Below are 56317 nucleotides of genomic sequence, written 5' to 3' on the forward strand. Positions count from 1 at the left end.
AGGGGTCCCACCCGTTCCCATCCCGAACACGGAAGTTAAGCCCTCCAGAGCCGATGGTACTTCGCGGGAAACCGCGCGGGAGAGTAGGTCGCTGCCGGATTCTTTTTGAGAAACCCCCGGTGTCCCTCGTGGACACCGGGGGTTTTCTGTTTTGGGGCGTATTGGGTTTCCGCGCGTCACCGCGGGCGCTGGGCCTGGCGCCGCGTGCGCAGCCGGCGCACGGCCCCCACTGCCAGCAGGGCCGCCGTCGTGGCCAGCGCCAGCAGGTGCTCGGCTCGCGCCGCCCCTTTCGCCACCGCGTCCACGCTGTGCGAGAAGGCGTACCAGGACGATGGCGCCACGCCCCCCGGTGGTCCTCGTGGGACTTGCCAGCGGGGAGCGCTTTGCCCTCACCGGGGGAGGGATGGGGTGTGGAGTCATGGACCAATGCCCGCTCCCCAACAAGGGTGGCCGTCCGGAGATCCTCACCCTCGGCCGCAGCGGACTCACTGTAACCGTCCGGTGGGCGTCGTTCCGGGAGGTTTGATTGCGGACGAGGACTGTGTTCGGCGAGCGCCACGAAGAGCGAGCTGTTCAGGGACTGGGCTGGAGGACTGAGTCAGGCGGCTCGGCGACGCGTCGACATTTCCACTCGTGGGGTAGCAGCTCGCCGATGCGGGAGTTGGGATGCGTCTGCGCGCGCAGCAGGACGTCGGTTAGGTACGTCTCGGGGTTGACGCCGTTGGCCGCGCAGGTGGCAACCAGGGCGTAGAGGCCCTCGAGGTTTTCCCCGGCGGCCTCGTGGCCGACGAAGAGAAAGTTCTTACGGCTCAGAGCCGCCTTCCGCAGCGCCGCTTCCGCGCGGTTGTTGTCGAGAGGAAGGCGCTCATTCTCGATGAAGCGCGTGAGGGCCTCCCACTGCTTCAGCGCGTAGGAAATGGCTTGGCCCAGCGGACTCTTGGGCAGGTGGCGCGGCGCCTGCGTTTCGAGCCAGACGTGCAGTTGCGTGAGGACGGGGGCGCTGTGCAGTTGACGCAGCTCGCGGTGAGCGGCGGTGCGCACCAGCGACATGAGGCCGTCGATGGACTTGCGCATGTCCACAGGCCCTGTGGCCAGCACCACCCGCACCGAAGCTGGGAGGGCAAACACCGCCTTACCGCCCCAGCTCCGCGACGAGCCGGGCCACGTACTCGACGTCGGTGCCCACGGAGAATCTCACGCGAGCTCCGCTCGCCGTTACCACCTCGAGCAGCACCGTGCTCGGCCGCGACATGCCAGCCACCTCCACCGGTAGCAGGCGCACCGGTGCTGCCTGGCTGCCACGCTGGCGTCGCGCCGGTACACCCACGACTGCAATGTGCTCAGCCGCACGCCTCGCTGAGCGGAGAACTCCTTCTGCGTCTGCCCACTGGCCTCGAACGCTTCCGCGACGCGGACCCACTCCTGCTTCTCCACCTGCTTCGACATGCCCGAAAGCGTCCGCCGCTACCGCCACCCCGGCAAACCCTCACGGCACGTCGTTGGCCGGACGGTTACGCATCCCGGGTCACCGGGCTGGAGGATATTCGAGCGAGGTGAGCGGCTCTTGGCTGATACGGCTCCGTGCCGCTTTAATCGCGTGAGCCGGTGAACTCCGGCAGCAGGAACTCGTCCGCGGCGGGCGCCTTCTCGATGAGGTCCAGCTCCACGAGCTGCTGGGCCAATTGCTCCCACCGCTGGCGGTTCATCGTGCCCAGTCCTCGGGCTCGCGTCTCCTCCGTCTCGATGAGCGGCTTCTGTGTCTCGGCCCCCTCCGCGAACGTCTCCGCGTCCATCGTCGTATTCAGCTTTCCCATCACCGCGTTGGTGGGCCCCGGGTTGTCCAGGTAGGTCCGCCACCCCTCGCGCACCGCCGCCACGAAGGACTTCACCCGCTCGGGCTGTTCCTTCCAGTACTGGCGCCGCGTGATGACCACGGCGAGGTACGGGTTGAAGCCCTCCTCGGCCACCAGGAACACCGTTGGCGTGGCGCCCTGCCGCTTCGCGGCGATGGGCTCGGCGGTGACGAAGCACTGCTGGGCGAAGTCCTTGTCCGCCAGGAAGCGCGCGACGCCCCCGTCGTAGGGCACCACCTTCACCTTGTCGAAGCTGTACTTCTTCTTGAGGAAGGCCACGTAGGAGAGGCCCGGCTCCAGCGCCACTGTGCCCGAGGACAGCACGTCCGCGATGTTCTTCGCCCCCCGAGATGCGTGGGCCATGATGGCGTGCGGAGACGTCTGATACACCGCGAACAGCGGAATCACGTCCAGGCCTCGGGCCCGCGCGACGAGGAGCTCGTCGGCGCCGCTGATGCCGAACTCCACCTTGCCGGTGGCCACCATCTGCGGCACGGGGGCGCCGGCTCCGCCGCCGAGGATCTCCGCCTCGAGCCCATGGCGGGAGAAGGCCCCCGACTCCCGCGCCGCATAGAAGCCGCCGAATTCGGGCTCCGGCACCCAGTTGAGCGCGAGCCGCACCTTGGCCGGGGCGTCCGCCTTCGGCGGGGCGGTGCTGGCCCCCGTTGCGGCCTGGGAGCCCTGCTTGGGCTCCTCCTTCTGGCGCGAGCAGGCACCCGCGGCCACGAGAAGCACCGCGCAGCCCAACAGTTTCAAGAGGCGTCCGCTCACGTCCAGCTCCTTTCCAGGCGATTCATGTTCCCTGCGCCGACGGGTGCCAGCGCCGCAGCAGCCGGGCGCCGGTGAGGCTCACGACACCGAACAACACCAAGCCCAGCCCCGAGGCCGCCAGCACCGCGGCGAACAGTAGATCCGTGCGCAGTTGACGGTACGCGGCCAGGACGAGGATTCCCAGCCCCGCGGTGCCCTCGGAGAAGCCGGCGACGAACTCGCCGACGATGGCGCCGATGACGGCCAGGCCCGAGGCGATGCGCAGCCCCGTGAACAGGTGTGGCATCGCCGCGGGCAGCTCCAGCTTCCACAGCGTGGCGAGCCGCCGCGCGCCATAGAGGCGGAACATGTCCCGGAGCGAGGGCTCCACCGAGCGCAGCCCGGTGAGCGTGTTGGCGATGACCGGGAAGAGCGAGACGATGAAGGACGACACCGCGACGGCGCGAGGGCCCGGGCCGAACCACAGCACCAGCAGCGGGGCGATGGCCACGATGGGCACTGTCTGCAGGAAGAGCGTGTAGGGGTAGAGGGCGCGCTCCACCATCCGCGAGGAGGCCAGGAGGACGGCCACGAGCACCCCCAGGACCGCGCTCAACCCGAAGCCGACCAGGGCGGAGCGGCCCGTGGTGACCGCCGCGCCGAGGAGCGAGGAGGCCTCCTGGGCTCCCGCGGCACCAATGGCCGAGGGCGGAGGCACCAGCCAGCGCGGAACCTCCAGCAGGCGCACCGTGCCTTCCCATAGGGTCAGCAGGACGACGAGCGCCACCAGCGGAGGGACCGCAGCGCGAAGGGCTGAGCGGTTCACCAGCGCTCTCCTTGTTCCAGGGCCTCGTTGAGCAGGCGGGCCTCGCGGGCGAAGGACGCCTCTGTGCGCAGGGACGCGCTGCGCTCACCTGGCAGCTCCAGCGTCCGATCCAGCACCACGCGCGCGGGACGTCGCGACAGGACCACGGCTCGCTCGGCCAGGTAGGCGGCTTCGGAAATGGAGTGGGTGACGAAGAGCACGGTCATCCCCAGCTTGCGCCACAGCGCGCGGAGTTGATCATCCAGCCGGCCGCGCGTCAGCTCGTCCAGGGCGGCGAAGGGCTCGTCCAGCAGCAGCAGCCGGGGGTGGGTGACGAGCGCGCGTGCCAGGGACACGCGCATGCGCATGCCGCCAGACAGCTCCGCCGGAAAGCGGTCGGTGGCATCACCGAGCCCCACCTGCTCGAGCACGGCGCGCGCGGCGGCCTGCCGCTCCGGTTTCGACACACCGGTCAGCTCCAGCGGAAGCGCCGCGTTGTCCAGCACCGAGCGCCAGGGCAGCAGGTGCGCGTCCTGGAAGACGTAGGCGATGGGGGCGCGCTCGCCCTGGGTTCGCTCCAGCGTCGGGGTGAAGGAGATGTGCCCGGCCTCGGCGCGGTCCAGTCCGGCCACCAGTCGCAGCAGCGTGGACTTGCCGCACCCGGAGGGACCGAGCAGCGCCACGAACGAACCGGGCGCCACGTCCAGGTCCAGCCCCGACAGCACGGCGATGTTGCCTGGGAAGGTGCGGCTCAGGCCCTCGACCTTCACGCGAACGCCCCCACTTCCGGAAATGGGGGGCAGGGGAGAGAGGGGATGGAGGCCAGGAGGCGCCATGGAAGGAGTGTTTCTAACCGTCCAGCCCTCGGGAGGCGAGCGCGGAGTCAGGAGCAATCCTCAACGGTCAGTCCCTCGCATGCGCGTACTCGGCCTCTGGAAGCTCGCCGCCCGTCCGACGCAGGTGCACCCGGTCGAGCGTGACGCCCTCGGGCAGGCCCGACTCCACCTGCTTGAAGACGTACTCGGTGACGCGCTCGGCCGTGCAGTTCACCGTCTTGAAGTAGGGGTGCTCGTTGATGTTCGTGTCATGCAGCTCCCGGCACACCCGAACGATGATGTCCTGGAGATCCTTGAAGTCGATGATGACGTCCCAATGATTCAGCGCTCGCGCCTTCACCCAGACGCGGACCCACCAGTCGTGCGTGTGCAGGGGCTCGCGCTGGCCGTCCGGGAAGGTGACTGCGTGGGATGCTTTGAATTCAGCCGTGAGGCTCAAGTAGTGCATCGCGGTCCACTTCGAAGTCGTGGTGGTAAGATCCTGGTGAGCGGCCCTCAGCGAGCACACGCCATGATACCGCCTCCGGAGCCGGCTTCGACGGCCCGCTGAGTAAGGGAGCAGGCAGCTCGAATCGAGGCTGTCGCCACGGAGTTCTTCCGAGCAGGGCCCCGCCAGAGGGCTCCAGGTGCCGACACGACGGCGCCTCGCCTGGCCCGTGCGCTTGCGTTGGGCGCCGGCCTTGACGAATATATGCATGGATGTGTATATGCATGTTCATGCAACTTGACGTCTTCCAGGTGCTCGCCGACCCGACGCGCCGCCGCATCGTCGAGACCCTTCGGTACGGTGAGCAGCAGGTCAGTGACGTCGTCGAGAAGGCCGGAATCCATCAGTCAGGTGTCTCGCGGCATCTGCGCATCCTGTCGGAGTCGGGCTTCGTCTCGATGCGGCCGGATGGGCAGCGTCGCCTCTACGCCTTGAAGCCGGAGCCGTTTCAGGAACTCGATGGGTGGCTCACCGGGTACCGGCAGCTATGGGAGGCGCGCCTCGATCGCTTCGGAGCCGCACTGGAGAAGAAGCAGCAACAACAACAGACTCGCCGAGTCGAAGAGAAGGGGCAGCGGAAATGAGCAACGAGAAGGCGAAGGTCGTCATCGAGCGCACCTACCGGGCAGGAATCGAGGACATCTGGGCGCTCTGGACCACGAAAGAGGGCTTCGAGTCGTGGTGGGGACCACAGGGCTTCCGTGCCGCGGTGCACGAACTCGATGCACGCGTAGGCGGCGCCCTTCGGTACGACATGATTGCCGACTCACCGGAGATGATCGCCGCGATGAAGCAGATGGGCCAGCCGACCTCTCACGCGACCCGTTCCCGCTTCACCGAGGTGGCGCCACATTCGCGACTCGTCCTCACGAACGTCATCGACTTCCTCCCCGGTGTCGCTCCCTACGAGAGCAAGATCGCCGTGGACTTCCTCCCTAGCGGCGACGGCGTTCGGATGGTGGTGATGCTGGACGCGATGCACAGCGAGGAGTTCACGAAGATGCAGCAGGAAGGCTTCACGAGCCAGCTCACGAAGCTGGACTCGCGCTTCGCCTGATTGGACGGTGAGAAGTCCCGAATCGAATCCATCACGGAGCGCAGTTCCACTCGCTTGAGGGGTTCGGTGGGAGTCCTCAGTTTGCTTCAAGCCTGCTGCGCCCCGGACGGGCCGTTCAGCCCCGTCCGGAGCGCCGGTGAATCACTCCGCCCAGTAGCTGTCCGTGTACACGCTGAATCCGGACTCGGTGTCGACGAAGAACGTCGCGCCGTGGCCGCTCCAGGGGTCACGGGCGTAGCCGTAGGAGCAGCCGAAGAACGAGCGGCCCTCAATCAGGGTGTTCAGGTTGGCCAGACCGGCGGCCTTCACTTCCGGGTCCAACGTTCCGAATCTCGCGGCAGCGTTGACGAACGCCTCGACATGGGCGCGAACCTCGGCGGCGTCAGCATTCGTCCCGCGGTGGTTATGCGGTTCGGACACCCGCTCCGTCCTTTCGCCGAAGCACTCAGTGATCTGGAAGTTGTAGAACCGGCCGTTCATGTTCTCCCACCAGTCGAAGTGGCGTGCCATGAACACACCACCGTGCGGCCGCGGCACGTTGTTCACCGCGTTGATGAGCGCCTCGAACGGACGGCTCAGCGTGGCCGCGTTGCGGAGGTTGCGGAAGCTCACGTCGGCGATGCCCGTCGTGTTCGCGATGGCGTCCGCGTTCGTGAACGGGCGCTGGTTGCGCAGGTTCAGCGCGCCGTTCCAGGCGTAGGGGAGGATGTCGTGCAGTTCGGTGGAGCTGATGCTGTTGACCAGCGACACGATGGCGACCGCGTCATCCTGCGACAGGGCCAGCCCATCCGCGATGCCGTAGCAGTCCGCGTCGATGTAGTCCTGGCTCCGGGCGCCCTGCTCGATCTGCTGCAGACGCGCCGGACCGACCAGCGCCACGGAGGAGATGTCCGCCAGGGAGACGAACTGCGAAACCGCGCGCCGGTTGACCAGGTTGTGGACGACGTTGCTGGGCAGATAGGCGTCCAGCGTGTTGAACGTCGCTTCATTGACGAACTGGAGAATGCCCTGGCACTCGGTGGCAACGTCCACGTCAGCCTCCGTCAGCAGCCCCTGCTGCTGCTCCTGGGGCTGCTGCGTGGACGTTTCGGTTTCGCTCGGACCACAGCCAACGAGCAGACCGGCGGCGAGGAAGGCAGATCCAACATAACGACGCATCGGGGGAACTCCTGCTAGGGGGGACAATGAAGTGAGACGCCTTTAATACATCAAACTTGAATGTTCCTGGCAATCCGGATTCATGTTTGTGCCGTGTCACAAATTTGTTCCCAGGACTGTGCACTCCAAGTGTGGAAAGGGCCCTCTTCCCGTCGCGATAGGGTGCATGTCTCCCTCTGAAACGACCCTGGGCGTCCCTTGCCCGATGCCGTGGTTTTTCGGCCTCCCAAGGCGTGGATGGCTGATGAGGGATTGGACGTGTTTGGCGTCTGTTTTCAACGTGACACGTCGCTTTGGGCTACAGCGGATGAGTCATTGCGTGTGCTGCCGAGGGGCGAAGGAATGGGATGGGTGCGAGGCATGTTTTTCGTGAATAGCCCGTGATATGCTCTCCGGCATGGGGAACACCAGTCCGATTCGTCCTGGAGTCGCGCCTCGCCCCGCCGTGGCGCCATCCGCGTCTCGCGTTCGGGATTCGGTGGCCACGCCGCCATCGGCGCCTGAGAGTGCTGCTCGGCAGCCGCCGCCATCCAGGGACCGCTTCGAGCCACCGCGTTCAGCCCCTCTGGTGAATCTCTCCGGTCAAGGTGCCGCTCCATCCGGCGGACAGCGCCAGCGGGCCCTGGAGGTCACGCGGCAGAGTCCCCCGGGTTCAGTCGGGGCGGCCATCCGGCCCTTGCTGTCGGGGGCTGTGGGGATGCTGGGCACGGCCGGGCATGCCGTGGGGGCCTTGCCGGGCGCCGTGGTTCACGCCGTGCCCTTCGTGGGCCCCGCGCTTCAAGCCTCTGGCGTGACGAGGCCGCTGACGCGACTGGGGCCCGCCGCGGAGGCCTACGCTCGCGAGTTCGGCACAGGCCAGGTGGGGGACTTCTACGCGCAGCAGCGAGAGTTGCTCAGCCAGCCCGCGACCGAGGCCAACATCGCGGAGTTCGCTCGGCGCGAGACGGAGTTCTTCCAGCGCGATCCTTCCGCCGAGGCTCGGGCCTTTGGGGCCATGTTCAGCGCGCAGGACCGTGCGGCCCTCATCGGGCTCAGTGCGCGTGTGCAACGTCAGTTCCCTTGAGGAGGGGCTGGCTCAACGCTCAGCGCGTGTTCCCCTCGGGCGTGACGTCCGGGGGGCGCGGCGGCGCCCAGTCCCAGGCGACCACGGCCCATTCGTCCGTCGCGTCCCGGTAGGTGTGGATCGTCTCGAAGCCGACCCGCTCGTGCGCGCGCAGGGAGCGGAGGTTCCGCACGGAAATCTCGGTGACGATGAGGTCGAACTGATCTCGGAAGTGGTCCCGGTGCTGGTGGTAGAGCCGGTCGAACAAGCCCTGTCCCCGGTGCGCCTTGTCGATGCAGATCTGCCCCATCACGTAGAAGCGGTAGTCGCGCAGCGACTTGCTTCGGAACTCAAGCGAATCGAGGAGCGCGAACATGGGCTCCAGGACGGGGGCCAGCGCGCGGGCCTCGCGCGGCATCGTCAGGGCGTAGGCCACCAGCACTCCATCGTGGCGGGCGACGATGCTGGGCGCCATGGCGTGCATCTGCTCCAGTGCCGGCAGGTCGTGCTGAACCGTGACGAAGCCCTGTGAGCGCATCTCGTCCGCGGACAGCGCCTGCTTCAGGTTCTTCTGTTGCAGCGCCAGGATGTGCTCCAACTCGTCCTGGTTCCGCACGGCGGCGACTGTGTAGGTGGGCTTCATCGACAGCAGGATATGCCGCAGCGGTGCGCCTTGCCGAAGCGACGCGGGGTGCGGGCAGGCGGGCGACAGGAGCTGCGCTTCAGTGACGCGTAGGACAGTGGGCGGGGCTCGACGTGGCGGGCCGCGTAGGGGGAAAGGCGGGGCCATAGCAGGCGCCCTTGTGGACATACCCATCCTCGTCACAGTCCTTCAGGTTATCGACGGCCAGCTTCACCCAGCAGCCACCGTTGATGGGGACTTGGAGCTTGCGTGGGCACCGTCCTGATGCGTCTGGCCGGGTCTGCCCCGGAAAGGGGCGGGGTGGCATCTCCAGGGCGATGGTCGACCATGCAACGGGGGCCTGGATGGGAGATGCCGGAGCCGCGAACACACTGTCTCCCACCGCCACCGTGCCGCCGTCAGTTGCCTCCACGGACATCGCAGTCGGCATGGGAGCGACTTCGACTGCGGCTCCCGCGCGAGGCCGCCAGCCGAGACTCAGTACCAGGGGGCCTCCAAGTCCGATGATGGCCACCCATGGCCACCGGGGTCGTTGGGCCCGATGGCGGACGGAACGTTCCTTCCACTGCGCCGATGCTCGGGAGTGAAGGGCACCTCCCACCATGAGTGGCACATTCGACTCCGAGCCCGCCCGTGCCACCGCGGAATCCAGAGCCTCCGCCAGCTCGCGTGCGCTGCCTCGCGCATGGAGGCTTGGGGCGAGCATCTGCGACACCAACGCGCTCAACTCCGGGCAGCAGTGCCCATTCGTGTCTCGCGGGGATGGGGCCTGGGCTCGCTCGGTGTGCCAGAACCTGGACTCCGCCACGTCAGGATGCGTCGACGGTGGATACCGCCCCGTGATCATCCGGAACGCGGTGACGCCCAGGGCGAAGACGTCATCCGCCTGTCCCGGCGCATACGGAGGCGCGGAGTTACCCGCCGCGAAGCGCCATGCTTCAGGGGAACGATAGGCCGGCGTCCCTGGTGGAAACGGCGAGCTCGTCTGCGTCGCGGCACCCACGTAGTGACTGGAACCGAAGTCCATGAGGAACGCCTGCCCGTCGGCCTCGCGTACCAATACGTTGTGTCCTTTGACGTCCCGGTGCAGCCCCCCGGCCGCGTGGGTGGCTTCGAGCGCCCGCGCCAGCCTCGCGAGCAGGGCCATCACCTGCCGCGACGTGGGACGGTGCTCGCTGGCCCAATCGTAGAGTGGTGTGCCCTCCACCCAGTCCATCGCGAGGTAGGGGTGGGGCGGTCCCTTGGCGGGTTGCCAACGCCCGCTCGCTCGCAACCGGGGAACGGCGGGGTGGTGGATGCGGGACAGCAGCTCGGCCTCGCGCGCGAAGCGTTCGTCCCGGGCATGCAGGGCCAGCTTGAGGGCCACGGTGTGCGTGCCCGTGATGTGCCGGGCCCGGTAGACGGCGCCGTAGGTACCTCGGCCTCGCAGGTCCATGAGGCGCCACGGGCCCACCCGGGTTCCGGGTGGAAGTCGGGCCGGATTCAGGAAAGGGAGCCCCATGCATGCAGAGGCTACTTCCTGAGTAGTCAGTTTGCACCGGAATCTGTCAGGTCAATGTGGCTCGCTGGGAAGAAATCTGGAAGGCGCAGCGCGCGAAAAGCGACGCAACCCGTGGCCGCGGGGCGGCGGTTGCCGCGCGCCTCACTTGCCATCACCTTGACGCAATGTGCCGATGCCGGGTGGAGTGTCGGCCTGGTCTCCTTCCGGGGGAGGGCGTGTTCATGGCGAGTGTGGTGCCTGCTTACGCGGAGTGGTCCAATCTGGAGCGCCGAATCCGGGCGCTCGTTCCCGAGGCGTTCGACCCGACGGGCCGAGTGCTCAACCTCATCGCGGGTGAATGGGGGCATCCCGGAAAGGGGAAGCCCTACCTGTCCCCGGTTGACGGCACCGTCCTGGGCCGCCTGCCCATGATTGATGCGAACACCGCGCGCGTCGCCGCGAGCGCCGCCGCCGCGGAGGCACGGACCTGGGCCCACCAGGACCTCGATGCGCGCAAGGAGCGCGTCACCCAGTGCCTGTCCCTGCTGCGTGAGCAGCGCGAGCTGTTGGCTCTCATCCTGGCCTGGGAGATTGGCAAGCCGGTGCCACAGGCTCGCGTCAGCGTGGACCGCTGTATCTCTGGCGTGGAGTGGTACGTCTCCCAAATCGAGCCCATGGTGGAGGGCCGCCGTCCGCTGGGGCTCATCTCCAACATCGCTTCATGGAACTACCCACTGTCGGTGCTGGTCCACGCGGTGCTGGTCCAGGTGCTCGCGGGCAACAGCGCCATCGCCAAGACGCCCACGGATGGTGGTCTCTACTCGCTGACGCTCTGCATGGGGCTCGCGCGCCGCTGCGGGCTGCCTGTGTCGCTCATCAGTGGCTCGGGCGGACAGCTCAGCGACGCGCTGGTGCGCAATCCGGAGATCGCCTGCCTGTCCTTCGTGGGCGGCAAGGCGAACGGGCGGGACATCGCCGCCAGCCTCTATGACCGCAACAAGCGCTACATGCTGGAGATGGAAGGGGTGAATGCCTACGGCATCTGGCACTTCAGCGACTGGGACGGGCTGGCGAAGCAGCTCAAGAAGGGCTTCGAGTACGGCAAGCAGCGCTGCACCGCGTACCCGCGCTTCGTCGTGGAGCGGAGCCTGATGCCGCGCTTCCTGGAGACGTACCTGCCCGTCGTCTCCGCCCTGAAGGTGGGGCACCCGCTGCTGGCGGAGTCACCGGATGGCGAGCCTCCCGCGCTCGACTTCGGCCCGCTCATCAACAGCCAGAAGGTCGAGGAGCTTCACGGCCATATGAGTGAGGCAGAGGGCCGCGGCGCCGTGCCCCTCTTCGCCGGGCGGCTGGACGCGGAGCGCTTCCTGCCGGACCAGGACGTCTCCGCGTACCTGGCCCCGCACGCGCTGCTGCACGTGCCGCGCAACTGCAAGCTCTACCACGGCGAGCCCTTCGGCCCCGTGGACACGCTGGTCGTCGTGGACAGCGAGGAGGAGCTCATCGCGGAGATGAACGTGTCCAACGGCTCGCTGGTCGCCTCCATCGCCTGCGACGAGCCCGACACGTGCAAGCGCGTCTCCACCGAGCTGCGGGCCTTCAAGGTCGGCCACAACGGGCCGCGCTCGCGCGGAGACCGGGACGAGGTCTTCGGCGGCATCGGTGGTTCGTGGAAGGGGTGCTTCGTGGGCGGCAAGTACCTGGTCCAGGCCGTCACCGAGGGCGAACCCGGCGAGCGGCTGCACGGCAACTTCCACGACTACACGCAGCTCCCCGACACGCGCTGAAGCGGGCTCATCGTCTGCTCGGGCGTCTGGCGCCGCGCACCTCGGCCGCGAACAGTTCCGCGGCGGGCGTGCGCGGCGCGCCTTTTCGCCACAGGAGCGCCGCAAGTTCGGCCCGGGGCGCAGGGGAGAGCCGCTTCACCGCCAGCCCCGCGGCGTCCGCGAGTTGAGGCTCCGGGAGCACCGTCACCGCGAGCCCCGCGCGAACGGTGGCCAGCACCGTGGCCACGGCGTTCGACTCCAACGCGACATGCGGCGCAATCCGGATGGCGGCGAACCAGGCATCCACGCGGGCTCGCACGCGCAACCCTCGGGAGAGCAGCGCGAAGGGCTCCTGGGCCAGGGGCTTCGCGCCCACGGTCTCCAGCTTCGCCAGGGGATGTCCCTTGGCGACCACCAGCGCCAGCTTGCTGTCGAAGACGGGCTCCGCCTCCAGGTCCGGTGAGCGCGCGGGGGCGTAGCCCAACCCCACGTCCAGACGGCCATCCGCCAGCCGCCGCTCCACCCGCCGCACCACGGCTTCCTCCGCGCTCAGCACCAAGCCCGAGTGCCTTCGCAGCACGGCGGCGAGCGCGGGCAGCACGACGCCTCGCATGCTGGGCGGGTAGCCCACGCGCAGGGCGCCGGTGGTGAGGCCTCGCAGCGCGCCCACGGCGACCCTGCCCGCGTCCACGTCCTCCAGCGCTCGTGATGCGTAGGTGCGGAACAGCTCGCCCGCCTGCGTCAGGCGCACGCCGCTCCGGGCGCGCTCGAAGAGGGGCGCGCCGAGCTCCTCCTCGAGCTGGCGAATCTGCTGCGACAGCGTGGGCTGTGAGACGTGGACGCGCCTGGCGGCCCGCCCGAAGTGCAGGGTGTCCGCGACGGCGGAGAAGTAGCGGAGGTGGCGCAGTTCCATGGCGTCATCATAGGCATTGCCTATCGAAGCCATGGGAACAAACGAATGTACCAATCATGGCCCGCGCGTAAGTGTTCTCCCATCGCGAGGTCGTGAAGGAGGCACCCGATGAAGGCGGCAGACCTGTTCGTCAAAGCGTTGGAAGCGGAGGGCGTGCGCAGCGTCTTCGGGCTTCCGGGAGAGGAGAACCTGGACGTCATCGAGGCCATGCGGGCCGCGGGCATGCGGCTGGTGCTCACCCGTCATGAGCAGGCCGCGGGCTTCATGGCGGCCACGTATGGGCGGCTCACCGGCCGCGCGGGCGTCGTTCTGTCGACGCTGGGGCCCGGGGCGACCAACCTCGTCACGGCCGCCGCCTACGCACAGCTTGGCGCCATGCCCATGGTGATGGTCACCGGGCAGAAGCCCATCCGGGCCGGCAAGCAGGGCCACTTCCAGATTGTCGACGTGGTGGGGATGATGCGCCCCCTGACGAAGCTGACGCGCACGCTCGTGTCGGCGGAGCATGTCCCTTCGGCCGTGCGTGAGGCGTTCCGCCGCGCCGAGGAGGAGCGCCCCGGCGCGACGCACCTGGAGCTCCCGGAGGACGTGGCCCGGGAGTCGACCGACGCCGTGCTGCTGGCGCCCAGCGCCCATCGCCGGCCCGTGGCGGATGAGGCGTCCATCGCGCTGGCCGTGGAGGCGATTGCTTCCGCTCGCCGGCCCTTGCTCATGATTGGCGCGGGCGCCAACCGCAAGCTCACGTCGGAGATGCTGCGCGTCTTCGTGGACAAGACGGGCATTCCCTTCTTCAGCACGCAGATGGGCAAGGGCGTCGTGGACGAGTCGCATCCCCTGTGGCTGGGCACGGCGGCGCTGTCGGAAGGGGACTTCGTCCACCGCGCCATCGAGGCCTCGGACTGCATCATCAACGTGGGCCACGACGTCATCGAGAAGCCGCCGTTCTTCATGCGCGACAGCCGCCGCACGGTGGTGCATCTCAACTTCTCTTCGGCGGCGGTGGACCCCGTGTACTTCCCGCAACTGGAGGTGACGGGCGACATCGCGAACGCGGTGTGGCGCATCGGTGAAGGGCTGGGGCCTCGCGCGCACTGGGACTTCGTGCCCTTCGAGAAGTTCCGCGCAGGACTCGAGGCGCAGCTCGCGCACGGAGGGGATGACGACCGCTTCCCCATCTACCCCGCGCGGCTCGTCGCCGAGCTACGGCGCGCGCTGCCGGACGACGGCATCGTGTGCCTGGACAACGGCATGTACAAGCTGTGGTTCGCTCGCTACTACCGCACGCGCCGGCCCAACACGCTGCTGCTCGACAACGCGCTGGCGACGATGGGGGCAGGGCTGCCTTCGGCCATCGCGGCGAAGCTGGTGCATCCCCGCCGGAAGGTGGTGGCGGTCTGCGGAGACGGCGGGTTCATGATGAACTCGCAGGAGCTGGAGACGGCCGTTCGGCTGGGCCTGGACCTGACGGTGGTCGTCGTGCGCGACGACGGCTACGGGATGATTCGCTGGAAGCAGGGGGAGATGGGCCTGCCGGACTTCGGCATGGCGCTGGGGAACCCGGACTTCGTTCGCTACGCGGAGGCATATGGGGCCCATGGCCACCGGCCGACCAGCGCGACGGAGTTCGGCGCGACGCTGGCTCGCTGCCTGGCGTCGAGCGGCGTCCATGTCATCGACGTGCCCATCGACTACTCGGACAACGCACGGGCGCTCGGCGCGGGCGCGGAGGAACTCGCCGCGCTCTGAGGGGGAACGGCGGTTCATGAACACTGGAGGAACACCATGCTGGCTGAACGTTATCCGTACTACCTGGCCAACCGGCCCCGGCAGCCCAACGCGGAGCTGGCCGTCACCCACAAGTACTCGGGCGAGGTCGTGACGCACGTCGCGGTCGCGGACGCCGCGGCTGTCGAGGAAGCCATCGCCGCCGCCGTGCGCGCCGCCGAGCCCATGCGGAAGCTGGCGCCGTACGCGCGGCAGGCGGTGCTCGAACACTGCGTGCGCCGCTTCCGCGAACGCGCGGAGGAGCTGGCCCTGGCGCTCTGCATCGAAGCAGGCAAGCCGCTGCGCGACGCGCGAGGAGAGGTGGACCGGCTCATCGACACCTTCAAGGCCGCCGCCGAGGAGGCCGTGCGCGGCGGGGGCGAGGTGCTGAACCTGGAGGTGTCGAAGCGCGCCGCGGGCTACCGGGGTTTCACCCAGCGCGTGCCGGTGGGGCCGTGCTCGTTCATCACCCCGTTCAACTTCCCGCTCAACCTGGTGGCGCACAAGGTGGCGCCGGCCATCGCCGCGGGCTGCCCGTTCATCCTCAAGCCTTCGGACCGCACGCCGGTGAGCGCGCTCATCATGGCGGAGATCCTGGCGGAGACGGAGCTGCCCGAGGGGGCATTCTCCGTGCTGCCCGTGCGGCTGGAGGACATCGGGCCGCTCATCGAGGACGACCGGCTGAAGCTGCTCTCGTTCACGGGCTCGGAGAAGGTGGGCTGGGAGCTGAAGGCGCGGGCGGGCCGGAAGAAGGTGGTGCTGGAGCTGGGCGGCAACGCGGCGTGCGTGGTGGACGAGGCGCCGGGCGCGCCGCTGGACTTCATCGCGGACCGGGTGGCGCAGGGGGCCTTCTTCCAGGCAGGGCAGAGCTGCATCTCGGTGCAGCGCGTGCTGGTCCATGCGTCGCTGTACGACGCGCTCCGGGAGAAGCTCGTCGAACGGGCGAAGGCTTTGCGGCCGGGTCATCCGTCGGACGAGGCCACGACGCTGGGGCCCATGATTGACGAGCCCGCGGCGCGGCGCCTGGAGGGCTGGATTCAGCAAGCCGTACAGCGTGGAGCGCGGGTCCTCGCGGGTGGCGGACGGCGGGGCTCGGTGCTCGATGCCACGGTGTTGGAGGGGGTTCCAGAGGATGCATCGCTGAGCAGCGAGGAGGCCTTCGGTCCGGTCGTCCTGCTCCAGCCCTTTGACAGCTTCGACGAGGCTCTGGCCCAGGTGAACAGCGGGCGCTTCGGACTCCAGGCGGGCCTCTTCACGCAGGACCTGTCGCGGGCGATGAAGGCGTGGGACGAACTGGAGGTGGGCGGAGTCGTCGTGGGCGATGTGCCGAGCTTCCGCGTCGACACCATGCCCTACGGGGGCGTGAAGGGCTCAGGCATCGGCCGCGAGGGCGTGAAGTACGCCATCGAGGACATGACGGAGCTTCGGCTGCTGGTGCTGCGTCAGGCGTGAGCGCTCGGAGACGCTCCCTTCAAAAGGGGACGAAGCAGTCGCGTGCGAAGGGGCATGCACCCACTTCAGTGAGATGAGTCGACGGGCCAAGGACCCCGCGGAGACCGCGGGGCCACGGGCGCCACGTCGAGTTTCAGACTCGGTGACGACCTTACGTGCAGCCTTCTTCGGAGCGCTGCTTCGTGAAGTAGAAACCACCCACGGGGGGAACGTCTTCCCCGCGCGCGCTCAGCTTCGAGGCGTGAGCAGCACCGAGCCCGAAGCAGGCATTGCCACCTCGAGCCGCGTCCCCTCGGAGCGGATGGGGATATCTCGTTCGCCCAGCAGGTCCTTCAGGGACGTATGCTTGGCCAAGCTTGCGTAGGCCTGGGGAGGGACAGGCGCAGCGTCCTGGCGGGCCCGAAGTTCAGCACGACGAGCGCGGGCTCGCTCGCTCCGTCCTGATGGCGCAACGCGGCGCCGCCTCCGGATTCTTCCTTCGCGTTGACCTGTGGCGGCGGGACGGCTGCTGGCGATATGAGACACTGCGTCAGTTACCGCACCCATGGACGAGAAGCGCTACCCCATCCCGGCCGGGCTCCACCGGGTGGAGCAGGACATCCAGAAGAGCCGCTTCATCACCACGGCCGCCCATGCGCCCACCGTGGAAGAGGCGAAGGCCTTCATCGCCCGCGTCCGCGAGGAGTTCGCCGACGCCACCCACAACTGCTGGGCCTTCGTCGTCGGGCCTCCGGGCTCCACCGCCCAGGTGGGCATGAGCGACGACGGCGAACCCCATGGAACGGCCGGCCGGCCCATGCTCACCGCCCTGCTCCACGGGGGCGTGGGCGACGTGGCCATGGTCGTCACCCGGTATTTCGGCGGGACGCTGCTCGGGAAGGGCGGGCTGGTGCGCGCCTATACCGCTGGCGTCCAGCAGGCGCTCGAAAGCCTCCCCACCACGGAGCGTGTGCGCAAGACGCGACTGGCCGTCGAGGTGGAGTACACCCACGTCGATGGGTTGCGCCGCCTGCTGCCGTCCTACGAGGTGCAGGTCCTGGCGGAGGAGTATTCGGCCACCGTGGGATACCGGCTGGAGCTGCCCGTCACCCAAGTGGAGGCCCTGCGGACCGCGTTGAACGACCTGACCTTGGGACAGGTGCTCGTCGAGCCGCTCGATTCGGACGATTGACCCTGGGCCACGGAGGGGAGAGCCTGCGGCCCGATGAGCGCTGGACCCGACCTCTTCTCCGCCTCTGTCGACGTGAATCGCTTCGCGCCCCTGGCGGAGCGGATGCGGCCTCGCACGCCTGACGAGTTCATCGGCCAGTCCCACCTGCTGGGCCCGGGCCGTCCGCTGCGCCAGCTCATCGAGCGCAAGGCCATCGTGTCCTCCCTCTTCTGGGGGCCCCCGGGCGTGGGCAAGACGACGCTCGCGCGGATGATGGCCACCGGTGTGGACGCGGAGTTCGTCATCCTCTCCGCCGTGTCGGACGGCATCCCCCGCATCCGCGAGGTGGTGGCCGAGGCCGAGCGCCTGCGCAACCAGTACAGCCGCCGCACCGTCCTCTTCGTCGACGAAATCCACCGCTGGGCGAAGAACGTGCAGGAGCAGGCGCTGCCCCACGTGGAGAGCGGCCTCTTCGTCCTCCTGGGCGCCACCACGGAGAACGTCAGCTTCGAGGTTCGCCCCGCGCTCGTCAGCCGGTGCCGCGTGTTCCAGCTCAAGGAACTCACCGTCGCGGACATCCAGTCGGCGCTGACGCGGGCGCTCGGTGATTCGAAGCGGGGCTTGGGCGCGCGCAACCTATCGGTGGGGGAGGGGGCGCTGACGCTGCTGGCGAAGGGCGGCGTGGGCGACGTGCGCAAGGCGCTGGGCGCGCTGGAGCTGGCGGCCAGCCTCACCGCGGACGGCGCGGAGATTACGCCCGAGACGGCGCGCGAGGCAGTGGGCACCAGTCTGTCCCGTCACGACAAGGACGGCGACCAGCACTACGACTTGCTGAGCGCGCTGCAGAAGTCGTGCAGGGGCTCCAACGTCCAGGGCGCCGTCTTCTGGGCGGCGAAGCTGCTCCAGACGGGCGACGTGGCGTCACTGTGGCGACGGCTCAAGGTGATTGCCGTGGAGGACGTGGGAATGGCGATGCCGGAGGCCATCAGCGTCGTGCGTGACTGCGAGGAGGCTTTCCACGCCATGGGCATGCCGGAGGGGCGCATCTGCGTGGCGCACGCCGTCGTCCTGCTGGCCACGGCGAAGAAGAGCAACCGTGCCTATGCGGCGCTGGACGCGGCGCTGGCGGCGCTCCAGGAGCATCCCAACGCGGAGCCTCCGCTTCACATCCGCAACGCGCCCACCGAGCTGATGAAGGAGCTGGGACACGGCAAGGGCTACCAGACGCCCTGGAACTTCAAGGACCACTACGTGCCCGGGCAGACGTACCTGCCCGCCCCGCTGGAGCGTTCCGTCTTCTATCGCCCGAGCAAGGAAGGCTACGAGGCGGAGATTCACGAGCGCATGAGCCACTGGTGGCGCGAGGACAAGGCGTCCCGAGGCGAGTAGGGCAGGCAGCCCCCGCGGGCTGGATTCTGCCGTCCGGTGCGCAATGCTCCTGGGCAGTAGTGCCGGTTGTTCATCCAGAGACGCCCTCCCAACTTGTTGCTCAATGAGCACACGGCGGTTCGCCGTCTCAGAGGGGGAATCATGATGAACACTCGCAGGTCCACGTTGGTGCATGGTGTGTTGTCCGCGGCGGTCGCGGTCCTCGCTGTTCCGGTCGCCAGGGCGGCAACGCCGCCCGCGCCTCCGGCTGACTGCTCAGTGGCGGGCGGCTACACACAACGCAACCTCGTGGCCAACAGTCCGGCGCTTGGCGCCGAGCATGTCGATCCGCACCTCGTCAACGCCTGGGGGCTGGCCTTCAACCCGATGGGCATCGCGTGGGTGGCGAACGAGGGCACGGGCACCTCAACGCTGTATGACGGCAACGGGGTTCAGCAGTCCCTCGTCGTGGGCATCCCCGCGCCGCCAGGAGTGACTGAGTCGGGAGAGCCCACCGGCGTGGTGTTCAATGGCTCGGAAGCATTCGTCGTGACAGGGACAGGTGTCTCGGGGCCCGCTCGCTTCATCTTCGCCACAGAGGAGGGCGTCCTGGCCGCCTGGGCACCTGCGGTGGACGAGGCCTCGGCCAAGATCGTGGCGGACAACTCCGCGATGGGCTCTGTGTACAAGGGGCTGGCGATGGCCGGCACCGGAGCGGACGCGAAGCTGTACGCGGCGGACTTCCGGAACGGTCGAATCGACGTCTTCAACTCCAGCTTCACGCCCATGCCGATGCCGGGCGCCTTCGCGGACCCGTCTCTGCCCGCCGGGTACGCGCCCTTCAACATCCAGGACATCGAGGGCACCCTCTATGTCTCGTATGCGCAGCAGGACAAGGAGCGTACGGATGATGTCCCCGGCGCGGGCGCGGGCTACATCAACGCCTTCGACATGAATGGGCAGTTGCTGCGGCGGTTCGCTTCTCAGGGCGCGCTCGATGCGCCGTGGGGAATGGCCCTGGCGCCGGCGGGCTTTGGGCAGTTCAGCAACCACCTGTTGGTGGGCAACTTCGGGGATGGCGCCATCAACGCGTATGACCCTGCCTCCGGCGCCTGGGCAGGCGCGCTCACTCGGCCGGACGGACACCCTGTCAAGGTCGACGGACTCTGGTCCTTGCACTTCGGCACTGGTGTGCAGGGCCTACCCGCCGAGACGCTCTTCTTCACGGCGGGGCCCGCGGACGAGGAGCAGGGACTCTATGGCCGGCTCGACATGACGCCCGTGTGTCCGCAGGGCGGCCTGCCCCCGTGGAAGGCGCCTCACGAGCCTGAGGCGCAGTGAGCGGGATGCGGGCATGGCGGCGCGGGCCGGAGCACGGTGCTCCGGCCCGCGCTGTCACGTGAGGCGCTACGAGGTGAAGGCGCGTCTCAGGGCTGCTGCGAGCCGCTGCCTCCGTAGCCCTGGTCCTGCAACTGTTGCCAGCGCGCCTTGGCCTGATGTTCGCGCTGGAGGTTGGCGTCCACCTGGCGCTGCTGATCCGCCGCCTTTCGCCGGGCGTCGGCGACGGCGCTGGAGAAGTCCCCTGGGGACAACTCTTTCGCCCGGACGTCCGCGTTGGCGTTGACGGCTTCGTACTTCGCCTGTTCGAGCTGGGCGTCGGCCACGTCCAGCTCCCGCTGGCGCATGACCTCCAGCGACTTCAACGTCGTCACCGCGTCGTCGCGCCAAGCCGTCTCCGCCTCGGCCAGGGTGAGGGCGTGCTGGGTCGTGCAGGCGGCATTCTGGGCCCGCTCGATGGCCGCGACGTCACCCGTTGCCTGCGCGGCCTCGAGCGCTGCCTCAGCTGCTTCGTGGCGGGACTTCGTGGCGTCCTCGTTGCGTTGGGCGACTTCTCGCTCCGCCTCGGCGTCCTGTCTGGCCACCTGGGTGCGGGGGATCTGCTCCCGGGCATGGTCCTCCGTGAGCTGCGCCTCGCGCACGTTTCCCAGCTCGCCGGGTGGGACGCGCGCCACCCATTGCTTGTCCACCTTCGCGCTGGAGCGATGGGAGGCACAGCCTCCCAACAGCATCACGGCCGTGCCGGCCATCCCCAGGTACATGCGACGCCTGCCTGGCTGCGCCATGCCTTCCTCCCGGTCATAGGGTCCTGTCCGAAACTGTGCGCATCCGGGGGAGGGTGAAAGCAGCGGCGCACCGCTCGGCGCGCCACACGCCCCCGCTCAAAGGGCAGGGGCTGCGCGCGCACGCTGGACGCCGCGCTAGCGGGGGGCGAACAGGGCCTCGAAGAGCGTGCGCGGGTCCAGCCCGGGTGGCAGTCCGGAGACGCCGCCGTCGTTCACCTCGACCACCGCCCAGCCTCCGTCCTGGAGCATGGCCACGTCCAGGGTGATGAAGGGCGAGTCGATGCGCCGGGCCAGGGGCTCGAAGCCGGTGAAGTCCGGCACGTCGACGTCGAACTCGTGGTACGGCTCGGCGGCGAGGAGCCGGCCGCCTCCGAAGAAGAGCCGGAACTCGAGGTGGGCCGGGCCCGCGGGTGTCCGGCCGTACGTCTTGAAGGGGAGGAACTTCCGGACGACGAGGCCCCGCTCGAAGCGGTCTCCGCGCTCGTCGACCAGGTTGGCGCAAATCTGTTCGAAGCGCGCCTGCGTCGTGCCCTCGGGGATGAAGCAGGCTTCATCCCAACGCTCCTTGGCAGACTTCACGTGGTCCTTCACCAGCCAGGGCTGCGGGCCGAGCGCCTGGGCCGCGTGCCAGGCTTCCGCCGCGTCCATGCCCTCCGTCCAGACGCTGCGGGCGGTGTAGCGGGAGAGCCGGGGGTACCAGTTGGGCAGGTAGAGCGCCGCCGCGTATTGCTCGGGCGTGGTCGTCAGCCGGTGCCCCAGGGCGGACACGGCTTCGTCCAGCCCCGTGTACTCCTCCTCCGTCAACATCCAGCCGCGGTAGAGGAGCCGGAGCCTGCCGCGCTCCGGAAGGGTGGAGAGCGCCTGTTCGGCATTGCCGGAGAGCAGGGCGCCCAGGTCTGCCTGGTAGGTGTCGACCCCGAGCGCTTCGGCCGCGTCGGCCTCCACGTCGAAGGGGTCGTCCTGGGTGGGATTCCGGCCGAAGAGGATGGCGTGCGCGTGAGACGGACGTCGGGAGCCTGGCATCCAGAAGCCTCGCATCAAGGGTGGCGGTGTGTGGGGGGCACCTCCGACGCGTGCGCGCGCCAACCCTGACACGGCCCCGCGCGGATTTCGCGGGGGCCGGAAGCGGGGCGCTCAGTCGCCCAGCGCGTCGTACCGGACCAGCCGGAAGCGGGCGCCCTGCGCGTCCCGGATGCGGGCCGCCAGCTTCTCGTGCAGCTCCGGCGTCCAGGCGCTCCACCGCTGGAAGAAGGCCGCGGTGGCGGCCTTGTCGCCGCCGTGCTGGAGCGCGAGCACCTTCTCCAGCAGCGAGGTCACGACCGCCGGGTACTTGTCGTACTGAATGCTCAGGCGCGCCGTCTGCGGGTCCGCCTGGAGCAGGCCGTGCTCCAGGAACCAGTTGAACTGCACCAACTGCATGCGCTGGTAGGGCTGGTCCTCGCGCGGACGCACGTTCTGGAGCGTGCGGCGGATGCCGGAGGCCTGCACCGCGCGCAGCCCGGCGGCGTCGAGCGCGCCCTTCTTGTGGAAGTCATGCAGCGAGAAGAGGCTCACCAGGTCCGCCTTCATCTCCTCCACGGCGCCCGCGTAGTCCTCCAGCGCGTCGTCCAGCGTGCGCCCCTTCTGGTCTCGGTCCGGCCCCAGGTAGTGGCCCACCTCGTGCCAGAGGGTGCGCTGGAAGTTGCCTTCGGAGACCAGCTCCCGGGCGTGGGCGTCCACCACCGCGGCGCGCCAGATGCGCTCGTCGGACGCGAAGAGGTCAGGGTTTCGCATGATGTTCTCCCGCAGGAGGATGGTGCGGCCATAGCGGCGCGCCGCGAGCGCGTCGTTGGGGAGGATGCTCGCGGTGTTGGTGCCGCGCGACTGGCCGAAGTCGGCGATGACGTCGTAGACGCCCACGGGGATGTCCTCGCGCACGCGCTTCTTCGCGGCGTAGGGCAGCGCGTCCTCCACCGCCTGGAGCCCGCCCAGGCGCTTGCGCAGTTCCTGCGTGGCCGCCTCGTTGCTCAGCAGCACCGACAGGCTGTGGAACGCCTTCACGCCGAAGAGCGCGTCGTCATACGTCTCATACGCGCCCAACTGCACGTTGAGCTTCTGGAAGCGGCCCGTCACCCAGGCCGCGTCGCCGCTCTCGTAGTCGTTGGTGAGCAGGTCGCGCGCGCGGTAGCGCAGGTAGCGCGCCAGCTCCACGTCGCTGGCCTCCAGCCGCTGCGCCGCGCGCATCACCAGCCCGTAGGCCTTCACCAGCTCCGGCCCATAGGCCACGGCATAGGGCACCGCGTAGAGCGCCTTGGCGTCGGGCCGCTTCGCCTTCGCTTGCAGGGCCTGGCGCAGGCCCGGATGCAGCGTGTCCAGCACCGGGTGCGTCTGGAGGACCTTCACGTCCTGGCGCAGGTTGGCGGCCGTGGCGCGGCGAACCACCGTCTTCTCGCTCAGCAGGGACTGGCGCTCGCCGGGGTTCGCGGCCAGGAAGGCGTCCACCTCCGCCCGCGTGACGTCCACCGGGTACACGTTGCGCGCGGACACCTGCGCGTCCACCGGGAGGAACGCCTCCCGCGCGTTGCTCAGGGTGCTGGCGATGGGGCCCTGGTACAGGCGGTACAGCGTGAGCAGGTCCTGCGTGCGCTTGGGGCTGCCCAGCTTCTTGTCCAGCGCCTCCAGCTTCGCGTGAGCCGGGAGCGCCTGGTGGTGGCGTGAGGACTCGTAGAGCCCCTGGAAGATGGCGCCCACCTCCAGCAGGTCCTTCACCGCCGCCTGCTCGTCGAGCGTGAGGCGGGAGAGGTCCGGCGACAGGCGGACCTCCTGCGTCTTGGCGAGGACTTCGGCCACCTTCTCCTCTGGCCAGTAGCCCGAAGGCAGGGTGGGGGAAGGACGGCCGGGGGCGGCAGCTTGTGCCGACAGCGCCAGGAGAGCGGCGGCGCCCAGAGACAGCGCGTGGGGGATTCGCATGGCGCGCAAGACTGCCACGGAGGTGGGCGTATTCCCCACGGCTTCGGTTGGATTGCGTCACGCATGGGTGACGTCCTGTGCGCCGGGCAAGTCTTGCGCTACATGGTGCGCATGAAACTCAAACTTCCCTTGTTTCTTTCGCTATCCACGGTTCTCCCGGCATTGATCAGCTGTGGAGCCCCGACGTCCACGGACACCGCGCACGAGGCCGTCGTGCTCGGAACGCAGGCCCAGGCGCTGGCCACCGGTACGCCCGCCGCGGAGGGTGTGCTGTCCTTCCTCAACGACTACTCCATCTCCTACACCGTGCTGGACCTGGAGGTGCCGCTGGACTCCCAGGCGGCGCAGGCGCTGATTGACTTCCGCGAGGGGCCGGATGGCGTGCTTCACACGGGGGATGACCGCCGCTTCGTGAGCATCGAGCAGGTGGACGCGGTGCCGTACGTGGGCCCCGCTGCGCTCGCGGCGCTGGAGGCGTACGCCAAGGGCACGGGCCGCGTGGAGCTGCCGGTCGACGGACACGTGGGGACCTTCCACGGCGTGGCCTTCAACGTGGCGGAGGCCCGCCGCGCCATCCTCGCCGCGAACACGGAGAGCGCGTCGAACCTGGAGACTGTCTTCGGCATCCCCGCGGCGGCGGTGCAGAGCCTGGTCGCGGCGCGTCCCATCCTCCACATGGTGCAGTTGTCGCGGCTGGCGAACGTGGACGCCGTCACGATGGGACAGCTCAAGGTCCACACGCAGCTCGCGGCGGAAGGTGACCCGTGCACGGGTCCGACCCTGTGTCAGCCCGGGCTCGTCTGTGAGGGCCGCCCGGGTGACGGCTCCAGCCCTTATGGCCGCTGCGTCGACGCCTCGTACTTCCCCGGCTACGGCGAGGTGTGCTCCCGCTTCGTCGCGTGCCAGACCCCGAAGTCGGTCTGCATCGGTCTGGCGTCGGGCTCGGTGGAGGGCTACTGCGCCCCGGCGTGGATGGGCAGCTCCTTCACCGAGTACTCGGACCTGCGGCTCCAGTCGACGAACCCGCTGGTGACGGCGCCGCTCGTCGCGGTGGGGTTGGCCACGGTGCCCATGGACATCAACGTGGAGCTGGACATCGTCCACACCGCGCCGCACCGGCTGGTGCTGACGCTGGAGGACCCGGGTGGTGAGACGGCCCTGCTGTGGGACGGTCCGAACGAGGGCACGCCGCCCTCGCGCATCGTCGTGACGCGGGGCATCCCGCGCGACGGCGCCGTCAATGGTCGCTGGAAGCTGCACATCGCCAACCCGTCCGGGGTGGGCAGCGGCACGCTGCGCTCGTGGACGCTGAAGCTCACCAGCCGCTACGACTGACCTGGCGGGTTCGCGGTGGGCCTCCGCGTTTCTTCAGGGGCCCACCGCGCGCCTCACGGCGACTCCGCGGGCCGGGTGACGTGCACCGGTGGCGTCCGCTGGGCCCAGGGCCGCGCCTGCTCGAGCTGGCCCGCCAGTTGGAACAGCGTGGCCTCGGCGGCATACCGGCCGGCGAACTGGACGCCGATGGGCAGCCCCTCCGCGCTCCAGTGCAGCGGCACGGACATGGCGGGCTGCCCGGTGACGTTGAAGAGCGCGGTAAAGGGGCAGTGGCCGAACGCGTGGTCGTACCACTCGCGGGCCGTCCGGGGTGCGTTGGCGTCCAGCAGGCCCAGCGGGAAGGGCGGCGCCGCCACCGTGGGCGACAGCAGTACGTCATACTGCTGGAAGAAGGCGCCCACCTGACGTGACACGAGGTTGAACACCCCGAGCGCCCGTTGCAGGTCCGTGGCCTTCAGCTCGCGGCCGTGGCGCACCGCCGCCCAGGTGGTGGCCTCCAGCAGCTCCGGTCCCGGGTCGCGGCCGGAGAACTGGCCCAGCATGCCCACCAGGGACGCCATGGTCGCCGACCAGACGGTGCAGACGGCCTCGTGCAGCAGTTGGCCGTCGTGCTCGGGCGCGGCCTCGACGACGTCATGGCCCAGCTCCGTACACAGGCGCGCCGCCGCTCGAGCGGCCTCCACACATTCGGCGCTCGCCGGTGAGCCCATGGGGGCTTCCGTCATCAGCGCGATGCGCAGCCGGCCCGGCGCGCGGCCCACTTCCTCCAGGTATGGGCGCTGCGGCGGCGGGGCGAAGTACGGGTCGCCCACCTCCGGCCCCTGGGTGGCGTCCAGCATCGCCGCGCTGTCGCGCACGCTGCGGGACAGCACGTGCTCGATGCCCATGCCGAAGATGAAGTCACCCGCGTCCGGCCCCAATGAGTTGCGGCCACGCGTGGGCTTCAGCCCGAAGACGCCGCAAAGCGCCGCGGGGATGCGCAGCGAGCCCCCACCATCGTTGCCGTGGGCCACCGGGACGATGCCCGCCGCCACCGCCGCCGCCGAGCCGCCGCTGGAGCCGCCCGGGCTGCGCTTCACGTCCCACGGATTGCGCGTGGGGCCGTGCAGCACCGGCTCCGTGGTGGCGTTGTTGCCGAACTCCGGTGCGTTCGTCCGGCCCAGCAGCACCAGGCCCGCGCGCCGGTACCGCGCCATCAACGCGCTGTCATGGGGGAACACCGTCCCCTGGGCCATCCGGCTGCCCATGTCGGTGGGCACACCCGCGGCGTGCAGGCCAATGTCCTTGATGAGGAAGGGAACGCCTCGGAAGGGGCCCTCGGGAATGCCTTGCTTCAGCGCCTCGCTGGCGTCGCCCTCTCGCGTGTCGATGACGGCGTTCAGTGCCGGGTTGACGGCGTGGATGGCCTCCACCGCCACCCGGAGCAGCTCTTCGGGCGTGACTTCCTTCCGACGTACCAGCTCCGCCAATCCCACTGCGTCAAAGCGGCTGTAGTCATGCAGGTTCATGAATCCCTCACTGGCGCCGGCGGACGTGCGGCGGATCGGTCGCGGTAGGCAGGATATTCTTGATTGCCGGGTCGCGCTCCAGGCACCTCAGCCCGTCGCCACGGCGCGCTCCTCCCGTTGGGCATTCACCAGGGCCGCGTAGGTGCCCTGGCGCTCCAGCAGCTCCTGGTGCCGGCCGACCTCCACCACCTGGCCGGCCTCCATGACGAGGATGGTGTCGGCGTTGCGCACCGTGCTGAGCCGGTGGGCAATGACGACGCGCGTGCACTTCAGGGACGCCAGCGCCTGCTGCACGTGCGCCTCGGTGGTGGCGTCCAGGGCGCTGGTGGCTTCATCGAGCAGGAGGATGGCGGGCCTGCGCACCAGGGCGCGCGCCAGGGCCAGTCTCTGCCGCTGGCCACCGGACATGGAGAGGCCCCGGTCCGTCAGCGGCGTGTCGTACTGCATGGGCATGGCCATGATGTCGTCGTGGATGTGGGCCAGCTTCGCGGCCTCCACGACACGGTCCATGTCCAGCTCCGGGTCGCTCAGGGTGATGTTCTCCCGCAGCGACGCGTTGAAGAACGAGGCATCCTGCAACACCACGCCCAGTTGGCTGCGCACCGCGCGCAGGTCCAGTTCGCCCAGCTCCGCGCCGTCGTACCGGACGTGTCCGGAGGTGGGCAGGTAGAGCCCCAGCAGCAGGTGCGCCAGGGTGCTCTTGCCCGCGCCCGAACGGCCGACGAGCGCCACCATCTGCCCCGGCTCCACGCTGACCGACACGCCTTGCACCACCCAGGCGGAGTGGGGGTTGTAGCGGAAGCGCACGTCCTCCAGGGTGATGGCGCCGCGCAGCGTGGGCGCGCGGCCCCGGTGCGCCGCGTCGCGTTCGGGGGGCGTGTCCAGCACGTCGTTGATGCGCTCCAGGTAGGTGCTCAGGAACTGGAGCTGCCCGCCGGTGCCCAGCAGGTTGGACAGGGGCACCAGCAGCGCGGTGGCCAGCGCGTTGATGCTCAGCATCTGTCCCAGGGACATCGCGCCGTCCAGCACGCGCCACGCGCCCACGCACAGCAACACCAGTGGGGACACGCGGCGCAGCGTGCCCGTCAGCGCGTCCAGCCACGCGGAGAGGCGGCCTCGCTCCAACTCCACGTTGAGCAGGTCCACGTAGAGGTTGGAGTAGCTGCCCACCATGCGGTCCTCCACGCCAAAGGCCTTGAGCGTCTGCATGCCGGACAGCATGGCCATCAGGTAGCTCTGGCTGCGCACGCCCATGTCCAGGCTGCGCGACAGGTGGCTGCGTTGTCTGGCCCGGGGCAGCGCGAACACCAGCACCTGCAACAGGCCCAGCCCCACCACCAGCAGCCCCAGCGACGCATCCGCCACCAGCAGCAGGCCCAGGTAGAGGAGCACCAGCGCACCGTCGAGCGCGCTGGACAGCAGGCCCGTGGAGAGCAGTTCGCGGATGGCCTGCTGCGAGCCCAGCCGCGTCAGCAGGTCGCCCGCGGGCCGGAGCTGGAAGAACGGGTAGGCCAGGCTCACCAGGTGGTCCAGCAGCCCCTGCGTCATCTGCGAGTCCAGCCGCGTGCGCAGCTCCACCAGGAGCTGGCCTCGCACCACCGACGTGAGCAGCTCGAAGAGCAACACGCCCGCGAGCGCCGCGGACAGCACCCCCATCAGCGAGTAGTCCTGCCGGGGCACCACGCGGTCCACCACCATGCCGGTGAGCAGCGGCACCGCCAGCGTCAGCACCTGGAGCACGGCGGACAGCGCGAGCACCTTCACCAGCGTGCCGGCCTGCCGCTTCACCAGGGGCACCAGGTAGCGGTAGGGCCCGCGCCGCGTGTGGCCCGGCTGGAAGTTCTCGGACGGCTCCAGCAGCAGCGCCACGCCGGTGAAGCACTGGCTGAACTGCTCCATGGAGACGCGGCGGCGGCCCTGGTCGGGGTCCACCACCTCGACCCAGCCGCGGCCCAGGCGCTCGAAGACGACGTAGTGCGTGAAGCGCCAGTGGAGGATGGTGGCCGGAGGAAGGAAGGGCAGCCGGTCCAGGTCCACGGAGATGGCGCGCACGCGCAGGCCCAGCTTCTGGGCCGCGGCCTTCAGCGCCTTCGCGCTGGCGCCGTCACGTCCGGGGCCTGTCACCTCGCGCACCGCGTCCAGGCCCATGTGGCGGCCGTGGTAGGCCAGCACCATGGCCAGACAGGCGGCGCCACAGTCCGTCATCGTCATCTGCCGCACTTCGGGCACGCGCTTGCGCAGGCCGAGCCTCCACCGGCGCTGGGGCTGCTGCGGCGCCTCGGCCGTCATGGCGGCACGTTTCCTTCCGGGGCAATGAGCGCCGGCCACGCCAGGACACCCATCGCCAGCGCGAGGCCGAAGACGAACAGGAGCGCGAACGTCCACCGCGTCCACTGTCCGCCGATGCGCAGCAGGTCACCTTCGTCCTGCACGACGCGCTGGTAGTGCGCCAGGGCTTCCTTGCGGAAGATGGAGGGGCGGCCGTCGGTGGGTGGCTGCATCGCGGGGGGACGTTAGCGCATGGGGTGGGGGACTGGCCCGGGACTGAACCAGTCCCCCTGGGCCTTCGCTACATGCACACGTAGGGCGGGCACGGCGTGCAGTAGTAGCTGCCGAACTGCTCGCAGCTGTCCGCACCCGAGATGCTCTCCAGGACCTCGTCGCTCAATTCCAGCTCGGCGGCGGGGTTGGCGGGCAGGGCCGCGCGCTCCTCCGACGACAGGCTGTTGAAGTACTCGGGGTCACGCCACGCACGGAGGATGTGTTCCTTCTTGCTCATGACAGCTCCTGGACAGGAAAGGGGGGACGAATCAGAGACAGTGACGCGGCGGGCACGGCGTGCACTGGGCGCTGGACTGGCCGGGCAGGCAGAAGTCGCCGCCGGTGATGACCTCCAGAAGGTCGTCCCCCAACTCCAGCTCGGCGGCGGGGTTGGCGGGCAGGGCCGCGCGCTCCTCCGACGACAGGCTGTTGAAGTACTCGGGGTCACGCCACGCGCGGAGGATGTGGTCCTTCTTCTGGCTCATGACAGCTCCTGGTTGCGGCTGGAGGGACGGCCATCCGGGGTGCCCAGCCCTTCACCTCGGACGATTCGTGGAGGCGCGACCGTCAGCAGCGAGGGCAACCGCTCCGGCATGGCCAGCCGCGCCAGTCCGTAGGCGATGCCCGCCAGGCCCACCATCATGCCCGGCGTCTCCGTGCTGCCTTGCAGGCCGAAGAGGTAGCCGTGCTCGGAGATGCCGCGCAGGATGCCGCCCGCCACCGCATTCGTGCGCTCCTGGAGCTTCGAGTCCCCGAGCGTGGCCGCCGCTTCCAACAGGAAGTCCGCGTTGCCCAGGTCTCCGTGGCACAGACCGTGGTTGCGGCCGAACCCCCTCGCCAGGGTGGAGTCCAGCGCGATGGCAATCTCCTCGCGCACCTCTGCGTCGTCCACGAAGGGCAGCCCAGACAGTCGCGCCAGGCCGATGCCGGGGGCGCCGGTGCACCATGCCCAGAGGAAGTGTTCCGTCCCCTCTGCCGCCGCCGCCAGTTCCTTCGCGCCCGCGCGCAGGTCGGGCCAGTTGCGCTCCTCGGGCGTGTAGAGCCCACGCTCGTACTCCATGCCCGCCACCGCGGCGTCACGCAGGCGCGTATCGCCCGTCCGCGCGAACAGCCGAAGCAGCGCCAGGCTGATGCCGGCGGCTCCGTGCGCCATGCCCGCGAGGTAACGGTTTCCGGCGGCTTCGCAGAGCCAGGCCGCGCCTCGGGCCTGGGGCGTGGACGTCTCCAGCAGCCGCTGGCCGCAGGCGTCCACCGTGGCCCACAACGTGTCTGACGGGCGGTGCTCACCGAGCACCAGCAGCGCCAGGAGGCAGCCCGCGGCGCCCGCGCCCACGTCCAGCACCGTGTCCTTCTCCACCAGGGGCCGCAGCCGGCGTACGTAACCCGCGGCCTCGTCCAGGAGCGCATCGTCCTTCCACAGCACGCCCAGGTGCGTCAGCGCGTAGAGGATGCCGCCCCAGCCATTGAGGATGCCCAGCCCCACCACGCTGGCGGGCTCCTCCGCCAGGAGGCGCGCCTGGGTGCGCAGCGTGGCCCGCGCCAGCCGCGTGAAGCGCGCGTCTTGCGTGACGTCCGCCAGGTAGCCCAGCGCGAGCGCGATGCCCGCGCGCCCCTGGAACACGTCCGGCCCCGGAGAACCGAGCCGCCAGCCGCCGTCTCCCGCGTCCAGGCCAAGCCAATGCGCTTCGTCGCGGCGTTCGAAGGCCAATGGCAGCAGCCGTTCACCCGCGCGTCGTGCTTCCACGAGCAACGCGTCGCGGAGGCCGGGCTGGGTGTGCTCCCGGAAGGGATATGTCGGACGCGCCACCGTCTGCGAGCTCAGCAGCAGGACATCCAGCGAGCGCTCCAGCACCCAGCGCTGCCGCGTCTGGTCCTCTGGCGACAGGCCCACCAGCCGGCGGCGCACGCGCGCCATGCCCGTCTCCTGGAAGAAGTCCGGCAGGCGCTGGCCCGAGCCCGCCTCCAGGTCCTTCGAGTCGGCGCGCGCGGTGAAGTACGGCAGGTCTCCCCGCTCCAACTGCTCCGTTTCCAGAGGCACGAGCGCCGCGAAGTCCGGGGCAGGCACCACGGCGCGCCACAGGTGGTCGAAGAAGCGTTGGCGCTCGAGCCCATCCGTCAGCGCGTGCGGGTGGTAGCTCTCGAAGAGGAGCGCGCCGTACACCGCCGTGTTGCGGAAGAGGACGCGCATGGGCACGTGCGCGAAGGCGGCCAGCGGCCCGTCCTCGGCGAGCAGCGCCTCGCGGTGCTCCAACAGCAGGCCGTACATGCGGGTGAAGCCGTCGGCCAGCGCGTCGCGGTAGTCCAGCACGGGCGCGGTTTCGCCCTCCAGGCGGGGCAGGTTGTTGGACCCGGGCATCTCCACCGGCCGCCGCTCGAAGCGCATCCGGTCCGTTCCTCGCTCCGTCGTCATCAAGTAGGCCTGCGGCGTGAGCTGACCTGCCCGAGCGCCCAGCCCGCTCAGGTCCACCCCGGCCTTCTTTCGCGTGCCCCAGAACTGCTGCGGCAGCAGTCCGCTGCGGAGCACCGACACCGGCGGCGCCTCCACCGCGTGCTCGGAGTCTCGAAGCGTGCGCGTGCCCGACAGCGGGTGGAAGAGCGTCTCCACGTCCACCAGCACCGGGTGCTCACCGGCGGCGATGAGGTTCTCGAAGTGCAGGTCCGTGCCGTCCAGCGCGTGCATCAGCGCGACGTAGGCGCCCTGGCGTTCGTAGAAGCGCCGGACCTCCTCTGCCGACGCGCACGGCGCGGGGTCCACGTACTCCATCCACCCGTATTCGCCTCGGTCCAGCGCCTCCGCGCCCTTCATCATGGGCGTGGCGCCGCGCGCGTTGAGCCACGTGAGGAGCTGCTGGAGCCCGGCCTCTGCTCCCAGTGAGCGCGGCTTGTAGACAATCCGCAGCCCGGACTCGAAGCGGAGGATGAAGACGCCTTGGCCGCCCCGGTGCGGGTCGGAGAAGCCGCCGCGTGCCTCCACCAGCGCGCCGGGGGACTGGCCCGCGTTGAACCGCTGCCAGAGCAGGGGCGCGTCCCGCGTCAACCGCTTCATCAGCCCCAGGCAGTTGGACTCCCACTCCCCGATGCGCAGGACGACGCAGCGGGCCAGCACCGGGTAGCGCTCCAGGATGTCCAGGGCGACCTGCGGCTGGCGCAGCCGTCTCGTGAAGTCCTGGAAGCGCGCTTCCGGGGTGTCTCCCGCGAGCAGTCCCTCCAACTGGGCGGCATGGAGCTCCACCACCATGGCACGGCCCAGCACTGGTGCCAGCACCTGGGGCAGGTGGCCCAGCATCGTGGAGACGACGACGCTCGGCTCCAGGTCGAGCCCAGGCGCGGCGTGCTTCATGGGCTTCAGCGCGGCGGTGAGCTGCGTCACGGCGCGCGACACCAGCGGATCCACCAGCGGCAGGAAGGCCGAGCGGTCCGGGCCCTCCGTGCGCTCGGGCCAGGGGACGGGCGCGTGCGAGGGCTCCGCGTAGGTGTGCTCCAACACCTGCACCCAGCGCGGGACTTCAGCAGGCGGGGTCCAAGGCGCCTCGGTGGGTACCTCCAGCAGCGTGAGCAGCTCCGCCTCGGTCAGCCCCGACGATTGCAGTCTGCGCTGCCACCAGTCCGCCTGTCCGAAGGGCTCCTGCTGACGCCATGCATCCAATCGCTTGCGCGCCGCGCCGGATGTGTCTTGTTGCGTCGTATTGGCTTTGAGAGTGAATTCGACCCGCTCGGTGAGTGGGGTGGCCCGTGCCCAGCGTGCGAACCGGGACGGAGTGTTGGCTCCCGGCATCGCCTTGTCCTGCCTCTGCGTGATTTCCACGCGTCCTCTCGTTTCCTGGGCAAAACCCGGTGAGCTGGCTTCGTTGGAGTAGCAGGGAGATGACTGTGATACAGGTAAGTCATTTCATCTTTGCCTGTCAATGCTGGGCGCCCGTGTTCGCTTGGCATGCAATCCAAGCGGGACGGTGGGAGTGATTTGTACGACGCGCTCATCATCGGCAGCGGCGCGGGCGGTGGGCCGCTGCCGTTGAAGTTTTCCCAAGCAGGGCTTCACGTTCTGGCCAACAGCTTCCGGAGCGCGGACCCCATCGTCCGCCGCGTCCAGGCGGGGGATTTCGCCTGAGCCGGGGCAGGGGGAGGCCGCCTGCCACGCGACGGTGCGCGCTCATGGCCGTTGCGCGATGCATTCTCGGGGCGTAGGGAAGCAACGCCCCATGTCCGCCACCGCCCAACTGCTCGAAACCGTCCGGAAGGAAGCCAAGCCGGGAATCTGGTCCAACGGCGTGAACCTCGCCCGCTCCGGAGCCGTGGTGCTCCAGTCCCAGAAAGGGGGCGAGCTGGAGCTGAGGGTCCGCGCCAAGGGGCGCCCGGTCGCCCTCACGGTCGTCCTGTACCCGAACGACGACGCCTGGGAGTGCGACTGCCCCAGTCAGGTGGACCCCTGCGAGCACGTGGTGGCGGCGGCCATCTCCATCCAGCAGGCGGAGAAGCAGGACACGCCCATGGAGACGGCGGCCACCCGCTGGGCCCGCGTCGTCTACCACTTCACCCGCGTGGACGGCGGCCTGGAGCTGCGCCGCTCCATCGTCCAGGTGGACGGCGCGGAGACGCCGCTGGAGGGCAGCCTGACGTCGTTGATGGCCCGGCCCGCGGAGGCCGCGAAGCTCCAGGTGGAGAACGCGGACCTGCTGGCCGACCGCATCCTGGAGCAGCGGCGCACACGTGGCACCCTGGCGCCGGAGACGCTGGAGGCGGTGCTCAAGGTGCTGGAGTCGGCGCGCAACGTGTTGCTCGACGGGCGCCCGGTGGCGGTGTCCGACGAGCAGGTGCTGCCACGCGCGGTGGTGGAGGACCGCAGCGGCCAGATTGTGGTGACGGTGAGCAAGGACCCGCGCGTCCAGGAGGTGGTCAGTCCCGGGGTGGCGCTCGCGAGCGATACGCTGGTCCGCCTGGGCGAGACGACCATGTCCGGCCCCTGGCTGCAGAACCTGCCCATCGTCCGCACGTACTCGGCGGACCACCTGGGTGACTTGACCTCCAAAATCATGCCCGAGCTGGGCCGCCGCCTGCCGGTGGAGGTCCGCAGCAAGCGGCTGCCGCGCCTGGACCGGGAGCTGAAGCCGCGCATCCTGCTGGAGCTGAACCAGCTCGACGCCGGCCTGTCCGTGCTGCCCACGCTCGTCTACGGCGCGCCGCCGGTGGTGCGCATCGACAATGGGCGCATGGTGTACCTGCGCGGCGCGGTGCCGCTGCGCGACGAGGCCGCCGAGCAGCGCCTCATCCACCAACTGCGCGACGAGCTGAACCTGGTGCCCGGCCGCCGGCTGACGGTGCAGGGCTCGGAGATGGTGCGCTGGGCGGACAAGCTGCGGCGTTGGCGCGGCGACCTCGCCGGTGACGCGGCGGGGCTGGTGAGCCCCGACGTCAAGCTGCGCCCGTCGCTCCACCTGGAGTCCAGCGTCACGGGGCAGGGCGTCCCCGACGTGCGCTTCCAGCTCTCCTTCCAGGTGGAGGGGGCCAAGGGCGAGGTCAAGGCCGTGGACGCCGCCGCCGTCATCCGGGCGTGGACGGAGGGGCTGGGGCTGGTGCCTCTGGACGGTGGTGGCTGGGCGCCGCTGCCCCGGGCCTGGCTGGACAAGCACGGTCAGCGCGTGGCAGACCTGCTCAACGCGCGGCAGGAGGATGGGAAGGTCTCCAACCACGCGCTGCCGGAGCTCACCGCGCTGTGCGAGACGCTGGAGCAGCCGCCTCCGCCGGGCCTGGACCGGCTGGCGCCGCTCGTCTCCGGCTTCGAGAAGCTGCCCCCGCCCGAGCTGCCCGCGGAGCTCAACGCCACGCTGCGCCAGTACCAGCTCCAGGGCGTCAGCTGGCTGGGCTTCCTGCGCGGCGCGGGGCTGGGCGGCATCCTGGCGGACGACATGGGTCTGGGTAAGACGCTCCAGACGATTTGCGCCCTGGGGCCCGGGTCGCTCGTGGTGTGCCCCACCAGCGTGCTGCCCAACTGGGCCGCGGAGCTGAAGCGCTTCCGCCCGTCGCTCAAGGTGTGCGTGTACCACGGGCCCGGCCGCGCGCTGGAGCCGTCCGCCGACGTGACGCTCACCACCTACGCCATCATGCGCCTGGACGCGGCGGTGCTCGGCGCGAAGACGTGGGACTCGCTGGTGCTGGACGAGGCGCAGGCCATCAAGAATCCGGACAGCCAGGTGGCGCGCGCGGCCTTCGGGCTCAAGGCGAACTTCCGGCTCGCGCTCAGCGGCACGCCGCTGGAGAACCGGCTGGAGGAGCTGTGGAGCCTGATGCACTTCACCAACCCGGGTCTGCTCGGGGGGCGCAAGCACTTCGAGGACAAGATTTCGCGGCCCATCTCCGAGGGCCGGCAGGACGCGGCCGAGGGGCTGCGGCGCCGCATCCGCCCCTTCGTGCTCCGGCGTCTGAAGCGGGATGTCGCGCCCGAGCTGCCGCCGCGCATCGAGTCCGTCATGCACGTGCAGATGGATGAGCGTGAGCGCTCCGTCTACGACGCGGTGATGGCGGCCACGCGGAAGGAAGTGGTGGCGCTGCTGAACGAGGGCGGCAGCGTGCTCAAGGCGCTGGAGGCCCTGCTGCGGCTGCGTCAGGCCGCGTGTCACCCCGCGCTCGTTCCGGGCCAGCGGGCCAACACGTCATCCAAGGTGGAGACGCTGGTGGACGCGCTGGAGACGGCCGTCTCGGAAGGCCACAAGGCGCTCGTCTTCTCGCAGTGGACGTCGCTGCTGGACCTCATCGAGCCGCGCCTGAAGGCGGCGGGCATCGGCTTCGGCCGGCTGGACGGCACCACGGCCAACCGCGGCGAAGTCACCGAGCGCTTCCAGTCCCAGGAGGGCGAGCCGGTGCTGCTCATGTCCCTCAAGGCGGGCGGTACGGGCCTCAACCTCACGGCGGCGGACCACGTCTTTCTGGTGGACCCGTGGTGGAACCCGGCGGCGGAGGCGCAGGCCGCGGACCGCGCCCACCGCATTGGCCAGGAGCGCACGGTGATGGTGTACCGGCTCGTGTCCCAGGGCACCGTGGAGGAGCGCATCCTGGGGCTCCAGGGGAAGAAGCGGGCCATCTTCGAGGCGGCCTTGAGCGAAGCCGCCGCCGCGACGGCCATCACCCGGGAAGACCTGCTCGAACTCTTCTCATGACGCGCGCAGTCCTTCTTTTCGCAGTGGGGTTCCTCACGATGCTTCCCGAATCCGCCGACGCCCGGCCCCAGGCCGCCGCCACGCTGCACGCGCTCATCCAGCAGGAATGGCAGTACCAGTTGGAGCACAGCCCGACGTACGCGTCGGTGCAGGGCGACCGGCGCTGGAACGGCCGCTGGGATGACCTGAGCCTCGAGGCCATCGCGGCGGACCACCAGCACAACCTCCAGGTGCTCGCGAAGCTGAAGACGGTGGACCGCAAGGCGCTCTCCGCCGCGGACCAGCTCAACTACGACCTGTTCCGCCGCGACTACGAGACGTGGGTGGAGGAGCACCGCTTCAAGACGTACCTGATGCCGGTGAACCACATGGGCGGCATCCCGGAGGGCATCAAACAGCCGCCGGGCGTGCAGACGGCCTACCAGCTCGCGGACAACCTGCGCTTCGAGACGGTGAAGGACTACGAGGACTGGGTGGCCAGGCTCCAGGGCTTCGGGACCTACGTGGACCAGGTGCTGGCGCTGCTGCGCGAGGGACTGCGTGAGAAGCGCATCCACCCCCAGGTCGTCCTCCAGCGGATTCCGCCGCAGGTGGCGAAGCAGCTCGTGGCGGACCCGGCGGACAGCGGCTTCTTCGCGCCGTTCCGCCGCTTCCCCAAGGGCATTGCCTCCGCGGAGCAGCAACGCCTGTCCGCGGCGGGCCGCGCGGCGATTGCGCAGGGCGTGCTCCCCGCGCTGAAGCGCTTCCACCAGTTCCTCACCGAGGAGTATGTCCCGAAGGGCACGGAGGCGGTGGGCATCTGGCAGTTGCCCGACGGCGCGGAGCTGTATGCCTTCCTCGCGCGCAAGTTCACCACCACCGGCCTGGGCGCGGAGGAGATTCACGCGCTCGGCTTGGCTGAGGTCCAGCGCCTGCGCGCGGAGATGGAGGCGGTGAAGGCCCAGACGGGCTTCAAGGGCACGCTGGCGGAGTTCTTCCGCTTCCTGCGGACGGATGCGCGCTTCTATGCGCGGGACGGGGACGAACTGCTGATGCGCTACCGGGCCTTGTCCAAGCGCATCGACCCGTCGCTGGTGCGGCTGTTCAAGACGCTGCCCCGGCAGCCCTATGGCGTGGAGCCGACGCCGGAGGCCATGGCGCCGGACGCGACCACCGGCTTCTATTACCCAGGGGCGTCGGATGGCTCGCGGCCGGGCACGTACCTGGTGAACCTGTACCGGCCAGAGACGCGCCCCCTGTGGGAGATGGTGCCGCTCACGCTGCATGAAGCCGTGCCCGGTCACCATCTGCAGACAGCCCTGGCCGCCGAGCAGCCCGGCCTGCCCGAGTTCCGCCGCTACGGCTACTACGTGGCCTATGGCGAAGGCTGGGCGCTCTACTGTGAGACGCTGGGCGACGAGCTGGGCCTGTACACCAGCCCGTATGACAAGTTCGGCCAGTTGGCCTACGACATGTGGCGCGCGGTGCGGCTCGTCGTCGACACCGGCATGCACGTGAAGAAGTGGACGCGGCAGCAGGCGCTCGACTTCTTCATGGAGAACTCGCCGCGCCAGGAGCTGGACACCACCAACGAGATTGACCGCTACATCGCCTGGCCGGGGCAGGCGCTGGCGTACAAGGTAGGGCAGCTCAAGATTCGCGAGATGCGCACGCGCGCGGAGCAGGCCCTGGGCCCGGGCTTCGACGTGCGCGAGTTCCACGACGTCGTGCTGCTCGACGGCTCCCTGCCGCTGGACATCCTCGAGGCGCGGGTGCAGGCGTGGGTCCAGGCGCGGCAGCGTGGGGCCGCCGCGCCCACGCCTCAGCGCGCGGACTGAGGCGCGCGCGGCGTCACGGCGCGGGGGGCGCCAGCCGGCCGTACTTCTTCATCACCTGGATGAGCCGGTCCTGGGGCAGGCCGTAGACGCGGCTGCTCTCCGCGCCCGTCATCGTGTCGGAGGCCAGCATCGAGTTGAGGATGGCCTCCTGCGTGGCCTGGATGGTGGCCTCGAAGAGCGGCGTCATTCGCTCGTTGTCGAGCGTCGAGACACCGGCCACGTCCGTGCCGGTGGGGGGCTTCAGCCGCTGCGTGGAGAAGGCCACGAAGATGTCGCCGGAGGAGTTGCCCCCCAGGCCTCCCATCTTCCCGATGCCCAGCGGCACGCGCTTCGCCAGCCGCTCCAGTTGATGCGGCAGCAGCGGTGCGTCCGTCGCCACCACCACGATGATGGAGCCGGCGCCCTCGGGCGTGCGGGGCTGGGTGTCGCCGCGCGACGCCGAGCAGGCTGGCAAGTCCTTGAACATGCCGGGGCTCGGCTTCTTGGGCCCGGTGTAGCAGGGGCGCAGGTCGTTGATCTCCTCGCCCACGGGCACGCCCTCCACGGTGAAGAGGTGCCGCGCGCCGTAGTTGCACTGCAACAGCACGCCCACGGTGTAGCCGCCCTCCGACTCGGGCAGCTTGCGTGACGCCGTGCCGATGCCGGCCTTGAAGCTGTGGCACACCATCCCCGTGCCGCCGCCCACCGAGCCCTCCGCGACGGGACCACTCTTGGCGCTGTCGAGCGCGCGGTGGGCGTGCGTGGCCTTCACGTGGAAGCCGTAGATGTCATTCAGCAGGCCATCCCACGTCTCCGCGACGACGGGCAGCCCCAGCTCCCACTCCAATCCGCGCTTCATCGCCCAGGAGATGACGGAGTCGCGCACGGTGCCCACGTCATTGGTGTTGGTGAGCATCACGGGGCCGGCGAGCTGGCCGGATTCGGTGAGCCAGTGGGAGCCCGTCATCTCGCCATTGCCGTTGAGGGCGTAGATGGCGGCGAAGACGTCCTCGGACACACCGTCCTTGCCGCGAGGCAGCACGGCGGTGACGCCGGTGCGCACCGCGCCCTTGCCGCGCGGGCCGCGGGTGTCACCCGAAATCAGCGTCGTGTGGCCCACCTCCACGCCGGACACGTCGGTGATGGCGTTGTTCGGGCCGGATTGGCCGCCGAAGGTGATGCCCAGGTCGCGGGCGCGGGGCCTCGCCTGGGTGGACTGCGCTTCCGCTGGAAGGGACCACAGCAACAGACAGCACACGACGCCCAGGCGCAAAGGGAGACGGAACGGGTTCATGGCGTGACGTCATATCGCGACCGCGTCAGGCCCCCAACTGGTGGTCCCGTCTGGCCATGTCCGTAATCTCCCTGCCAGTATCTCCCTGAGTCCCCTCACCGTCGGGCTGCACATGGCCGAACACGAAGACCTTGATGCGTTGTGGCGCAAGGCGCGGCCGGATGACCTCGCCTCGCTGCGGCGGCTGGATACCGCGCTGGTTCGTTCCGGCTACCAGGTGGAAGGAAAGACGGTGCGCGAGTGGATTGCCGCGCTCGCCGGAGACCGCATCCGCTGGTTCGACGGCAGGGATGCACATGACCGCGTGTGCCAGGCAGGGCTCGCGGCGGTGCCCGCGCTCATAGAGGCCCTGGTGCGAGCGGACCAGGAGGCTTCCTGGCAAGCCACGCGCAACATGCTCGGGCAGTGCGTCGCGGCGCTGGGCACCATCGACCCGCTCCCCACCTGTGCGATTCCGGCGCTCCTCGACGTGCTCCGTCAGCCCGTGGCGCGGGTCCGGCGAATGGCGTTGGCGGTGCTGACGCGCATGCGCCCACGCGCCACCCCCATGGCCCTGCGCGCCGTCCTGCCGTGTCTCAAGGAGCGGGGCGACACGCCGACGCGGCAGCACGCGGCGCAGGTGCTGGCGGCGATGCAGGACCCGTTGCCGGACGAGGTTCGCGTCGCCGCGCTATCGCTGCTCGGAGATGCCCACCGCGCGGTGCGCCGGGAGGGGCTCCATGTCCTCGCTCGCTTTCCGCGCGACGAAGAGGTCCTCACCGCGCTGGAGGAGCAGGCCATTGTGGACGATGAGAATCGGAATGAGGCCCTGCGCGTGCTGTCGCTGCTGGCGCCGTCACGAGCGATTCCAAGACTGCTCGAAGTGGCGAGTAGCGCGAGATCGCGCCGGCAAGAAGACGGGCCGCCTCCGCCTTCCTGGCGGGGCCCGCTCGGTGAGACCCGACGGCTCGAAGATGGGAAGCGAGCCCTCTTGTTCATCGCCCGGCTGGGCGTCCGGGGCGCGGAGGCGCTGGCGCCGCTCGACGCGCTCCGGTCCGTCGAGGTCCTGGCACCCTATGTGGACGCCGTCATGGACGACATCACGCGCGCGGTGCTGCGACAGCAAGCGCCGCCCTTGAGGACGGACCGTTTCCAGGAGCCGCTCTGCGCCGCGCTCTTGACGGACGTGGCGTGGCCCGTCGAGCGCACCGAGGAGCCGTCCCTGGCGCTTCGCCCGTGGCTTGAGTCCCTGGCCGCCTTCGGTACCGAGGTGGAGGTGCGCGTGGCGCTCGCCGCCGCGAGGCATGTGCTGTGGCTGTGGGAGTCCCAGGACCCGAACAACGACTGGTCACGCCGCGCGGTCATGGCCATGGACCGCTGGCTCTGCGAGCCCTCGGAGGAGCACGCGGCGCAGGTGGCCGAGGTGGGAAACTTCACCCCCAGCCAGTTTTGCGCGCCGGATGCCTTCTCCGCCGCCTGGTCGGTGAACTACGCCTGCGGGTGTGTCCCCCGGCCGTCCGCGCCCGTCGCACCGCGCCCGCCTGAAGTGGACCCCCTGGGCGCGTGCGTCCATGCCGCGTGCCGGGCGCTGAGCCGCCGGTCGGTCATCACCTTCGCGCTGGGCGCCAGCGAGGAGTCTCCAGAACCGCTCAGCCCGCATGCGTCGGCACGACAGGTCCACCGTGCCATCGTGGACGAGGTGCTGCCCTGGGCCTGTGGTGCCTGGGACCCCGTGAAGGACACGCCACGGCTGCGCAAGGCGCTGCGAGCGGACGGCTGGCGCATCCCCGGCGCGCCCTGACTTCACGCGTCCGGCTGTCCGCGGGTGTGCAATGGCCGTGAGACCGCCGGGCCGGGAAGTGTGTGCGCGCCTGACGCTGACGCGTGTGAATGCCCCCGAGCGCGCGTGCGGTCCACGGGGGCAGGTGACAACCCACTGGCCACAGGCCTGAGGTCCGGCCCCGTGAATCATGGGGCGTCCAGGGCGTGGGGGGCAGGGGGCGGAGTCCAGCGGTGGTGGGCCGCCCTGTTGTGGGGGACGTGTGTCCTGCTGGCGGGCGTCGTCCGCGCGGACGGGTGGCACGTGGAATACGACGCGCCGATCCCACTCTTCCTGGACCGCAGCTACATCCTCGACTCCCCCAACCGCATTCGCCGTCAGGGGGCGCCGAACTCCCCGGAGAAGCTCATCTTCGAGGCGCAGGTGGCGCCCAACCTCTTTCTGCCACAACTCCATCACGGAGACTTCACGCGGCCCGGTGGTGAGTATTTCCTGTCGCTCATCATCACCCCGGCGGTGCAGTTGCGCATCGTGGACACGCCGAGCGACCCCGCCATCCCGCCGTCCTTCATCGCGAAGGCGACGTTCCAGGTGGCGCACCTGCGACCGCTGGCGAAGCCTCGGGCAGAGGGCGCGGCGGTGCGGGGATTGGCGCTCGCGCTCAACGTCATCGTGGGGCACTACTCGAATGGGGAGTCCGGGTGCTTCTACAGCAACCAGACGCGCGGCGAATCCGGGTGCACGCCGTCGGAAGGGCAACTGCCGCTGAACGAGGTGTCCGGCAGCTTCACGACGAACCTCTTCCGCATGGAGTTCCACAGCCGGTTGGCTTTCGACGTGGAGCCGGACCTGCGCAACGCGTGGTTGGTGGGCGGGTTCGCCGCCTTCGAGCTGAACACCTCCATGGGCCCTGGCCGCATCACCCGCGCCCAGCGTTTCGTCTACGGTGACGGACACTGGGCGGCCGGCGTCATGGGCCAGCGCACATGGAGCAACCACCGTTTCCCGTTGGAAGTGTCCGTGTCGCAGCCCTTCGGGGAGACGCCCTCGCAGCGGGCCACGTGGAAGGCTGAGTTCGGCGTCTACCCCCGGTGGGGCGCGGGCTTCGGCGTCTTCGCGCGGTACGTGAAGGGACAGGACTACTACAACATCCTGTTCCTGGAGCCCGTGGCGCTGTGGCAGTTCGGGCTCGCCTTTGAACTCAACCCCGGCGCGCGACTGCGGGCGGCCGAGGAAGGTCGGCCGCCCGGGTTTCCTTGAGCCGCGTCAGGGCAGGCGCGCGTCGAGCCACGTCAAGTGCGCGTCGACCGTCTCCGCCACCGCCTGCGCCTGGTCCGACGCGCTGGGGTCCGTGTAGGGATTGCCAATCTCCTTGTGCTGCCACTTCACCCAGGTCTGCTTGTACCAGCCCCAGTCGAGGTTCGTGCCCGTCGAAGGCGGGGTGCTGCCCGCGTAGCCGGAGAAGGCGCGGATGCCCGTGGCGGGAGCGACCTCCTGGCCTCCCACCACGTGGAAGATGTGGAGCCTGTCGCGGCGGGGGAACTGGGCCGTCAGGTTCGTGGCCCACGCGCCATAGAAGGTACCCCAGGGCCGCACGGGGTTGTTGATCTTGCTGTCGAAGGTCCCCAGCTCACCCTGGCTGTTGCGGCACACGCCGTCGAATGACGACACGTAGATGTCGATGCCGTCGAGCGCCGTGTTCGCGCGGAGCGCTTGCGCCATGCGCATCATCAAGCATCCACCGCGAGAGCTGCCCGCCAGGTAGATGGCACGAGTCTCCGGACGGACCTGCGCCTGGAGCCAGTTCGAGAAGCCATTCACGATGCGCTGCTTCGTGTCGCTGTCGAACAGATGGTCGAAGTTGGCGTCGTTGACGACGGACAGGTACGTCTTCCCGCTGGGAAACAAACCCAGGGCGCGCAGCTTCATGGCCAGCGAACGGCCGTCCAGGCTCACGTTGGGACAGGAGACGCTGTCACAGGACGCATCCCAGTTGGAGGCCTGTCCGGTGACGCCGCTGGAGTGGCCGCTGCTCGAAATCTTCTGGCCCGCGGACATGAGGACCAGGGCCTCGCGCGTGGCAGGCGCGTCTACCTCCGCGATGCGGATGTTGTGGAGCGCGATGTCAAAAGCGCCCGCCGCGCGGAAGTGCTCGAACCCCGCCGCCGCTTGATAGGCCCCCGAGCCGTTTCTGAAGACGACACGGCGGGACACCACCGTCTGGCTGCTGCCGCTGGGATACGTCAGCGCCTGGGCCTGGACGTCCTGCGCGCCTTCGGGTTCGAGCGCGGACGGGGCCGGCTCCATGGGGCCCCCGCAGCCCGCGAGGGCGCCTGTGAGCAGCAGGGCCAGGTTCAGCCTGGAGAAGACACGACGAGCGACGCGTTCGGTGCGGACCATGGTGTGCTCCGAGGGCGGAGGGAGGTGCATCGGAACGCCCTGGGCACGCCCCCCTGGGCCCAGGTCGAAGTCGAAATGCTCAGGGCACGCTCACGGTGGCTCGGGCCAGGGCGAGCCAGGAGTTGCGCCGGCCCGGGTCCTCCAGCGGCGCGGTGTCGTACCGCTGGGCGTACCCGGCGGCGCCGAGACCGAAGAAGGACGTCACCCACCAGCGGACCGCGAGGGCGCCGCCCGTCGTACCGCCGGGCTGGATGTCGGAGGCACCCCGGCCCAGCCACAGCCGCTCCACTCGCGCGGCGAGCTCGACGGCGCCCGTGGGCACCTGCCCGGCGTTGACGGCGTCCATGCCGGTGGGGTCGTTCGGCGCCACGGGCCAGCGAGCGCCGTCGCCCCGGGGGCGTCCCACCACCACCCAGGACACCTCCAGCGAGGCCCCCTGGCTCTCCATCCGTGGCAGTCCTTCGCGCGGGGTGTTGGGATTGCCATCGGTATCGCGAGAGCGCCGCTCCCAGGCCGCGGCGCCTTCCGCCAGCACCCTCACGGGCCCAACGTCCAGCCGCGCGTGCGCCTCCACCACCGAGCGAGGCCCCGATACCGGGGGGGCCCGGTAGAAGACGAAGTTCTGGGGGCCGATGCCACCGATGCCGGCCCGGTCGTAGGCGTTCTCCACATGGACACCCGCGCCAGCGCGGAAGCCCCAGAAGGCATCCACGTCGCCCCGGGCGCGGCCCCAGCGTCCATCCACGCGGGCGTCCAGGGCGGGCAGGCTGTTGTCATTGCCCAACGGACTGCGCGAGCCATTGCCCACGCGCACCCAGGCCTCCACGGGCAGCGTCTTGGGCGCCCACCAGGCCTCGATGCCCAGATCGCGGCGCGGCCAGAACGTCTGCGCCAGCAGGGATAGCTCGGGAATGGCCCGGGCCTCCTGGCTCTCGTCGCGCGCGCTGATGAACAACGGCGTCTTCGACATGCCCATGGACAGGCGCAGCGACTCGCCCAGGGTGGCGGCCACGAAGGCGTCGATGAGCGCGGGCTTCTCCTGCGCCCACTCCGCCACGCCGGAAGCCATCAGCCAGGGCACGGGGTAGGCCCGGGCGCCCACGCGGAGGCGGGCCAGCGTGACGCCGTCGAAGCCCTCCACCTCGGAGACGTGCTGACGCCAGTCGATTTCACCCACCAGGACGGGCTGGAGCCAATCCGGGGCCGCCAGCGCGGGCGTGCTCGCCAGCGTGGCCACTGCGATGAGGACCCGGCGCATTCAGTCCACCGGGACAATCTGGAGGAAGTGCGTGGTGCCGTTGGACTCGTCCCCGTCGTGGTCGGCGAGGAAGAGGCGGCGGTTGACGGCGTCGTAGGCGATGCCGCGCACGTTCTGGAAGCCGCTGGCGATGACTCGCTGCGCGCCGGTGCTGGGATTGATGCTGACCACGGTGCCCTGACGGGTGCCCGTGAGCAGCGCGCCGCCCGGCCCGAGCGACAGCAGGTCCGGCTCGGTGAGGGTGGCGATGGTGGTCAGCTCCGCGGGACGCGCCAGCGGCGAGCGGTACACCTTCCCGGCAATCTGGTCCGCGATGTAGAGCGAGTCACCCACGGCCAGCACGCCCACGGGCTTCTCCAGCGCACCCACCACCTCCTGCTCCGTGCCGTCCAGGTTGAGCAGGGCGATGGAGCCCACATTCACGTTGCTGTTGCGGACGAAGTAGGAGTTGTAGAGCCGCCCGTCCTCCGTCACCGTCAGGCCGATGCGGCGGCGGTTGGTGGGCAGTCCCGGCACCTTGCCGGTGGTGCCGTCCGGCCGCGCGAAGAGCACCGCGCCCGCCGTCCCGAAGCCGAAGCGCACCGTCACAAGCGTGCCGTCCGGCATCCGCACCACCTCACCCAGGTTGGTGCTGTTGGGCGGCGCGTCCGGCAGCGCGACGGCCAGGGACACGCCTTCACCGTCCCGGTACTTGAGGATGCGGTGGTTCTGGTCGTCGGCGATGTAGAGCGTTTCGTTCTCGGCGTCCCAGAACATCCCGTTGGGGTCGCCGTCCAATGGGATGGCCTTGGGGCCCCGGTCCACGGGCGCATCCACCCCCGGACCGTCGGAGGGGGTGTCAGAGCAGCCCACGAGGGTGAGCAGGGCAAGAAGGGACAACAGGGGCGCGCGCATGGCGGGCTTCTAACCTAGAAGGCCTCGCCCACGTTCAAATAGAAGCTGGGTTCACTTCCGTAGGCGATATCGAGCCGGAGATTGACGGGAACGTCTGTCATGGGGGCGAAGCGCAGCCCTGCGCCAGCCGCCGGTTTGATGTCACGCATGTCGAAGTCGCGTGGGCTGCGTGCCACCGTCGCCGCGGAGACGAAGGCCACGGGGCCCAGTCGCCAGAAGAGGGGCGCGCGGTACTCAACCTGCGCGCCCAGGTGCTGGCGCTCGCGGAAGCGCCCCTCCAGGTAGCCTCGGCTCAACTCCATCCCGCCCAACCTCCCCGTGTCATAGAAGGGCGGTTCACCGTCGCGCAGGTCGACGAGTCCCTGCATCGCGAGAACGTGTCGCTGTCCCCACGGAAGTGTGAGGTAGCGCCGGACATCCAGTCGCAGCACATCGAAGACGTAGTCGGAGCTCCACGCGTCCCGGGCCCGGCGCAGGTTGAGCCGCGCCACCAGGCCTGTCACCGGATTGAGCGTGTTGTCCCGTGAGTCATAAAGGGCGGTGAGCCCGAATTGAACCGTCGAACCGCCCTCGGCGCCCGTCATGCGCCGCACCGCCCCGTCCTCCGCGACATAGGTGAAGCGCGCGTGCTGATAGCGCACGGTAGGGCCGACATAGAGGCGCGGGGCGATGCGCCACTTCGGACTCAATTCAAGCTCGAAGAAGATGGGGGTGAAGTCCTCCTCGTCCTCCGCCCGCGTGCGTGCGCCCATGCCGAAGAAGCGGTCCGGGAAGCGCGCCGCGCTGGCGGTGGCCGTGAGGTTCAGCCGGTCGTCGAGCAGATTCACGTCCGGCTGGAGGAGGAGGGTGAACTGGCCACGGGTGCTCGCGGCGGCGGCCAGCATCACCTGGGACTCCCTGCCGCCTCGCGACGCCGGGGGCTGATAGATGAGCGATGCCGCGCCGCCCAGGAGGAAGCTCGTCTCCGGCTGGTAGGCGGGCAGCACGAAGGGGACGACGCTGAAGCGCCCCTCCGGTGCTTCCTCGGGAGTGGCCACGAGCAGGACGCCGAGGACGGCCGTGAGGAGCGGTGTCATGGCGGGGCCTCAGACGTTTTCGTCGAGCCAGTCGAACAGGCGCGCTTCGGCCAGCGCAGTGGACGCCGCCTGGCAGTGCAGGGGCGCGGCCTCTTCGTGGGTGAACATCATCAGGTGCTTGGGGCCCCGGAGCGCGTCGTAGAGCTTCTGGGATTGGCCCGGCGAGGCATCCTCCGCCTCGCCCTCCATGATGAGCACCGGGCAGCGGATGCGGTCGACGATGGCCTCGTTGGTGAACTCCTCCAGCTTGCGGAAGAGCTCCGACGGCGACCGGGCGCCATGCTTCCAGTACACGTCACGCAGCCAGTACTGGGCGGTGGGCCACCGGTCCGCGAGCGCGGTAATGGCCTGGTCGAACTGCTCCGGGTGTGACTTCAGCAGTGCCAGCGAGCCCGGGAGGAAGCGGTTGAAGTGCGAGCTGGTGGACTCCCACCAACTGAGGACGCCGGGGTTGGCGATGCACAGGGCGATGCGAGGTTCGAACGCCGCCGCCCGAGGCGCCAGTGCGCCGCCGAACGACAGGCCCATGAGGAGAATGCGGCGAGGGTCCACCCCGCTGATGCGCTCGGCCGCGTCCACCACGGGGCTGACGGCCTTCTCCCAATCCGGCCGGAAGCTCAGCCGGTGTTCCCGCAGCGAGCGGCCCTGGCCCGGGCCGTGGAACATGAGCACGTGGTAGCCGCGCCGGGCCGCGCCTTCCCAGACCCACTTCGTCTCCTCCGGCCAGGCATGCAGCCCCTGGTGGAGGAGGATGACGGGCGCGCTGGGCTTCGCGTGCGGCGAGCGCACGAAGTACGCCGCCAGCGTGGTGCCCTCGTAAGGGATGGCCAGCGGCTGCACGTCGTAGCCGAGCAGCCCGTTCGACTTCTCGAACGTGGTGGCCGCCTGCCGCGTCACCTCGAGCGTCCGCGGGTCCTCCAGGTCCGTGTAGTGCATCGTCGCCGCGCGGTAGTAGTTCGCCGCGCGCGCGTAGGCCTGGCCGGCGCTCAGCCGGTGACCCTTGGACTCGGCGTTCTGGGCGTGGCCGTGGACCCGCCGCGCCGTCTGGGTCCACGCCTCGAACCAACTGCGCTCGTCCCCGGGCTGGATGCGGCTGGCCGTCTCCAGCACGTCCCCCACGTCGCTCTGGCCGTGGGTTGCATGGCTGAGGAACCAGAGCACCTGGTTGTCCATCAGCCCGTCCCCCGTGAGGCGGATGTCGTACCAGGCGTCGCTTCGGGGGTTGATGCCCTGCACGTCCTTGGACACCGGTGCCAGCGCGCTCCGCAGCCCCAGCGCCGCCGCCGCGCCGCCCGCAAACAGCCCCGCTCCCATCAGCACGCCTCGTCGAGAGGGTCTTCCTGCGGTAGGTTCGCCTTCGGGCTTGACCATGGGATTCAATCTCCTGGATTAATCGGTTGATTGAATCAGTAGATTTAAGGCTGCCCGCGCCTGTCAAGCGTCGGCGCGGAGTCACGTCGTTTCAGGGGTTTGCAGGGATGGGGACCAAGGAGCAGGAGGCCCGGGAGCGCATTCTCCGGGCGACCATCGTGTGCATCGGCCGGGACGGACTGGATGCGACGGGCATCCGGGAGATTGCCCGCGAGGCGCAGGTGAACAGCGCGGCCATCAGCTACTACTTCCGGAGCAAGGAGAAGCTGGTCGCCCTGGCGCTGGAGCAGACGCTGGACCAGGCCTTCGGGAACGTCCTGGAGGACTTCGATCGGCTCCGGTTGGAGGGCCTGGGCATTCGCGAGGCGTTCGAGACGCTGCTCGAGGATTTGATGAGCAACTCGCTGCGCTACCCGTACATCGCGCACGCGCACTTCCACGACGCGCTGGCCCATCAGCGCTACGACAGTTCCGCCATCCAGCGCTTCAATGCGTTCCTCGCCGAACTGGCCGGGCGGCTGGCACCGGGGGCGCCGCACCTGCCGGAGAACCGGCTGCGGATGGCGCTCACCCAGGTGTGGGCCTCCCTGAGCCTGCTGTCGATGATGCCCCGGCTGTTCGACCAGTTCATCCTGCTCGACTTCGGCACGCTCGACACGCGGCGCGCCTGGGTGCAGCAGGCGTCACGGCTGCTCTTCGTTCCTTGAGGGCCGTGTCACACGTGTCTCGTCAGAACGCCGCGCCGTCCGCGCGCAGCCCTGGAGAGCTGGCGACCCCCGGCGTCAGCGTGTCATGCGCGACGAAGCTCGCATCCGGCGTGGCGTCCGGCGAGCGGTTGGCGGAAACCCCGGGCACGGTGGACGTGTAGTCGTACTGGTCCACCAGGGTGGAGTCCTGCCGCCGGACGCGCACGGAGTCACTGCCGTTCCCCAGGCCCAGCAGACCACTGGACGCGGCCAGCGCATTCGCCTGTCCCGCAGGCACCGCCGCGGCGCCACCGAAGACGACCACGGCCTTGCCACCACCCAGCTGCGTCCCCTGCGCGAAGACATGCCGCGCGGAACCGTTGGTGGCGTCCCACAGCGTCCAGCCGGAGATGTCCACGGGGAAGGGACTGGCGTTGACCAGCTCCACGAACTCGTGCGCGGAGGCCTGGGTGCCTTCATTGGCCAACACCTCGTTGATGAACACGCGCGCGGCGCCACTGGCGATGGTCACCGCAGCGTCACTCATGTCCGCGTGCGCCGGTTCGTAGACATCCACCACGCGCACCCACACGTTCGAGGCCGCCTCGTCCGGAACGCTCCAGGCGAAGCGCCCCAGGGCCGCCGGGACGGACGCGGCCAGGACGCTCCAATCCGTTCCACCATTGGTGGAGACCTCGACGCGGACCTCGCCCACGCCCCAGGACGTCCAGGTGATGGGCAGCGTGCTCCCGCCCTGGTACGTCCCGCCGTGGGGCGACTTCAGGCGGAGGAGGGGGCCGGTTGCCGCGCTGAAGGCGTAGCTGCTGACGACGGGGCGGTGGTCGCTGACCACGTTGAGGAAGTCGGGGAACCACTCGTCCACGTAGAGCACGCGGGCCGATTCCGCGACGTAGCGGTCCGCCGCCTCGTTGGTGGCCAGGGTGTGGTCGACGACGTTCTCGAAGCCAATGGAGGTGTCATCCCCCGCCAGCGACAGCTCTCGGGTGATGAAGGTGAAGTGAGCCGAGTCGGAGACGAAGTTCTGGTAGGGCGTGGCCAGCGGCGCGCCGGAGGTGGGGTCGAGCGAGATGGACTCGTCCACGTCGTCATTCCAGTCGCCAATCACGAAGACGTGCTGCGTGGGCAACTGCTCGTCGAGGTACGCCTTGAGCGCCGCGGACGCGCGCTCCCGGGCTTCGCGCGGCGCCGTCGGGTCGGCGCTGTTGGCGCGCATGTGGACGACGATGACGGTGAGCGGCGTCTCCGCCCCGTTGATTTCGGTGGTGAAGTCCACGCGGAGCGGCGGGCGGTCCGCGAAGTCGGAGATGTTGCCAATCCGGACCAGGGTCGCGCTCTGGAAGGTGAGGGAGCTGTCGTACAGCACGCCCAGCTTCTGGCTGCTCGTGCCGTAGGGGGACGTTCCGCCAGAGACGAAGGCCGCGTCGTTGGAGAGGAAGCCGTCGAAGCCGGGGAGCTGGGCCTTGAGCAGGTCGAAGTCGGCGGTATCCACCATCTCCACCATGGCCCACAGGTTGGCGCCCGCCGCGAGCATGATGTCGCGCGCACCGGCAATCTGCAGGTCATCGGACGCGCCGCCATCCGACGAGGAGTTCGACGGGCCGCGCGAATCCGAGCCGAAGTAGGTGAGGTTCCACTGGCCCGCGGTGAACACGGGGGCGCCCGGCGCGCTCACGGAGAGCGTCAGCTCCCGGGTGCCCGTCTGGCCATTCGCATCCTCCACCGTGACGGTGAAGGTGCCGCGGGCCACCTGGGCGGGCGTGCCGCTGAGCGTGCCCGTGGCGGACAGTGTGAGGCCCGCCGGCGCCGTCCCCGCCGTGATGCGCCAGGTCAGGGGCGCGGTGCCACCCGCGGCGGCCAGCGTCGTCGTGTACGCCCGGCCCACGGTGCCTTCCGGCAGGGCCTCGGTGGTGATGCCAGGCGGCGCATCCTGTCCGGCGTCCGCCCCCGCATCGGAATCGGTGCCTGCATCGGAGTCCGTCCCAGCGTCGGGATTGTTTCCGGCGTCGACGACGACGCCACTGTCCGCGGGCGTGGGCGTGGGGTCGTCCCCGCAGGCGGTCAATAGGAGCAGGACGAGAAGAGGCGCGAGTGTGCGGGGGGGCGACATGAACGACTCCAGGGCAGGGAACGAAGCTCGAAGGACAGCGACGGTAGTCGATGGGGCGGACATGCTCCCGCTGCCACGGCAGGACCGCCGCGTCCTCAGGTCGCGCCTTCGTCAATGACTGACTGGATTGCGGCCGCCAGCCAACGCTGGGTGGACGTGTCGAGCCCTTCTGAGAGCCGTTGGATGGGCAGCAGCCGCCCGCTGACGAGCAGGCCATTCCAGAGGATGTTGAGCCGGGCCGCGCGCCCCTCGCCATCCGGAGCGCCCAGCCAGCGGGCCAGGGGGGCGATGACCTGCTTCTGGAGCAGTTCGACGCTGGTCGCATGGGCTTCGGGGTCGGACGCCGACAGGATGAGCATCGCCAACGGCCCCGAGGCGTCGTGTGCACCCAGGAAGAGGGACACCACCGTCTCTCCAAACTGGCGCCTGTCTATCTGGAGCAACGGGCCGATATCGAGCACCTGCGCCAGCGTCTCCCGGTACAGCCCCTGCTTGGAGCCGAAGTAGCGGCCCACGAGCGAGGAGTTGACTCCGGCCAGCGCCGCGATGTCCCGCACCCCCGTGTTGGCGAAGCCCTGTGTGGAGAAGAGGGCCCGCGCGGCGGTCATCAGGGCGGTGCGTGTGCGTTCGGAGTCTCTTTGCCGAACGGCTGGCTTTGCAGTGGGCGGTCGGGTCGAGGGCATCTGGGTTTACTTATAATTCCGCTTGAGTTATGTCTATGTAAGTAAACGACTGTGTACGTCGTGCGTGGCTTCCAACTCGAAAGGACATGTGCGGATGACTGCGACAAAGCAGGAGGGGCGCGCTTTCTCTCCGGAAGCCTTGAAGGAGAAGTACCGCCTCGAGCGTGAGAAGCGGCTGCGGCCCGACGGCAATACGCAGTACATCCCCGTGAAGGGCGTCTTCGCGGACTTCGACAAGGACCCTTATGTCGAGCCTGGCTTCATGCGTCCGGCGCTGGCGGAACAGCTCGACGTCTTGATTGTCGGAGGTGGGTTTGGCGGCATGTTGTCGGCAGCGCGGCTGCGTCAGGCGGGCGTGGACGCCATCCGCATTGTCGAGAAGGGCGGCGACTTCGGTGGCACCTGGTACTGGAACCGCTATCCAGGCGCCGCTTGCGATGTGGAGTCCTACATCTATCTGCCGCTGCTCGAAGAGACTGGCTACATGCCCACGGAGAAATATGCGCGGGCGCCCGAAATCTTCGCCCATTGCCAGCGCATCGGCAGGCACTTCCAGCTCTATGAGAAGGCGCTGTTCCAGACCCTGGTCCAGTCCATGGACTGGGACGAGGACGCCCGGCGCTGGAACGTCACGACGGACCGAGGGGACCGGCTGGCGGCGCGGTTCGTCATCATCGCGGGCGGCATCCTCCACAAGGCCAAGCTGCCCGGCATTCCAGGCATCGAGACGTTCAAGGGGCATTGCTTCCATACCAGCCGCTGGGACTACGCCTATACCGGTGGCAGCCCCACCAGCCGCATGACCCGGCTGGGCGACAAGCGCGTGGGCATCATCGGCACGGGCGCCACGGCGGTCCAAGCCATTCCCCAACTAGGGGCAGTGTCTCAGCAGCTGTATGTCTTTCAGCGCACCCCCTCGAGTGTTGGCGTGCGCGGCAACCGGCCCACGGATGAGGCCTGGGCGAAGTCGCTCCAGGCCGGCTGGCAGCAAGACCGCATCCGCAACTTCTCCGCGATTGTCTCTGGCCGCGCGCTGCCGGTCGACATGGTCCAGGACGGCTGGACGTACATCTTCCAGGACGGCGCGACCCAGCAGGCCCGGACGCCCGAGGAAGCCGTCGAACTCCGCCAGTTGGCTGACTACCGGAAGATGGAGGAGATCCGCGCACGGGTGGATGCCATTGTCTCGGATGCGGCGACGGCCGAGGCGCTCAAGCCTTATTACAACCCGATGTGCAAGCGGCCCTGCTTCCACGACGAGTACCTGGAGACGTTCAACCGGCCCAACGTCCAGCTCGTGGACACCGAAGGCAAGGGCGTGGAACGGATGACGCCGAGGGGTGTGGTGGTGAAGGGGGAGGAATACCCGGTCGACTGCCTCATCTACGCCTCGGGCTTCGAAGTCTCGGGTGATTACACCCGGATGCTGGGCTTCGACATCCGGGGCCGCGATGGCACATCGCTCCGGGAAAGCTGGGCCGACGGTCCCGCGACGCTGCATGGCATGCACAGCCGCGGCTTCCCGAATCTGTTGATGTTCACCACGACCCAGAGCGGCTGGGCCATCAACTTCGTGCACATCCTCGACGAGCAGTCCCAGCACGCCGCCTACATCATCGGGCGGTGCCTGAAGCAGGGCGTGGAAGTCATCGAGCCCTCGGCGCAGGCGCAGCAGCAGTGGTGGGATGTGATTCTCTCCCGCCTCAGGATGGGGATTTCCTTCGGCGGGGCGGATTGCACGCCCGGCTACTACAACAACGAGGGCGTCAGCCCGGGGCCGAACGCCATCCGCTACGCGACCTTCGGAGGCGATACGCTCGCGTTCATCGATGTCCTGCGTGCTTGGCGTCAGGGCGATGGACTCGTGGGCCTGGAGCTCTCGCAGGGCAAGGTGGCTTCGAAGCCATGAGTGCCTCCATGTTCCGATGCGTCTCCAAGTCCCTGGCCGCCGGTCTGCTGTTGATGGCGGCCCCGGCCCTGGCGACCCCTCCCAAGTCCTACCGTCAGGAGACGGTGGTGGCCGGCTCCCACTTCCAGGGTGTCCACGGGCTCGCCGTGGATGGAAAGGGAAACCTGCTGGCCAGCAACCTGCTGGGCCAGTCGGTCCACGCCGTCAACCTGAGTACGGGCGCGGTGAGCACGCTCGTGGGGCCTCCGCTGGGCGGCGCGGATGACGTCGCGCTGGGGCCTGACGGCTCCATCTACTGGACGGGTTACTTCTCCGGCCAGTTGATGCGGCGCACTCCGGACGGGAAGACGCGCGTCATCGCCAGGAACCTGCCGGGCCTCAACTCGCTGGCCTTTCGCGGCGATGGCCGGTTCTACGTGACGCAACTCGGGCGAGGCGATGCGCTGTGGGAGGTGGACCCGACCGGGCGCAAGCCGCCCCGGAAGGTCATCGACGCGCCCGGTTATCTCAATGGCTTCGAGTTCGGCCCCGATGACCGGCTGTATGGCCCGCTCATCCTCAAGGGGCAGATTGCCCGCGTGGACGTGGACACGGGCCTCATCGAGAAGGTGGCGGAAGGCTTCACGGTGCCGGTCGCCGTCAACTTCGACGCGCGCCGGGAGAACCTCTACGTCGTCGACGCGGCGACAGGTGAACTGGTGCGGGTCCGCCTGCCGTCGGGTGCCAAGGAGGTCGTCGCGAAGCTGCCCACTGGGCTCGACAATCTGGCCGTGGGTCCGGATGACCAGGTGTACGTGTCCAACATGGTCGACAACGACATCCGCGTGGTGAATCCCGCGGATGGCTCCGTTCGCCTCCTGGTCGAATCTCGCTTGTCCGTGCCCTCCGGTATCGCCGTTGTGCCAGATGACCCCGAGGAGACGCTGTACGTGGCGGATGTGTACGCCCTGCGCCGGGTGGGCGGGCGTGAGGGCTTGGTGACCCAGACGACGCGGGTCCTCTCGTCGCAGTTGAACTTCCCCATGAACGTGAGCGTGACTGCCCGGCATGTCGTGCTGAGCACGGCCTATCTGGGCAGCCACAGCACCCTCCAGGTGTTGGACCGCGGCACGGGAGCGCTCCTGCGGACCATCCCCAGCCCGAATGGCGCGCAGGGCGTGGTGGAGCTGGAGGACGGCACGCTGCTCGTCGCCGAGGCCGCCACGGGCCGGCTCGTTCGTGTGGATACCTCCGAGCCCGCTGTCACCACGGTGCTGGCGGAAGGGCTGGGTGGGCCCGTGGGACTCGCGGCCGACACGAAGGCGAAGGAGCCTGGGGTGTACGTGACGGAGGTGCGTTCGGGGAAGGTGACCCGCGTGCGCCTGTCGGATGGGGCGCGGCGCACGGTGGCCACGGGCCTCAAGGCGCCCGAAGGCATCGCGCTGCATCCCGATGGTGGGTTGATTGTCGCGGAGGTGGGCCGCAAGCGGCTGGTGCGCATCGACGCGGCCACGGGCCGGGTGACGGTGCTCGCCAGTGGCCTGCGCATCGGTCTGCCTGAGAGCGAGGGACTGCCTCCGGGCTACATCCCCACGGGCGTGGCAGTGGGCGCGTCGGGCACCCTCTATGTGACGTCCGACATCGAGAGCGCGCTCTACCGCTTCGTCCCCGTGCCTTGAGCCTGCACGGCCAACCGTCACACGGGGACTTCGAGGTTCATCGACAGACCCGCTTCGAACTCGGGCGCTTGCCGGAGCCGCTCCAGGACGATGCGGGTGCAGTGGAGCGTGACGAGGGGAATCGTTCCCGGTTCGCTGATCCACCGGACCGCGTCCATCAAGTGGTGGGCTTTCAGGAACGCGAGCACGGCATCCCAGAAGCGGCGTCCTTCGTCGAGCGCGGCCTGGTAGGCGGGCCGGCGGTCCGGGGCTGATGCCGGGATGGCATCGGCTCCACGCTTCTTGCGCGGCGCGGGCCGGTACGGCGTGGCGCTCTGCCGGGGCATGATGATGGCTTCAATCCACATCGCGTCACCCTCCACACTCCCGGTCCTCGGGTGGGTCTGGGGATTATCGGACATGGCGCGTGCAGGTTGCGCCCCCTTCGGCTCGCACTCAAGGGTGGGGCACGCTCGCCCCCATGGCATGCGTTGCCTGCTTCAGGGCTTGAGGCTCGCTCGCGCCTCAGGCGTGGCGGTGGGCGCACGCCTGCTTGCCTGCTGCGCCTGCGCTACGCCAACTGCCTGAAGTTGCAGGAGCGCCTGTCAGGTGACGCGGTGGTGTGCTCCGGGCCGCCTACCGTCCGTGCGACCACATCCTACCTTGTGAGGCATGAAGGCATCTCGTCGGCAGCTCCCCGTCTATGTGCCGCCGCGGACGGTCTGGATTGTCGGAACGCAGGTCCTGCTGCTCATCCTGTGCTGGGCCGCGCTCCGGGCGGTGTACCCCGTGCTCACGCTGCTGGCCGTCGTGCTGCTGCTCTCCATCGCGCTGAGCCCCCTGGTGCGAAGGCTGACGCAGTGGGGGCTTCCTCGCGGCGCGGGTGTGGCCATCGTGGCGCTGGCGCTCCTGGGGATGATGGGCGTCCTGGTGGGCTCGCTGGTGCCCATGCTCATCCACCAGCTCCAGGGCCTGGTCCAGTCGATGCCCGCCATGCTTGAGCGGCTCGCGCAGTCCCGCTGGGTGGAGGAGCTGAGCACGCGTTATGGCGTAGAGGTCCAGGCGGAGGACCTCATCCGCTTCGAGCCGACGGACGTCGCGGGCCGCCTCATCAACGTCCTGTCGTCGACGCTGGGCCTGGTGGCGGGCGGCATCACCGTGGTGGTCCTCACGGTGTTCAGCCTGCTGTTCGGTGAAGACCTCTACGAGAGCACCATCCAGTGGGTGTCGCCACGCCGCCGGCCACGCGTGCGGTTGCTCATGTCCCGGATGCGAAAGGCCGTGGCCAACTACCT

General features: G+C 69.3%; 48 protein-coding genes, 1 rRNA gene and 1 pseudogene (1 of these 50 cut by a window edge). 20 read left to right on the forward strand and 30 right to left on the reverse strand.

The features are described 5' to 3' along the window. Positions 1-100: ribosomal RNA gene (gene rrf / locus FMQ63_RS20420) — 5S ribosomal RNA — on the forward strand; the annotation flags it as partial. Between the two features lie 76 nt (positions 101-176). On the opposite strand, the gene FMQ63_RS20425 is transcribed toward rrf, so the two are convergent. The 7 genes and pseudogenes from FMQ63_RS20425 to FMQ63_RS20450 form a co-directional block, all read right to left on the reverse strand. Continuing rightward, positions 177-341, reverse strand: coding sequence for a hypothetical protein (locus FMQ63_RS20425; RefSeq protein WP_011552888.1), 165 nt, complete (start codon positions 339-341; stop codon positions 177-179). Between the two features lie 232 nt (positions 342-573). Continuing rightward, positions 574-1035: pseudogene (locus FMQ63_RS20430) on the reverse strand (transposase); the annotation flags it as partial. 97 nt (positions 1036-1132) lie between these two features. Beyond that, a complete protein-coding gene (locus FMQ63_RS38070) occupies positions 1133-1327 on the reverse strand; it encodes a hypothetical protein (protein ID WP_228556456.1) in 195 nt (64 codons plus the stop codon). Positions 1328-1589: 262 nt separating this feature from the next. After that, a complete protein-coding gene (locus FMQ63_RS20435) occupies positions 1590-2624 on the reverse strand; it encodes an ABC transporter substrate-binding protein (protein WP_011552892.1) in 1035 nt (344 codons plus the stop codon). Positions 2625-2646: 22 nt separating this feature from the next. Next, positions 2647-3429: an ABC transporter permease gene (locus FMQ63_RS20440; RefSeq protein WP_011552893.1), complete on the reverse strand. Its 783-nt coding sequence runs from the start codon at positions 3427-3429 to the stop codon at positions 2647-2649. Further along, on the reverse strand, positions 3426-4244 hold the full coding sequence (locus FMQ63_RS20445) for an ABC transporter ATP-binding protein (RefSeq protein ID WP_011552894.1): 819 nt from the start codon (positions 4242-4244) through the stop codon (positions 3426-3428). Before FMQ63_RS20445 ends, FMQ63_RS20440 begins: the two co-directional genes overlap by 4 nt. A gap of 67 nt (positions 4245-4311) precedes the next feature. Further along, a complete protein-coding gene (locus FMQ63_RS20450) occupies positions 4312-4692 on the reverse strand; it encodes a 6-carboxytetrahydropterin synthase (RefSeq protein ID WP_020478814.1) in 381 nt (126 codons plus the stop codon). Between the two features lie 251 nt (positions 4693-4943). Between FMQ63_RS20450 and FMQ63_RS20455 the strand changes: the two genes are divergently transcribed. Together FMQ63_RS20455 and FMQ63_RS20460 are read left to right on the forward strand one after the other, a co-directional pair. After that, positions 4944-5315, forward strand: coding sequence for a helix-turn-helix transcriptional regulator (locus FMQ63_RS20455; protein WP_011552896.1), 372 nt, complete (start codon positions 4944-4946; stop codon positions 5313-5315). After that, the gene (locus FMQ63_RS20460) at positions 5312-5788 is read left to right on the forward strand and encodes an SRPBCC domain-containing protein (protein ID WP_011552897.1); all 477 of its coding nucleotides are present in this window, start codon (positions 5312-5314) and stop codon (positions 5786-5788) included. The genes FMQ63_RS20455 and FMQ63_RS20460 overlap by 4 nt, the downstream gene beginning before the upstream one ends. A gap of 141 nt (positions 5789-5929) precedes the next feature. On the opposite strand, the gene FMQ63_RS20465 is transcribed toward FMQ63_RS20460, so the two are convergent. Continuing rightward, positions 5930-6946: a hypothetical protein gene (locus FMQ63_RS20465; protein WP_011552898.1), complete on the reverse strand. Its 1017-nt coding sequence runs from the start codon at positions 6944-6946 to the stop codon at positions 5930-5932. Positions 6947-7622: 676 nt separating this feature from the next. On the opposite strand from FMQ63_RS20465, the gene FMQ63_RS20470 reads away from it, so the two are divergent. Next, positions 7623-8009: a hypothetical protein gene (locus FMQ63_RS20470; protein WP_228556457.1), complete on the forward strand. Its 387-nt coding sequence runs from the start codon at positions 7623-7625 to the stop codon at positions 8007-8009. Between the two features lie 19 nt (positions 8010-8028). Here the strand turns inward: FMQ63_RS20470 and FMQ63_RS20475 are convergent, their stop codons facing one another. Next, complete coding sequence (locus tag FMQ63_RS20475) at positions 8029-8631, reverse strand: GNAT family N-acetyltransferase (protein WP_011552900.1); 603 nt, start codon at positions 8629-8631, stop codon at positions 8029-8031. Between the two features lie 79 nt (positions 8632-8710). Next, the gene (locus tag FMQ63_RS20480) at positions 8711-10066 is read right to left on the reverse strand and encodes a serine/threonine-protein kinase (RefSeq protein ID WP_020478812.1); all 1356 of its coding nucleotides are present in this window, start codon (positions 10064-10066) and stop codon (positions 8711-8713) included. 287 nt (positions 10067-10353) lie between these two features. Between FMQ63_RS20480 and FMQ63_RS20485 the strand changes: the two genes are divergently transcribed. Next, entirely contained in the window at positions 10354-11898 is a 1545-nt protein-coding gene (locus FMQ63_RS20485) for an aldehyde dehydrogenase family protein (protein ID WP_011552902.1), read from the forward strand. Between the two features lie 7 nt (positions 11899-11905). Here FMQ63_RS20485 and FMQ63_RS20490 read toward each other — a convergent pair whose 3' ends face one another. Next, complete coding sequence (locus FMQ63_RS20490; RefSeq protein ID WP_011552903.1) at positions 11906-12790, reverse strand: LysR substrate-binding domain-containing protein; 885 nt, start codon at positions 12788-12790, stop codon at positions 11906-11908. Between the two features lie 108 nt (positions 12791-12898). Here FMQ63_RS20490 and FMQ63_RS20495 point away from each other — a divergent pair, with 108 nt between their 5' ends. Both FMQ63_RS20495 and FMQ63_RS20500 read left to right on the forward strand, forming a co-directional pair. Next, positions 12899-14536: an acetolactate synthase large subunit gene (locus FMQ63_RS20495; RefSeq protein ID WP_011552904.1), complete on the forward strand. Its 1638-nt coding sequence runs from the start codon at positions 12899-12901 to the stop codon at positions 14534-14536. Positions 14537-14572: 36 nt separating this feature from the next. Beyond that, positions 14573-16006, forward strand: a complete 1434-nt coding sequence (locus FMQ63_RS20500; protein ID WP_011552905.1) for an aldehyde dehydrogenase family protein — start codon at positions 14573-14575, stop codon at positions 16004-16006. A gap of 228 nt (positions 16007-16234) precedes the next feature. On the opposite strand, the gene FMQ63_RS38455 is transcribed toward FMQ63_RS20500, so the two are convergent. Then, positions 16235-16360: a hypothetical protein gene (locus tag FMQ63_RS38455; protein WP_255509271.1), complete on the reverse strand. Its 126-nt coding sequence runs from the start codon at positions 16358-16360 to the stop codon at positions 16235-16237. A gap of 190 nt (positions 16361-16550) precedes the next feature. Between FMQ63_RS38455 and FMQ63_RS20505 the strand changes: the two genes are divergently transcribed. The 3 genes from FMQ63_RS20505 to FMQ63_RS20515 all read left to right on the forward strand — a co-directional run bounded on the left by FMQ63_RS20505 (position 16551) and on the right by FMQ63_RS20515 (position 19865). Then, a complete protein-coding gene (locus tag FMQ63_RS20505; protein WP_011552906.1) occupies positions 16551-17177 on the forward strand; it encodes a YigZ family protein in 627 nt (208 codons plus the stop codon). Positions 17178-17210: 33 nt separating this feature from the next. Beyond that, positions 17211-18545 (forward strand): replication-associated recombination protein A, encoded by a 1335-nt coding sequence (locus FMQ63_RS20510; RefSeq protein ID WP_011552907.1) that lies wholly within the window; start codon positions 17211-17213, stop codon positions 18543-18545. Between the two features lie 141 nt (positions 18546-18686). Next, positions 18687-19865: a TIGR03118 family protein gene (locus FMQ63_RS20515; protein ID WP_225909942.1), complete on the forward strand. Its 1179-nt coding sequence runs from the start codon at positions 18687-18689 to the stop codon at positions 19863-19865. Between the two features lie 86 nt (positions 19866-19951). Here FMQ63_RS20515 and FMQ63_RS20520 read toward each other — a convergent pair whose 3' ends face one another. The 3 genes from FMQ63_RS20520 to FMQ63_RS37500 all read right to left on the reverse strand — a co-directional run bounded on the left by FMQ63_RS20520 (position 19952) and on the right by FMQ63_RS37500 (position 23596). After that, complete coding sequence (locus tag FMQ63_RS20520) at positions 19952-20647, reverse strand: hypothetical protein (RefSeq protein ID WP_011552909.1); 696 nt, start codon at positions 20645-20647, stop codon at positions 19952-19954. A gap of 135 nt (positions 20648-20782) precedes the next feature. Then, positions 20783-21670: an ATP-grasp domain-containing protein gene (locus FMQ63_RS20525; protein ID WP_225909943.1), complete on the reverse strand. Its 888-nt coding sequence runs from the start codon at positions 21668-21670 to the stop codon at positions 20783-20785. A gap of 111 nt (positions 21671-21781) precedes the next feature. Beyond that, entirely contained in the window at positions 21782-23596 is a 1815-nt protein-coding gene (locus tag FMQ63_RS37500; RefSeq protein ID WP_171452294.1) for an NUDIX hydrolase, read from the reverse strand. A 213-nt stretch (positions 23597-23809) separates the two neighbouring features. Between FMQ63_RS37500 and FMQ63_RS20535 the strand changes: the two genes are divergently transcribed. Then, positions 23810-24931 (forward strand): proprotein convertase P-domain-containing protein, encoded by a 1122-nt coding sequence (locus FMQ63_RS20535; protein ID WP_225909944.1) that lies wholly within the window; start codon positions 23810-23812, stop codon positions 24929-24931. A gap of 53 nt (positions 24932-24984) precedes the next feature. On the opposite strand, the gene FMQ63_RS20540 is transcribed toward FMQ63_RS20535, so the two are convergent. The 6 genes from FMQ63_RS20540 to FMQ63_RS20565 form a co-directional block, all read right to left on the reverse strand. Next, entirely contained in the window at positions 24985-26439 is a 1455-nt protein-coding gene (locus tag FMQ63_RS20540) for an amidase (protein ID WP_011552913.1), read from the reverse strand. Positions 26440-26526: 87 nt separating this feature from the next. Then, the gene (locus FMQ63_RS20545) at positions 26527-28728 is read right to left on the reverse strand and encodes a peptidase domain-containing ABC transporter (protein ID WP_011552914.1); all 2202 of its coding nucleotides are present in this window, start codon (positions 28726-28728) and stop codon (positions 26527-26529) included. Beyond that, positions 28725-28940 carry a hypothetical protein gene (locus FMQ63_RS20550; protein ID WP_011552915.1) on the reverse strand — a complete coding sequence of 72 codons (216 nt, stop codon included), beginning with the start codon at positions 28938-28940 and terminating at the stop codon, positions 28725-28727. Before FMQ63_RS20550 ends, FMQ63_RS20545 begins: the two co-directional genes overlap by 4 nt. A gap of 68 nt (positions 28941-29008) precedes the next feature. Then, a complete protein-coding gene (locus FMQ63_RS20555) occupies positions 29009-29218 on the reverse strand; it encodes a mersacidin/lichenicidin family type 2 lantibiotic (RefSeq protein ID WP_011552916.1) in 210 nt (69 codons plus the stop codon). A 31-nt stretch (positions 29219-29249) separates the two neighbouring features. Then, the gene (locus FMQ63_RS20560) at positions 29250-29465 is read right to left on the reverse strand and encodes a mersacidin/lichenicidin family type 2 lantibiotic (protein ID WP_011552917.1); all 216 of its coding nucleotides are present in this window, start codon (positions 29463-29465) and stop codon (positions 29250-29252) included. Beyond that, entirely contained in the window at positions 29462-32785 is a 3324-nt protein-coding gene (locus FMQ63_RS20565; RefSeq protein ID WP_011552918.1) for a type 2 lanthipeptide synthetase LanM family protein, read from the reverse strand. The genes FMQ63_RS20560 and FMQ63_RS20565 overlap by 4 nt, the downstream gene beginning before the upstream one ends. 126 nt (positions 32786-32911) lie before the next feature. Here FMQ63_RS20565 and FMQ63_RS20570 point away from each other — a divergent pair, with 126 nt between their 5' ends. From FMQ63_RS20570 to FMQ63_RS20580, 3 genes are all read left to right on the forward strand, one after another. After that, positions 32912-33088 (forward strand): hypothetical protein, encoded by a 177-nt coding sequence (locus FMQ63_RS20570; protein WP_153881073.1) that lies wholly within the window; start codon positions 32912-32914, stop codon positions 33086-33088. Between the two features lie 91 nt (positions 33089-33179). After that, positions 33180-36131: a DEAD/DEAH box helicase gene (locus tag FMQ63_RS20575; RefSeq protein WP_141276690.1), complete on the forward strand. Its 2952-nt coding sequence runs from the start codon at positions 33180-33182 to the stop codon at positions 36129-36131. Beyond that, positions 36128-37948, forward strand: coding sequence for a DUF885 family protein (locus FMQ63_RS20580; RefSeq protein ID WP_011552921.1), 1821 nt, complete (start codon positions 36128-36130; stop codon positions 37946-37948). The genes FMQ63_RS20575 and FMQ63_RS20580 overlap by 4 nt, the downstream gene beginning before the upstream one ends. Before the next feature lie 13 nt (positions 37949-37961). Here FMQ63_RS20580 and FMQ63_RS20585 read toward each other — a convergent pair whose 3' ends face one another. After that, positions 37962-39221, reverse strand: a complete 1260-nt coding sequence (locus FMQ63_RS20585) for a P1 family peptidase (RefSeq protein ID WP_011552922.1) — start codon at positions 39219-39221, stop codon at positions 37962-37964. A 112-nt stretch (positions 39222-39333) separates the two neighbouring features. On the opposite strand from FMQ63_RS20585, the gene FMQ63_RS20590 reads away from it, so the two are divergent. Together FMQ63_RS20590 and FMQ63_RS20595 are read left to right on the forward strand one after the other, a co-directional pair. Continuing rightward, positions 39334-41001, forward strand: coding sequence for a HEAT repeat domain-containing protein (locus tag FMQ63_RS20590; RefSeq protein ID WP_020478808.1), 1668 nt, complete (start codon positions 39334-39336; stop codon positions 40999-41001). Positions 41002-41229: 228 nt separating this feature from the next. Then, positions 41230-42240 carry a hypothetical protein gene (locus FMQ63_RS20595; protein ID WP_225909945.1) on the forward strand — a complete coding sequence of 337 codons (1011 nt, stop codon included), beginning with the start codon at positions 41230-41232 and terminating at the stop codon, positions 42238-42240. A gap of 6 nt (positions 42241-42246) precedes the next feature. Here the strand turns inward: FMQ63_RS20595 and FMQ63_RS20600 are convergent, their stop codons facing one another. The 5 genes from FMQ63_RS20600 to FMQ63_RS20620 form a co-directional block, all read right to left on the reverse strand. Continuing rightward, on the reverse strand, positions 42247-43380 hold the full coding sequence (locus FMQ63_RS20600; protein WP_225909946.1) for a hypothetical protein: 1134 nt from the start codon (positions 43378-43380) through the stop codon (positions 42247-42249). Positions 43381-43459: 79 nt separating this feature from the next. Beyond that, positions 43460-44638: a hypothetical protein gene (locus FMQ63_RS20605; RefSeq protein WP_011552926.1), complete on the reverse strand. Its 1179-nt coding sequence runs from the start codon at positions 44636-44638 to the stop codon at positions 43460-43462. Then, a complete protein-coding gene (locus FMQ63_RS20610) occupies positions 44639-45532 on the reverse strand; it encodes a hypothetical protein (protein WP_011552927.1) in 894 nt (297 codons plus the stop codon). A 14-nt stretch (positions 45533-45546) separates the two neighbouring features. Further along, positions 45547-46608, reverse strand: coding sequence for a BamA/TamA family outer membrane protein (locus FMQ63_RS20615; RefSeq protein WP_011552928.1), 1062 nt, complete (start codon positions 46606-46608; stop codon positions 45547-45549). Positions 46609-46617: 9 nt separating this feature from the next. Next, entirely contained in the window at positions 46618-47922 is a 1305-nt protein-coding gene (locus FMQ63_RS20620) for a S9 family peptidase (RefSeq protein WP_011552929.1), read from the reverse strand. Between the two features lie 164 nt (positions 47923-48086). Here FMQ63_RS20620 and FMQ63_RS20625 point away from each other — a divergent pair, with 164 nt between their 5' ends. After that, the gene (locus FMQ63_RS20625) at positions 48087-48686 is read left to right on the forward strand and encodes a TetR/AcrR family transcriptional regulator (protein ID WP_011552930.1); all 600 of its coding nucleotides are present in this window, start codon (positions 48087-48089) and stop codon (positions 48684-48686) included. A gap of 22 nt (positions 48687-48708) precedes the next feature. Here the strand turns inward: FMQ63_RS20625 and FMQ63_RS20630 are convergent, their stop codons facing one another. Beyond that, positions 48709-50793 (reverse strand): lamin tail domain-containing protein, encoded by a 2085-nt coding sequence (locus FMQ63_RS20630; protein ID WP_225909947.1) that lies wholly within the window; start codon positions 50791-50793, stop codon positions 48709-48711. Between the two features lie 95 nt (positions 50794-50888). Further along, on the reverse strand, positions 50889-51401 hold the full coding sequence (locus FMQ63_RS20635) for a TetR family transcriptional regulator (protein WP_020478807.1): 513 nt from the start codon (positions 51399-51401) through the stop codon (positions 50889-50891). Positions 51402-51570: 169 nt separating this feature from the next. Between FMQ63_RS20635 and FMQ63_RS20640 the strand changes: the two genes are divergently transcribed. Further along, positions 51571-53385 carry an NAD(P)/FAD-dependent oxidoreductase gene (locus FMQ63_RS20640; protein WP_011552933.1) on the forward strand — a complete coding sequence of 605 codons (1815 nt, stop codon included), beginning with the start codon at positions 51571-51573 and terminating at the stop codon, positions 53383-53385. Continuing rightward, positions 53382-55043, forward strand: coding sequence for an SMP-30/gluconolactonase/LRE family protein (locus FMQ63_RS20645; RefSeq protein ID WP_011552934.1), 1662 nt, complete (start codon positions 53382-53384; stop codon positions 55041-55043). Before FMQ63_RS20640 ends, FMQ63_RS20645 begins: the two co-directional genes overlap by 4 nt. A gap of 17 nt (positions 55044-55060) precedes the next feature. Here the strand turns inward: FMQ63_RS20645 and FMQ63_RS20650 are convergent, their stop codons facing one another. Next, complete coding sequence (locus FMQ63_RS20650; protein WP_368665447.1) at positions 55061-55444, reverse strand: hypothetical protein; 384 nt, start codon at positions 55442-55444, stop codon at positions 55061-55063. Between the two features lie 250 nt (positions 55445-55694). Here FMQ63_RS20650 and FMQ63_RS20655 point away from each other — a divergent pair, with 250 nt between their 5' ends. Continuing rightward, a protein-coding gene (locus tag FMQ63_RS20655; RefSeq protein ID WP_011552936.1) for an AI-2E family transporter crosses the window boundary here: on the forward strand, positions 55695-56317 show its 5' portion. The gene runs 571 nt beyond the window's last position; the window shows 623 of its 1194 coding nt (coding positions 1-623); its start codon is at positions 55695-55697; its stop codon lies beyond the right edge, outside the window.

The sequence above is a fragment of the Myxococcus sp. CA005 genome, assembly GCF_006518205.1.
Taxonomy (GTDB): domain Bacteria; phylum Myxococcota; class Myxococcia; order Myxococcales; family Myxococcaceae; genus Myxococcus; species Myxococcus xanthus.

Bases quoted from the DNA above. Each gene is read 5' to 3' on its own strand.
- FMQ63_RS20490 (WP_011552903.1), bottom strand. From the start codon at position 12,790: ATGGAACTGCGCCACCTCCGCTACTTCTCCGCCGTCGCGGACACCCTG.
- FMQ63_RS20615 (WP_011552928.1), bottom strand. From the start codon at position 46,608: ATGACACCGCTCCTCACGGCCGTCCTCGGCGTCCTGCTCGTGGCCACT.
- FMQ63_RS20485 (WP_011552902.1), top strand. From the start codon at position 10,354: ATGGCGAGTGTGGTGCCTGCTTACGCGGAGTGGTCCAATCTGGAGCGC.
- FMQ63_RS20605 (WP_011552926.1), bottom strand. From the start codon at position 44,638: ATGCGCCGGGTCCTCATCGCAGTGGCCACGCTGGCGAGCACGCCCGCG.
- FMQ63_RS20480 (WP_020478812.1), bottom strand. From the start codon at position 10,066: ATGGACCTGCGAGGCCGAGGTACCTACGGCGCCGTCTACCGGGCCCGG.
- FMQ63_RS20525 (WP_225909943.1), bottom strand. From the start codon at position 21,670: ATGCCAGGCTCCCGACGTCCGTCTCACGCGCACGCCATCCTCTTCGGC.
- FMQ63_RS20625 (WP_011552930.1), top strand. From the start codon at position 48,087: ATGGGGACCAAGGAGCAGGAGGCCCGGGAGCGCATTCTCCGGGCGACC.
- FMQ63_RS20620 (WP_011552929.1), bottom strand. From the start codon at position 47,922: ATGGGAGCGGGGCTGTTTGCGGGCGGCGCGGCGGCGGCGCTGGGGCTG.
- FMQ63_RS20550 (WP_011552915.1), bottom strand. From the start codon at position 28,940: ATGCAGCCACCCACCGACGGCCGCCCCTCCATCTTCCGCAAGGAAGCC.
- FMQ63_RS20645 (WP_011552934.1), top strand. From the start codon at position 53,382: ATGAGTGCCTCCATGTTCCGATGCGTCTCCAAGTCCCTGGCCGCCGGT.
- FMQ63_RS20520 (WP_011552909.1), bottom strand. From the start codon at position 20,647: ATGGCGCAGCCAGGCAGGCGTCGCATGTACCTGGGGATGGCCGGCACG.
- FMQ63_RS20495 (WP_011552904.1), top strand. From the start codon at position 12,899: ATGAAGGCGGCAGACCTGTTCGTCAAAGCGTTGGAAGCGGAGGGCGTG.
- FMQ63_RS20505 (WP_011552906.1), top strand. From the start codon at position 16,551: ATGGACGAGAAGCGCTACCCCATCCCGGCCGGGCTCCACCGGGTGGAG.
- FMQ63_RS20575 (WP_141276690.1), top strand. From the start codon at position 33,180: ATGTCCGCCACCGCCCAACTGCTCGAAACCGTCCGGAAGGAAGCCAAG.
- FMQ63_RS20600 (WP_225909946.1), bottom strand. From the start codon at position 43,380: ATGGTCCGCACCGAACGCGTCGCTCGTCGTGTCTTCTCCAGGCTGAAC.
- FMQ63_RS20515 (WP_225909942.1), top strand. From the start codon at position 18,687: ATGATGAACACTCGCAGGTCCACGTTGGTGCATGGTGTGTTGTCCGCG.
- FMQ63_RS20545 (WP_011552914.1), bottom strand. From the start codon at position 28,728: ATGACGGCCGAGGCGCCGCAGCAGCCCCAGCGCCGGTGGAGGCTCGGC.
- FMQ63_RS20450 (WP_020478814.1), bottom strand. From the start codon at position 4,692: ATGCACTACTTGAGCCTCACGGCTGAATTCAAAGCATCCCACGCAGTC.
- FMQ63_RS20500 (WP_011552905.1), top strand. From the start codon at position 14,573: ATGCTGGCTGAACGTTATCCGTACTACCTGGCCAACCGGCCCCGGCAG.
- FMQ63_RS20465 (WP_011552898.1), bottom strand. From the start codon at position 6,946: ATGCGTCGTTATGTTGGATCTGCCTTCCTCGCCGCCGGTCTGCTCGTT.
- FMQ63_RS20640 (WP_011552933.1), top strand. From the start codon at position 51,571: ATGACTGCGACAAAGCAGGAGGGGCGCGCTTTCTCTCCGGAAGCCTTG.
- FMQ63_RS20540 (WP_011552913.1), bottom strand. From the start codon at position 26,439: ATGAACCTGCATGACTACAGCCGCTTTGACGCAGTGGGATTGGCGGAG.
- FMQ63_RS20445 (WP_011552894.1), bottom strand. From the start codon at position 4,244: ATGGCGCCTCCTGGCCTCCATCCCCTCTCTCCCCTGCCCCCCATTTCC.
- FMQ63_RS20580 (WP_011552921.1), top strand. From the start codon at position 36,128: ATGACGCGCGCAGTCCTTCTTTTCGCAGTGGGGTTCCTCACGATGCTT.
- FMQ63_RS20570 (WP_153881073.1), top strand. From the start codon at position 32,912: ATGCAATCCAAGCGGGACGGTGGGAGTGATTTGTACGACGCGCTCATC.
- FMQ63_RS20585 (WP_011552922.1), bottom strand. From the start codon at position 39,221: ATGAACCCGTTCCGTCTCCCTTTGCGCCTGGGCGTCGTGTGCTGTCTG.
- FMQ63_RS20650 (WP_368665447.1), bottom strand. From the start codon at position 55,444: ATGTCCGATAATCCCCAGACCCACCCGAGGACCGGGAGTGTGGAGGGT.
- FMQ63_RS20460 (WP_011552897.1), top strand. From the start codon at position 5,312: ATGAGCAACGAGAAGGCGAAGGTCGTCATCGAGCGCACCTACCGGGCA.
- FMQ63_RS20455 (WP_011552896.1), top strand. From the start codon at position 4,944: ATGTGTATATGCATGTTCATGCAACTTGACGTCTTCCAGGTGCTCGCC.
- FMQ63_RS20555 (WP_011552916.1), bottom strand. From the start codon at position 29,218: ATGAGCAAGAAGGAACACATCCTCCGTGCGTGGCGTGACCCCGAGTAC.
- FMQ63_RS37500 (WP_171452294.1), bottom strand. From the start codon at position 23,596: ATGCGAATCCCCCACGCGCTGTCTCTGGGCGCCGCCGCTCTCCTGGCG.
- FMQ63_RS20635 (WP_020478807.1), bottom strand. From the start codon at position 51,401: ATGACCGCCGCGCGGGCCCTCTTCTCCACACAGGGCTTCGCCAACACG.
- FMQ63_RS20610 (WP_011552927.1), bottom strand. From the start codon at position 45,532: ATGCGCGCGCCCCTGTTGTCCCTTCTTGCCCTGCTCACCCTCGTGGGC.
- FMQ63_RS20630 (WP_225909947.1), bottom strand. From the start codon at position 50,793: ATGTCGCCCCCCCGCACACTCGCGCCTCTTCTCGTCCTGCTCCTATTG.
- FMQ63_RS20560 (WP_011552917.1), bottom strand. From the start codon at position 29,465: ATGAGCCAGAAGAAGGACCACATCCTCCGCGCGTGGCGTGACCCCGAG.
- FMQ63_RS20475 (WP_011552900.1), bottom strand. From the start codon at position 8,631: ATGAAGCCCACCTACACAGTCGCCGCCGTGCGGAACCAGGACGAGTTG.
- FMQ63_RS20510 (WP_011552907.1), top strand. From the start codon at position 17,211: ATGAGCGCTGGACCCGACCTCTTCTCCGCCTCTGTCGACGTGAATCGC.
- FMQ63_RS20590 (WP_020478808.1), top strand. From the start codon at position 39,334: ATGGCCGAACACGAAGACCTTGATGCGTTGTGGCGCAAGGCGCGGCCG.